The sequence below is a fragment of the Oligoflexus tunisiensis genome (genome assembly GCF_001748245.1).
GTDB classification, from domain to species: Bacteria; Bdellovibrionota_B; Oligoflexia; order Oligoflexales; family Oligoflexaceae; genus Oligoflexus; species Oligoflexus tunisiensis.
Genome location: NZ_BDFO01000001.1, coordinates 5,887,977 through 5,944,909, shown reverse-complemented (window position 1 = coordinate 5,944,909; position 56,933 = coordinate 5,887,977). Strand labels below are relative to the sequence as shown.

56 protein-coding genes (2 of these 56 cut by a window edge) are annotated in these 56,933 nt (G+C 55.4%); 26 read left to right on the top strand and 30 right to left on the bottom strand.

What is annotated here, in order from left to right:
- From OLTU_RS24530 to OLTU_RS24490, 9 genes are all read left to right on the top strand, one after another.
- Positions 1-1,387, top strand: the final stretch of a protein-coding gene (locus OLTU_RS24530; RefSeq protein WP_141735384.1) for an ATP-binding protein. 4,019 nt of this gene lie to the left of the window's left edge; the window shows 1,387 of its 5,406 coding nt (coding positions 4,020-5,406); its start codon lies beyond the left edge, outside the window; it ends in the stop codon at positions 1,385-1,387.
- Positions 1,388-1,417: 30 nt separating this feature from the next.
- Positions 1,418-1,666 (top strand): Sec-independent protein translocase subunit TatA/TatB, encoded by a 249-nt coding sequence (locus OLTU_RS24525; protein WP_218110240.1) that lies wholly within the window; start codon positions 1,418-1,420, stop codon positions 1,664-1,666.
- Between the two features lie 50 nt (positions 1,667-1,716).
- Positions 1,717-2,646: an ArsA family ATPase gene (locus OLTU_RS24520; protein WP_141735383.1), complete on the top strand. Its 930-nt coding sequence runs from the start codon at positions 1,717-1,719 to the stop codon at positions 2,644-2,646.
- Positions 2,643-3,767 carry an ArsA family ATPase gene (locus OLTU_RS24515; protein WP_141735382.1) on the top strand — a complete coding sequence of 375 codons (1,125 nt, stop codon included), beginning with the start codon at positions 2,643-2,645 and terminating at the stop codon, positions 3,765-3,767. Before OLTU_RS24520 ends, OLTU_RS24515 begins: the two co-directional genes overlap by 4 nt.
- A gap of 111 nt (positions 3,768-3,878) precedes the next feature.
- A complete protein-coding gene (locus OLTU_RS24510) occupies positions 3,879-4,688 on the top strand; it encodes an MlaE family ABC transporter permease (protein ID WP_141735381.1) in 810 nt (269 codons plus the stop codon).
- Positions 4,685-5,434: an ABC transporter ATP-binding protein gene (locus OLTU_RS24505; protein ID WP_141735380.1), complete on the top strand. Its 750-nt coding sequence runs from the start codon at positions 4,685-4,687 to the stop codon at positions 5,432-5,434. The genes OLTU_RS24510 and OLTU_RS24505 overlap by 4 nt, the downstream gene beginning before the upstream one ends.
- 163 nt (positions 5,435-5,597) lie before the next feature.
- Positions 5,598-7,043, top strand: a complete 1,446-nt coding sequence (locus OLTU_RS24500; protein WP_141735379.1) for an MlaD family protein — start codon at positions 5,598-5,600, stop codon at positions 7,041-7,043.
- A gap of 153 nt (positions 7,044-7,196) precedes the next feature.
- The gene (locus OLTU_RS24495) at positions 7,197-8,123 is read left to right on the top strand and encodes a hypothetical protein (RefSeq protein WP_141735378.1); all 927 of its coding nucleotides are present in this window, start codon (positions 7,197-7,199) and stop codon (positions 8,121-8,123) included.
- 245 nt (positions 8,124-8,368) lie between these two features.
- A complete protein-coding gene (locus tag OLTU_RS24490) occupies positions 8,369-10,483 on the top strand; it encodes a carboxy terminal-processing peptidase (RefSeq protein ID WP_141735377.1) in 2,115 nt (704 codons plus the stop codon).
- 33 nt (positions 10,484-10,516) lie between these two features.
- Here OLTU_RS24490 and OLTU_RS24485 read toward each other — a convergent pair whose 3' ends face one another.
- The 6 genes from OLTU_RS24485 to OLTU_RS24460 form a co-directional block, all read right to left on the bottom strand.
- Positions 10,517-12,286, bottom strand: a complete 1,770-nt coding sequence (locus OLTU_RS24485) for an ABC transporter ATP-binding protein (protein WP_176736923.1) — start codon at positions 12,284-12,286, stop codon at positions 10,517-10,519.
- Positions 12,258-14,000, bottom strand: a complete 1,743-nt coding sequence (locus OLTU_RS24480; protein WP_141735375.1) for an ABC transporter ATP-binding protein — start codon at positions 13,998-14,000, stop codon at positions 12,258-12,260. Before OLTU_RS24480 ends, OLTU_RS24485 begins: the two co-directional genes overlap by 29 nt.
- Complete coding sequence (locus tag OLTU_RS24475; protein ID WP_141735374.1) at positions 13,997-14,722, bottom strand: ABC transporter ATP-binding protein; 726 nt, start codon at positions 14,720-14,722, stop codon at positions 13,997-13,999. Before OLTU_RS24475 ends, OLTU_RS24480 begins: the two co-directional genes overlap by 4 nt.
- A gap of 12 nt (positions 14,723-14,734) precedes the next feature.
- Positions 14,735-15,850, bottom strand: a complete 1,116-nt coding sequence (locus tag OLTU_RS24470) for a hypothetical protein (protein ID WP_141735373.1) — start codon at positions 15,848-15,850, stop codon at positions 14,735-14,737.
- A 111-nt stretch (positions 15,851-15,961) separates the two neighbouring features.
- Positions 15,962-16,246, bottom strand: a complete 285-nt coding sequence (locus tag OLTU_RS24465; protein ID WP_176736922.1) for a hypothetical protein — start codon at positions 16,244-16,246, stop codon at positions 15,962-15,964.
- A 198-nt stretch (positions 16,247-16,444) separates the two neighbouring features.
- A complete protein-coding gene (locus OLTU_RS24460; RefSeq protein WP_176736921.1) occupies positions 16,445-16,774 on the bottom strand; it encodes a PilZ domain-containing protein in 330 nt (109 codons plus the stop codon).
- A 180-nt stretch (positions 16,775-16,954) separates the two neighbouring features.
- Between OLTU_RS24460 and OLTU_RS24455 the strand changes: the two genes are divergently transcribed.
- Positions 16,955-17,740, top strand: coding sequence for an ImmA/IrrE family metallo-endopeptidase (locus OLTU_RS24455; RefSeq protein WP_141735371.1), 786 nt, complete (start codon positions 16,955-16,957; stop codon positions 17,738-17,740).
- Positions 17,741-17,835: 95 nt separating this feature from the next.
- A complete protein-coding gene (locus OLTU_RS24450; protein WP_141735370.1) occupies positions 17,836-19,803 on the top strand; it encodes an acetoacetate--CoA ligase in 1,968 nt (655 codons plus the stop codon).
- Here OLTU_RS24450 and OLTU_RS24445 read toward each other — a convergent pair.
- Entirely contained in the window at positions 19,800-20,975 is a 1,176-nt protein-coding gene (locus OLTU_RS24445) for a tetratricopeptide repeat protein (RefSeq protein ID WP_141735369.1), read from the bottom strand. The genes OLTU_RS24450 and OLTU_RS24445 overlap by 4 nt on opposite strands.
- Positions 20,976-21,251: 276 nt before the next feature.
- Here OLTU_RS24445 and OLTU_RS24440 point away from each other — a divergent pair, with 276 nt between their 5' ends.
- Positions 21,252-21,689: an HU family DNA-binding protein gene (locus tag OLTU_RS24440; protein WP_141735368.1), complete on the top strand. Its 438-nt coding sequence runs from the start codon at positions 21,252-21,254 to the stop codon at positions 21,687-21,689.
- 63 nt (positions 21,690-21,752) lie between these two features.
- On the opposite strand, the gene folK is transcribed toward OLTU_RS24440, so the two are convergent.
- Entirely contained in the window at positions 21,753-22,283 is a 531-nt protein-coding gene (folK, locus tag OLTU_RS24435; RefSeq protein ID WP_218110238.1) for a 2-amino-4-hydroxy-6-hydroxymethyldihydropteridine diphosphokinase, read from the bottom strand.
- A gap of 16 nt (positions 22,284-22,299) precedes the next feature.
- On the opposite strand from folK, the gene OLTU_RS24430 reads away from it, so the two are divergent.
- The 5 genes from OLTU_RS24430 (at position 22,300) to OLTU_RS24410 (ending at position 28,261) form a co-directional block, all read left to right on the top strand.
- Positions 22,300-23,151 (top strand): HAD-IIA family hydrolase, encoded by an 852-nt coding sequence (locus OLTU_RS24430; protein ID WP_141735366.1) that lies wholly within the window; start codon positions 22,300-22,302, stop codon positions 23,149-23,151.
- Positions 23,148-24,110, top strand: coding sequence for a PdxA family dehydrogenase (locus tag OLTU_RS24425; protein ID WP_176736920.1), 963 nt, complete (start codon positions 23,148-23,150; stop codon positions 24,108-24,110). Before OLTU_RS24430 ends, OLTU_RS24425 begins: the two co-directional genes overlap by 4 nt.
- 5 nt (positions 24,111-24,115) lie before the next feature.
- Positions 24,116-26,617, top strand: a complete 2,502-nt coding sequence (locus OLTU_RS24420; protein WP_141735364.1) for an excinuclease ABC subunit UvrA — start codon at positions 24,116-24,118, stop codon at positions 26,615-26,617.
- A 78-nt stretch (positions 26,618-26,695) separates the two neighbouring features.
- A complete protein-coding gene (locus OLTU_RS24415) occupies positions 26,696-27,448 on the top strand; it encodes a DUF4360 domain-containing protein (RefSeq protein WP_141735363.1) in 753 nt (250 codons plus the stop codon).
- A 222-nt stretch (positions 27,449-27,670) separates the two neighbouring features.
- A complete protein-coding gene (locus tag OLTU_RS24410; RefSeq protein WP_141735362.1) occupies positions 27,671-28,261 on the top strand; it encodes a hypothetical protein in 591 nt (196 codons plus the stop codon).
- Here the strand turns inward: OLTU_RS24410 and OLTU_RS32475 are convergent, their stop codons facing one another.
- Genes OLTU_RS32475 through OLTU_RS24380 form a run of 6 tightly spaced genes read right to left on the bottom strand, consistent with a single transcriptional unit; the run spans position 28,262 to position 33,315 of the window.
- Positions 28,262-28,789, bottom strand: coding sequence for a rhodanese-like domain-containing protein (locus OLTU_RS32475; protein ID WP_218110237.1), 528 nt, complete (start codon positions 28,787-28,789; stop codon positions 28,262-28,264).
- Positions 28,786-29,319, bottom strand: coding sequence for a gamma carbonic anhydrase family protein (locus tag OLTU_RS24400; RefSeq protein ID WP_218110236.1), 534 nt, complete (start codon positions 29,317-29,319; stop codon positions 28,786-28,788). The genes OLTU_RS32475 and OLTU_RS24400 overlap by 4 nt, the downstream gene beginning before the upstream one ends.
- Entirely contained in the window at positions 29,316-30,851 is a 1,536-nt protein-coding gene (locus OLTU_RS24395) for an NAD(P)H-hydrate epimerase (RefSeq protein ID WP_141735361.1), read from the bottom strand. The genes OLTU_RS24400 and OLTU_RS24395 overlap by 4 nt, the downstream gene beginning before the upstream one ends.
- 3 nt (positions 30,852-30,854) lie before the next feature.
- Positions 30,855-31,157: a hypothetical protein gene (locus OLTU_RS24390; RefSeq protein ID WP_141735360.1), complete on the bottom strand. Its 303-nt coding sequence runs from the start codon at positions 31,155-31,157 to the stop codon at positions 30,855-30,857.
- Between the two features lie 3 nt (positions 31,158-31,160).
- Positions 31,161-31,640, bottom strand: coding sequence for a hypothetical protein (locus tag OLTU_RS24385; protein ID WP_141735359.1), 480 nt, complete (start codon positions 31,638-31,640; stop codon positions 31,161-31,163).
- Positions 31,641-31,656: 16 nt separating this feature from the next.
- Positions 31,657-33,315, bottom strand: a complete 1,659-nt coding sequence (locus tag OLTU_RS24380; protein ID WP_141735358.1) for a tetratricopeptide repeat protein — start codon at positions 33,313-33,315, stop codon at positions 31,657-31,659.
- A gap of 190 nt (positions 33,316-33,505) precedes the next feature.
- Here OLTU_RS24380 and rpoZ point away from each other — a divergent pair, with 190 nt between their 5' ends.
- Together rpoZ and OLTU_RS24370 are read left to right on the top strand one after the other, a co-directional pair.
- Positions 33,506-33,754 carry a DNA-directed RNA polymerase subunit omega gene (gene rpoZ, locus OLTU_RS24375; RefSeq protein WP_141735357.1) on the top strand — a complete coding sequence of 83 codons (249 nt, stop codon included), beginning with the start codon at positions 33,506-33,508 and terminating at the stop codon, positions 33,752-33,754.
- 166 nt (positions 33,755-33,920) lie between these two features.
- Positions 33,921-34,958, top strand: coding sequence for an LNS2 domain-containing protein (locus OLTU_RS24370; RefSeq protein ID WP_141735356.1), 1,038 nt, complete (start codon positions 33,921-33,923; stop codon positions 34,956-34,958).
- Between the two features lie 9 nt (positions 34,959-34,967).
- Here the strand turns inward: OLTU_RS24370 and OLTU_RS24365 are convergent, their stop codons facing one another.
- Positions 34,968-35,333, bottom strand: coding sequence for a hypothetical protein (locus tag OLTU_RS24365; RefSeq protein ID WP_141735355.1), 366 nt, complete (start codon positions 35,331-35,333; stop codon positions 34,968-34,970).
- A gap of 205 nt (positions 35,334-35,538) precedes the next feature.
- Here OLTU_RS24365 and OLTU_RS24360 point away from each other — a divergent pair, with 205 nt between their 5' ends.
- Positions 35,539-35,910 carry a hypothetical protein gene (locus tag OLTU_RS24360; RefSeq protein WP_141735354.1) on the top strand — a complete coding sequence of 124 codons (372 nt, stop codon included), beginning with the start codon at positions 35,539-35,541 and terminating at the stop codon, positions 35,908-35,910.
- Positions 35,911-35,931: 21 nt separating this feature from the next.
- Positions 35,932-36,327: a hypothetical protein gene (locus OLTU_RS24355; protein WP_141735353.1), complete on the top strand. Its 396-nt coding sequence runs from the start codon at positions 35,932-35,934 to the stop codon at positions 36,325-36,327.
- An 18-nt stretch (positions 36,328-36,345) separates the two neighbouring features.
- Here the strand turns inward: OLTU_RS24355 and OLTU_RS24350 are convergent, their stop codons facing one another.
- From OLTU_RS24350 to OLTU_RS24335, 4 genes are all read right to left on the bottom strand, one after another.
- Positions 36,346-38,544, bottom strand: coding sequence for a tetratricopeptide repeat protein (locus tag OLTU_RS24350; protein ID WP_141735352.1), 2,199 nt, complete (start codon positions 38,542-38,544; stop codon positions 36,346-36,348).
- Between the two features lie 41 nt (positions 38,545-38,585).
- A complete protein-coding gene (locus OLTU_RS24345; protein WP_141735351.1) occupies positions 38,586-39,035 on the bottom strand; it encodes a hypothetical protein in 450 nt (149 codons plus the stop codon).
- A 150-nt stretch (positions 39,036-39,185) separates the two neighbouring features.
- On the bottom strand, positions 39,186-39,743 hold the full coding sequence (locus OLTU_RS24340; RefSeq protein ID WP_141735350.1) for a hypothetical protein: 558 nt from the start codon (positions 39,741-39,743) through the stop codon (positions 39,186-39,188).
- Positions 39,744-39,762: 19 nt separating this feature from the next.
- Positions 39,763-40,644 carry a GGDEF domain-containing protein gene (locus OLTU_RS24335; protein WP_141735349.1) on the bottom strand — a complete coding sequence of 294 codons (882 nt, stop codon included), beginning with the start codon at positions 40,642-40,644 and terminating at the stop codon, positions 39,763-39,765.
- Positions 40,645-40,874: 230 nt separating this feature from the next.
- Between OLTU_RS24335 and OLTU_RS24330 the strand changes: the two genes are divergently transcribed.
- Together OLTU_RS24330 and OLTU_RS24325 are read left to right on the top strand one after the other, a co-directional pair.
- A complete protein-coding gene (locus OLTU_RS24330; protein ID WP_141735348.1) occupies positions 40,875-42,218 on the top strand; it encodes a UDP-glucose dehydrogenase family protein in 1,344 nt (447 codons plus the stop codon).
- A 20-nt stretch (positions 42,219-42,238) separates the two neighbouring features.
- A complete protein-coding gene (locus OLTU_RS24325; RefSeq protein WP_176736919.1) occupies positions 42,239-43,582 on the top strand; it encodes a DNA recombination protein RmuC in 1,344 nt (447 codons plus the stop codon).
- A gap of 48 nt (positions 43,583-43,630) precedes the next feature.
- On the opposite strand, the gene OLTU_RS24320 is transcribed toward OLTU_RS24325, so the two are convergent.
- The 5 genes from OLTU_RS24320 to OLTU_RS24300 form a co-directional block, all read right to left on the bottom strand.
- On the bottom strand, positions 43,631-44,137 hold the full coding sequence (locus tag OLTU_RS24320) for a DUF1993 domain-containing protein (protein ID WP_141735346.1): 507 nt from the start codon (positions 44,135-44,137) through the stop codon (positions 43,631-43,633).
- A 72-nt stretch (positions 44,138-44,209) separates the two neighbouring features.
- Positions 44,210-47,095 carry an ATP-binding response regulator gene (locus OLTU_RS24315; RefSeq protein WP_141735345.1) on the bottom strand — a complete coding sequence of 962 codons (2,886 nt, stop codon included), beginning with the start codon at positions 47,093-47,095 and terminating at the stop codon, positions 44,210-44,212.
- Complete coding sequence (locus tag OLTU_RS24310) at positions 47,082-47,393, bottom strand: hypothetical protein (RefSeq protein WP_141735344.1); 312 nt, start codon at positions 47,391-47,393, stop codon at positions 47,082-47,084. The genes OLTU_RS24315 and OLTU_RS24310 overlap by 14 nt, the downstream gene beginning before the upstream one ends.
- Positions 47,390-48,874: a sigma-54-dependent transcriptional regulator gene (locus OLTU_RS24305; RefSeq protein WP_176736918.1), complete on the bottom strand. Its 1,485-nt coding sequence runs from the start codon at positions 48,872-48,874 to the stop codon at positions 47,390-47,392. Before OLTU_RS24305 ends, OLTU_RS24310 begins: the two co-directional genes overlap by 4 nt.
- 119 nt (positions 48,875-48,993) lie before the next feature.
- On the bottom strand, positions 48,994-49,563 hold the full coding sequence (locus tag OLTU_RS24300) for an HdeD family acid-resistance protein (RefSeq protein ID WP_141735342.1): 570 nt from the start codon (positions 49,561-49,563) through the stop codon (positions 48,994-48,996).
- Between the two features lie 210 nt (positions 49,564-49,773).
- Between OLTU_RS24300 and OLTU_RS32080 the strand changes: the two genes are divergently transcribed.
- Both OLTU_RS32080 and hflX read left to right on the top strand, forming a co-directional pair.
- Positions 49,774-49,917 (top strand): hypothetical protein, encoded by a 144-nt coding sequence (locus tag OLTU_RS32080; protein WP_176736917.1) that lies wholly within the window; start codon positions 49,774-49,776, stop codon positions 49,915-49,917.
- Positions 49,918-50,145: 228 nt separating this feature from the next.
- On the top strand, positions 50,146-51,480 hold the full coding sequence (hflX, locus tag OLTU_RS24295; protein ID WP_141735341.1) for a GTPase HflX: 1,335 nt from the start codon (positions 50,146-50,148) through the stop codon (positions 51,478-51,480).
- A gap of 115 nt (positions 51,481-51,595) precedes the next feature.
- Here the strand turns inward: hflX and xseB are convergent, their stop codons facing one another.
- From xseB to gap, 5 genes are all read right to left on the bottom strand, one after another.
- On the bottom strand, positions 51,596-51,808 hold the full coding sequence (xseB, locus tag OLTU_RS24290) for an exodeoxyribonuclease VII small subunit (RefSeq protein WP_141735340.1): 213 nt from the start codon (positions 51,806-51,808) through the stop codon (positions 51,596-51,598).
- The gene (gene xseA / locus OLTU_RS24285; RefSeq protein WP_141735339.1) at positions 51,805-53,670 is read right to left on the bottom strand and encodes an exodeoxyribonuclease VII large subunit; all 1,866 of its coding nucleotides are present in this window, start codon (positions 53,668-53,670) and stop codon (positions 51,805-51,807) included. Before xseA ends, xseB begins: the two co-directional genes overlap by 4 nt.
- A 9-nt stretch (positions 53,671-53,679) precedes the next feature.
- Complete coding sequence (locus OLTU_RS24280) at positions 53,680-54,372, bottom strand: ferredoxin--NADP reductase (RefSeq protein ID WP_141735338.1); 693 nt, start codon at positions 54,370-54,372, stop codon at positions 53,680-53,682.
- Positions 54,373-54,399: 27 nt separating this feature from the next.
- A complete protein-coding gene (locus tag OLTU_RS24275) occupies positions 54,400-54,810 on the bottom strand; it encodes a pentapeptide repeat-containing protein (protein ID WP_141735337.1) in 411 nt (136 codons plus the stop codon).
- 182 nt (positions 54,811-54,992) lie between these two features.
- Positions 54,993-55,988 carry a type I glyceraldehyde-3-phosphate dehydrogenase gene (gene gap / locus OLTU_RS24270; protein WP_141735336.1) on the bottom strand — a complete coding sequence of 332 codons (996 nt, stop codon included), beginning with the start codon at positions 55,986-55,988 and terminating at the stop codon, positions 54,993-54,995.
- Between the two features lie 175 nt (positions 55,989-56,163).
- On the opposite strand from gap, the gene OLTU_RS24265 reads away from it, so the two are divergent.
- Entirely contained in the window at positions 56,164-56,859 is a 696-nt protein-coding gene (locus OLTU_RS24265; protein WP_141735335.1) for a hypothetical protein, read from the top strand.
- Positions 56,860-56,862: 3 nt separating this feature from the next.
- On the opposite strand, the gene OLTU_RS24260 is transcribed toward OLTU_RS24265, so the two are convergent.
- Positions 56,863-56,933 carry the 3' portion of a DUF924 family protein gene (locus OLTU_RS24260; protein WP_141735334.1) on the bottom strand. Its footprint extends 544 nt past the window's final position, so 71 of the gene's 615 nt are visible here — the last part of the coding sequence; its start codon lies beyond the right edge, outside the window; it ends in the stop codon at positions 56,863-56,865.

Genomic DNA, 56,933 nt, shown 5'->3' with positions numbered 1-56,933 from the left:
CGATCCCCTTGTCCGTCAGCACATGCTGCTTCTGCCGCAACTCAAACCCGATGTCATGGGGCTGGTGGAAGCGAAAAACAAAATCTATGAACTCCTGAACGACCGCCTTGTGTTTGCCGAACTGCATCTGATCACCGCGAATGATGTCGCCGCGTTTGATGCCCTCGGCCGGCCTCCCAGCGATCGGCTGCAGCAGATGATTGCCTATGTCGGACCTTATCTGAATCTCAGGTCCTCGCTGACCATTCCGGTCGGGGATGCGCCCTGGATGCAGGGGCACACGCAATCCATCGTGGAGCGCCGTCCCCCGCCCCTCTTTAGCCACCAGGATGCGGGACCTTCGCAGGATCGGGACATGGCCGAGGATGTGGAAAGCACCCTGGTTCTTTCGCATCCTGAGCCTTTGCCCAGCCTGGGGGAACGCCCACCACAAAATGAAATGGTCGGCGATCGCCTCGCCCAACGCAGCATGAATACGCTGGTACCCATTCGTTATGCCAACCGCGGTCTGGGTGTCCTGTTTTTGGAAAGAAGCCGTCTGCAGGATGAGGACTCGACGCTCCTGCGCCAGCTCCTTGATACCTTCGGTGCCCAGATGGGGATTTGGCTGCGCAGCTATCTGGGAGGTGAAGCCGCCCACGGAGGCCTGCCCCTTTTAAGTTATGGACCCGGCAGCTATCATCTGGAGTCCTGCCCTTGGCTGCATGTCTGGACCGAAGGCCATCTCCGGAGCGCCCGCGAATCGGTCTGGTACCTGGGCATCAATATGAGCGAGCAGAGTTATCTGATCGTTTACTGCCGCCTCAATGGACCCGAGGATCTCCGGGCGCCCTTGGCGTCCGTGCTCTGGCATGAGATGCTGGTCCTGCGCACGCTCTTTTCCGGTGTGGGTCGTGATCAGATCAGCGAGCAGGACGTGCAGGAGGCGGTGGAACGTCAATTCCATTCCTATCAAGGTATTCAGAACCTGGAGAGCATCAACCTCTCCTTTAGTATCATCCATCGGCAGAAGGGTGAAGTCTGGAGTGGACACTTCGGTTCGGCCCGTCCCATGGTGCTCGGGACCACCAACGAGGTCACACCCCAGAACCAGGTTGTCATTCACCTGAGTAACGGCCGTTATCTGCGCTACTGGAAAGTGCACGTAAGCACGATGCTGAAAGGCGTCTACATTCTGGCTCATGATTCCAGCAAACTGGATCGCCTGAACCTTGCGGGTCTGAAGGAACAGAATTTCGAGGCGATGAATTGGGAGCAGAAACGATGGACCTTCCGCGAATATTTGAAACAAAATTTGATCGATGCCCACATGCCGAGGTATTTTGTGGCTGCAGCCTGGAACGGGCAGCCGACAGCTTCGCAAACGGGCCTCGATCGGGCAGGATAAATTGACTGTTCTTTGAAAAAGGCTCAGCATATGATAACCAGCAGCATGCAGCTGGTTATGGCGGCAGAAAATCATAGCAAAGGAGATTGGGACATGATGGGTTTGGGTTGGTTGGAAATCGGGATTATTGCTGCCGTGATTGTTTTGCTGTTCGGCACGACCAAATTGCCAAAGCTCGGCGGCGCCATCGGGGAAAGCATCAAGAATTTTAAAAAAGGCGTGAAGGATGATGCGCCACAGCTGACCGACAAAAACAAAGAAGACGACAAGAAAAGCTGAAGACGACCCTCGTCTATGTTGCCGGGTTCATCTTGTCTGAGGGGGTGCTCTTGCAGGATCTTTTTTCTGAGCTGTTGAACAAGCGACTTGTCATGGTCACAGGCAAGGGCGGGATCGGCAAAACCCTAAGCAGTTTTGCTCTGGCGCAGATGGCGAGTGCCATGGGCAAGCGCGTTTGCCTCGTCGAGTCCAGTGCCCATGATCAGCTGGCCCCACTCTTCGGTTCTCAGCCAATTGGCCATAATCTGCGTGAATTAAGACCCGGCATTTATGTCATCAATCTCAATCCGCAGGATAATTTCCGTGACTTCGTGATCAAACACCTTGGGTTTGCCACCCTGTTTCAAAAAGTCTTCACCCGGCCGATTGTTCGTTCTTTTATTCAGATGATGCCCGGGATCGCGGAGCTGACTTTGCTCGGCCGGCTTTTTTATTTTTCGGAACTCGATGTCGAGGATCGTTTCGATCTGGTGATTCTGGATGGTTTTGCCTCCGGACATTTCCATAGTCTCATGAAAACACCGGATGCAGTTTTGCATTCGGGCATGATGGGGCCGGTGATCGACGAGACGCAAAGGGTTCGCGCGTTCATCGCAGATCCGGAAAAAACCGCGGTCGTGCTGGTGACCGTGGCCGAGGACCTGGTGGTCAGCGAAGCTCTGGATTTCGTCGATAAACTGCAGGCGGAAACTCCAGCGCCCCTGACGGCGGTCATGCTCAATCGCACCTTTCCGCCGTTGCCGGACCAGCTGAACGCTGCGGATTATCCCGAGGTCCTGCGACCCGGTGTTGAATACTGGCGGGACCGGGTGACGAGTGAACAGGCGGCGATCGATCGCCTGCGCGAGGGACTGACGCAATTCTCCACAAAGTTCGGCCGGAATCTCCCGCTCTATCGTTTGCCCGAAGTGGGGGCCTTTACCGAACCTGTTCCCAAGGATGAGCTTTTGACCTGGATGCAAGCGGCGGTGCGTGTATGACAAGAGATGATCAAGCAGGATTGGAAGCCTGGATTAAAAGTTCGCGCATTCTGGTCACCGTGGGTTCCGGTGGTGTGGGCAAGACGACAAGCTCCATTGCGCTGGCTCTGCTCGGGGCCCGACTCGGTCTGCGCGTGGGTCTGCTCAGCATTGATCCGGCCAAACGCCTGGCCGATGCCCTGGGCATTCCCCTGGGCAGTGAACTGTCACGGGTGCGCCTGCAGCGGCAGGTTCCAGGTGAGGTGGAAGCCGCGATGCTGGATCAAAAGGCCGTCTTTGATGATATGGTGCGACGTTTCGCGCCCAATACCAAAACCGCCAGCCGGATCTTCGAGAATTCGATCTACAAGGAGGTTTCGAGCAACCTTGGGGGGCCTTTGGAATACATGGCCCTGGCCAAACTTGAAACCATGCTGAGTCAGGGGCGCTATGATCTGATCGTGCTCGATACGCCACCGGATACGCATGCCCTGGATTTTCTGGCCCGTCCCAATATCCTGTCCGGCTTCATTGAACACGGCGTGATGAGCTGGATGATCAAGCCCTTCCACCTGGCCCAAAAGCTGGGGGCTGGCGCCATCTTCAAAGCCGGCGGCAAGGTGATGCATGGCATCTCGTCCATCACCGGCATCAAGATGCTCAAGCTTTTGGCTGAATTCCTGGTGCTGATGGAAGAGGTCATCATCGGCTTCAACCGGGTCGGCCGGGAAGTGTCCGTGGCTTTGAAGCAGAATTCCACCGGCTTTGTTCTGGTCTCCGCGCCAACCGACAATGCCGTGCGGTCGGCCTCCTATCTTTTGCAGGAATTGAAAAACAATCAATATCCTCTGCTCACCGTGATCATGAATCGCAACCTGCCCTTTGCACTGCAGGAAGCGGCCAAGGCCTGGGAGCAGAGCGACCGTCATTGGACCGAGTTACGCCCCGGTTTTGCTGTCATCAGCCGCCGTCACCATTATGCGGCGTCCCAGGCTGGAAAACTGGCGGCTGAGGCGCAACAACTCTTTGGCAAAAGCGTCCCTCTTTTACTGCTGGAAGAACAACGGCAGATGATTCACAGTGAAGAGAGTCTGTGGCAATTTACCGATGCCCTGCTGGAAGCCCGCGCATACCAGGCTTAAGGGACTGGCCGGGACGCGTTAGTCAAAAACCTGGCGGTATTCGCGACCTTTTCCGGACTTGATAAACTCAACACAGGCCCCTGCTGGGCTCCACATGGGAGATCTCTGTCCATGGCCGTGCCGCGCTCGCTCAGTACCCTCATGGTCCAGTCCGTTACCGGGGTGGGGCATGTGGTCATGGGGTTGATCGAAGGATTCGGGGAATTTCTCGTCTTTGTCGGGCGCACGTTTCGTGAACTCTTCAGCCCTCCCTTCCGGGCGCGGTTGATCCTTCAGCAGATGCAGTTCATCGGTTACGAATCGACCTTTATCATCCTGCTGTGCGGTTTTTTCATTGGTGCCGCGGTCAGCCTGCAGGTTGGGACCATCTTCGTGCTGTTCGGTGCCGAGAGTATGTTAGGAGCGGCCAATGCCAAGGCCCTGGCCCGGGAGCTGAGCCCCCTGATGGCGGGCTTTTTGATCGCCGGTCGCGCCGGTGCGGCGATCACCGCTGAAATCAGCACCATGAAAGTCAACGAACAGATCGATGCCATGGAAGCCATGGCGGTGGACCCCATAAGCTATCTGGTTGTGCCGCGCCTCGTCGCCTGTCTTTTGATGCTGCCTATGCTGGTGGCTCTTTTCAACCTGATGGGACAGATCGCCTCACTGATCATTGCGCTGAGCATCTTTGATATCAGCCAGGGAATCTTTTTCGATAAGATGGCGCGGATTGTGACCTGGCGCGATGTGTGGAGTGGACTGCAAAAAGCCTTTGTCTTTGGCGGGATTATTTCCCTGCTCGCCTGCCGTTACGGGCTGGTGGCCTCGGGCGGTGCCAAGGGTGTGGGCAAGGCGACCACCAACGCGGTGGTCATGATGCTTTTGACCCTGCTCGGTGTGGATTTTGTGATCACCTATTTACAGATCGTTTGGAAATGATTGAGTTCCATCAGGTTACAAAAATTTTCGGTAGCTTTCGCGTGCTCGATGAGCTGGATTTGCATATCCCCAAGGGGAAAATCACCCTGATCCTCGGCAAGTCGGGGGAGGGAAAGTCGGTGACCATCAAGCACATCATGGGCCTCTTGAAACCGACCTCAGGGCGGGTGGTGGTGGATGGTGACGACATCACGGAGTTTGATGAGGAACAACTCCTGCAATACCGCAAGAAGTTCGGGATGCTGTTTCAACAAGCGGCCCTGTTCGATAGCCTTTCGGTGGGCGAAAATGTGATGTTTCCGCTGCGGGAACATACCCGGATGAAGGTTGCCGAGATGCGGGATCGTGCCGAGGAAGTCCTCGAACAGGTGGGTTTGCCCGGGATTCAAAAGAAGTTTCCCGATGCACTCTCCACCGGTGAAAAAAAGCGGGTGGGACTGGCCCGGGCTCTGGTGCATCGGCCCAAGATCATACTCTATGATGAGCCGACGACGGGCATGGATCCTCTGGTTTCGGAAATGATCGACCAACTGATCGTGGACGTTTCGAAACATGATCCGGAATTGACCTCGGTGGTCATTTCCCATGATTTGAAAGCGGCTTTGGATATCGCGGACAATTGCGTGATGCTTTACAAGGGTCGGGTGCAGCTGGCCGGTGCGCCGGACGCTTTCCGCACCTCCAAGGACCCGGTGATTCGGCAGTTTTTCGCCGGAAAAGTCGACGGACCAATGGAGTTTTTCTGAGACCAGGGCTGCACAGCTGTGCTTTCAAGCGCACAGATCAGCTGGATAAAAGCTGGGAATTTGTGGTTTATTCATTGGACGAAGGCCCTGCGTATTCGTTAAGTTACAGTCCCAGCAGTCGATAAGTGAAGGGCTGAGTTGGTTTAAAAGGAGTTCACAGTTCATGAGCCGGATGGGAACGGAATTCAAAGTTGGCCTGTTTACCTTGATAGGCCTCTCCGCGACCGCAGTGGCCATATTCTTTGTGAGCCCGGAACTTTTCGATCGCAAGGCCAAAGTCAGCTACTACACCGTCCTCAAGGACGCCTCCGGTATTTTGGAAAACACACACGTAAAAACCAACGGCGTGAATATCGGCCGTGTGGTGAGGATCAAGCTCAGCGAGAGCGCCACGGAAGTCGAACTCGAAGTCCTGGAGGAAGTGCCGATCCCGGCCGGCTCCCAGATCGCGGTGCGGACAGTGGGTTTCCTGGGTGATAAATACATCGACATCGTGCGCCCTGAAAAAGGCGCCGGCGAGCGCCTGGGCGCCAACGGTTATATTCCCCGTTCCCCGGACTCGGCGGATATTGCCGAGGTGGTGAAGCTGGTGGGCTCGATCGCAGCCGATGTGAAGAAAGTGACGGAAAACCTGGCGGCTGTGCTCGGGGATGAAAAAGGCGAGCAGAAGATCGGTAACATCGTCAATAACATCGAAGAGCTGACCGCCAATGCCAAGGAGATGTTCGCGGAGAATCGCCAGGACATCCGGGTCATGGTTGCGAATATTCGTGAAGTTTCCGCTTCGCTGAAAGAGATCACCGATCCGGAAAACCGGGCGAAGATCGATCGCATCCTTGCCAACTTTGATGAATCCATGGAAGAAGTCAAACTCGCCACGGCGAATATCAAACAGATCTCCGAGAAAATCGACAAAGGTCAGGGTACGCTCGGCAAACTGGTGAACGACGATGCCGCCCTCGAGGAAGTCGAAGGGGCCTTGAAGGATTTGCGCCAGGTGTTGGCTCCTGTGACCAAGCTGCAGGTTTCTGTGGATACACATAGCGAATTGCGGCGGGATGAAACCAGCCAGACATTTTTCAATCTGCGCTTCACCACCCGTCCGGATTCCTATTACCTGATCGGTTTCACCGACTATTCGGAACGCACCATCGATACCCGCACGGAAACCATTGATGACGGACTCGGTCCCACCAATACGCACACGCGCGAACGGATCAAGGATGACAAAGCCCTGCGCTTTAATCTGCAGATCGCCAAGCGTTGGAAATGGATCGGGGCCCGCCTGGGTCTCTTTGAAACCACGGGCGGAGCGGCGGCCGATATCTATCTGTGGAAGGATCGGATCCGTGTTTCAACCGAAGTCTATGATTTTGCTAAGAAAAATGAAAATATCCGCCGAACGGCGCATATCAAGGCCTACGCCAGCGTTCTCTTTTTTGATCATCTCATGGCCATGGCCGGCGTTGATGACCCCACACGCTATAAGCTCGGTACGACGACCATTGATCCCAAGACGAACTACTTCTTTGGCGCCGGTCTGACCTTCAATGACCAGGACCTGAAGGCCCTGTTCGGAATGGCCGCCATCGCCACGAGTGGTCAATAATTCCCGCAAGTTAAGACCAAGCCGAGGCAGGTTCGCGTAAATTATGCCTTTTTGTCATAAGATCTATTGACAGATCCACCCCTTATATGCCATTTTGCAGGCACCCAGACGCCTGGGCGTTGTTGCTGTGGACCATAAGTGGAGTGGAAGTCGATGAAGTCCTTAGTCCGCCTCTTACAAAATACTCTAATCGCCACCGCTCTGGCGACTGTCTCCCTGCCCATGAGCGCTGGTGAACTCCCCAGGATTGCTGAAGGTCGCCCCTGGATGGCACCCGAGATTGGTCTTACGCTGACGCCACCTACGGGCTGGCTGATTCAACCCAATCATAGGGGTAAAACCCTGGTTTTGCAGCCTGTTCGTACGCAGGAAAAAATCAAGGACTACAGCAAGCCTACCTATGATCGCAACATTACCGTCGCGGTCATGCATGAAGCACGACCCATTGATGAAACAGAAGCCCTGAGTCTGCGCAAAAAGCTCGAAGTTGATTTCGGTCAAGCCCCTGGCGTGCGCGACTTTCAGGTGCTTGAGCACCGCTTCATCGACTATCGACAAAAAGCTGACGGTATCCTTCTTTATACCGCGTTCCTCTTGAATGGATTTCCGATGAGTCAGATGCATATCTTCATCTCGGGGTCGAAAAACTCGGCGCTCCTGACCTATACGGATCTGACTGATGCCTTCCAGAACAATGAAGAGGCCATGACGCAGGCATGGAATGCCATGATCTCCGCGGAACTGGAAGGAGTCGCTCCCAAGCGTTACGAGGAACTGCTTTATACCGGCTCCGCCCTGGGCCTCATGCTGGTTTCCGGTTTCCTGGTCGTGCTGCTCCGTCGTCGTTCGGCCCATAAGATGTACGAAGTCGAAGAGGAAAGACTTTACCGCGATGACGCTGGCGAGGCCGAGGAGTTTTCGTCTGTCACAGGATTGGCCACGGTTGTAGCCCAGGCTCCGGCTCAAGATGAAACCCGCGACGTGACCGATGTCTGGAATCTGGCGATCAGTCAGGTTTCAACGACTCTTCCGAAAGCACGCAAAAAACGCGCAAAATCCACAATGGAAACTGCGTGGTGATCAATTCCGGACGGGACTTCCCGTCCGCTCCTCTTAAGCCTTTCTCACCCGTTTCTTCTGCAATTTCCCATACCCTAATCCCCTCAGTCCTGTTACAAAGAAATGAGCTATACCCTAGGCAGACTCTGCCGATTAGCCCATTCGCTGTGTAAAAATGATCCATACGAAAAATCAGCGGTTTGCTATAATGGTGGAATAGGTTTCGCAGGCGGGGAACCTGGGGGATTTCTTGGGAGGTTGACGGAATGCTTATTCAAGCAAACAGAGTTGGACGGTATCTGCGGTATTCACTGTTGGCCGTTCTGCTGCTCTGTAGTTCAGGGCCTGCATCTGCCCTGACATGTTCAGAGGTGAGGCAGCTCGTGCTTTTGTACTTCAAGATGCACTTTTCTTATAACTCCTTTACGGATGAAATATCCCGTCGGACTCTCGACAATTTCCTGAAATCCTGGGATCCAGGGAAAATGTATTTCTATCAGTCTGACTTCGATGAATTCACCAGCAAGTACGCCAACCGCCTGGATGATCTCATCGGCCGCGACATGAACTGTGCGGTGATCGATGAAATCATGAATAAGTACACCCAAAGGTTCAACGAGCGGAGCAAGTTCGTGAACAAGGTGATCGACGAGAAGCATGACTTCACGATCGATGAATACTTGAATGTGGACCGCAAGAACATGGCCTATCCCAAGACTGTGGAAGAGGTCAATGAGCGCTGGCGCAAGCAGATCAAGTTTCAGCTGCTCAACTTGAAAATGAGCGTGGATACCATCGAAAAGGCTCGCGAGAAGCTGAAAAAGCGCTACGAGCTCCTGGTGCGCCGGCATAATGATTTGACCAAAGACAAGGTCTATGGGGTCTTCCTCAATGCCTTCTCTGCGGCGCTGGATCCTCACTCCAGTTATATGCCTGCGGAAGATCTGGAAGACTTCCGGATCCGTACCCGCCTGTCGCTCGAGGGAATCGGCGCCAGTCTGCGGAGCGAGGACGGCTTTACCATCGTCGCCAACCTTGTGAAGGGCGGGGCGGCGGAAAAAAGTGGTCTGCTCAAGGTCAATGACAAGATCATCGCGGTCGCTCAGGAGAATGGCGAGGCCGTGGATGTGATCGACATGGACCTGCAGGAAGTGGTGAAGAAAATCCGCGGGGCCCGCGGTACGGTCGTCAAGCTGACCGTTTTGCGTGAGGAATCGAATACCTCGAAGAAAACGGTCATTCCCATTGTTCGGGAAAAGATCCAGCTCGTCGAGCAGCAGGCTTCCTCGCATGTGATTGAAGTGGACACCAAGGAAGGTGGCAAAACCAAACACCTGAAGGTTGGTGTGATCACCCTGCCCTCCTTCTATATTGACTTCGAAGGCCGGCAGAGACGCCTGAAAAATTATCGTTCCTCGTCGAATGACACCAAGGAGCAGCTCAAGGTTCTGAAGCAGAAGGGTGTGGATGCGGTGATTCTCGACTTGCGCAGCAACGGCGGCGGTGGTCTGGATGAGTCGATCAGCACCGCCGGTCTGTTCTTCGGCGCCGGTCCTGTGGTCCAGGTCAAGGCTTCGAACGGTGAGACGGAAACCTACTACGATCCCGATGAAAGCACCTGGTATGATGGTCCGCTCGTCGTTATGATCAACCGGCACTCGGCTTCGGCCTCGGAAATCTTCGCCGGCGCCATCCAGGACTACGGTCGTGGTCTGATCGTGGGGGACTCGCATACCTTCGGCAAGGGCACGGTCCAGAACCTGAATGACCTGGCTCAGAAGCTGGGTGCGGTGAAGGTGACCGTCAATCAGTTCTATCGCGCCTCCGGGGCTTCGACCCAGCTGAAAGGCGTGAACTCCGATCTGGTTCTGCCGAGTATCGTGGATGAGCTGGAAATCGGTGAGAAGTACTATGACTATGCTCTTCCCTATGAAGAGATTAAGACCGCCAAGTATTCCAAGTTCAATCTGACGAAACCCTTTGTTCCTGAGCTGAAGCGTCGTTCGGAATCGCGTATTGCCACCGACGCCGAGTTCAAGAAGATTCGGGACGAGATCGAGAAGTACAGAAAGAACAAGGAAGAGCGTTCCCGTGTTTCCTTGAAAGAGAAAAAGGAAGAGGACGCCAAGGACAAGAAGGACAAAAAAGAGAGTGCGGAAGAGGATCTGCTGAACGAATCCGCCGAGTTCTCGCTCAAGGATGACGTCTATCTGCAGGAAACCATACGCGTCGCTGCTGACTATGTGCAGCTGCTCCGGAAGCAAAAACTGGAAGGTCAGCCGGCACTGCCCGCGATGCTGGCCTCCCAGACCAAGGCTCCAGCCAAAGCGGAAAAGTCGGTGAGTGATAACAAAAATCCGGTGAAACCCGGGAAGAAATGACGAGAAACGGGGACGCAAGTCCCCGTTTTTGTTTCAGCCCTCGTCCTCGGTCGCCATCTTCTGATGCAGCTCGTAATAGCGCCCGTGTCGCGCCAGCAGCTCCTCATGCGATCCCACTTCCATCACTTCCCCATGATCCAGAACCATAATCTGATCACACTTGCGAATCGTTGACAGACGGTGGGCGATGACAATCAGCGTGCGTCCGGTAAAGATGCGCTCAATCGCCTGCTGAATCAAAGTCTCGGATGCCGGATCCACCGACGAGGTGGCTTCATCCAGGATCATGATACGAGGGTTTTTGGCAATCGCCCGGGCAAAGGCCAGCAGCTGTCTTTGTCCCTGGGACAGGTTATCGCCACCTTCCCGCACGATGAAATCATAGCCGCCAGGCAGCTGCTCGATGAAGCGATCCGCTCCTACGAATTGGGCGGCGGACTTGATGCGTTCGAGATCAGTTTGTTCTTCGCCCAAACCAATGTTGAACGCAATCGTTCCATGAAAGATCACGATATCCTGGGGAACGATGGCAATATGCCGGCGAAGCTCCTGCCCATTCATCTCGCGCAGGTCCAGTCCATCGACCGTGATGCTGCCTTCGTAGCCATCGTAGAGCTTACTCAACAGCTTGATAATCGTGGATTTCCCTGAACCCGTGGCTCCCACGATGGCCAGGGATTGACCCTGGTGCAGATGGAAGGAAACATTGTGGAGCGTCTTCTGGTCGGGCAAATACTGAAAGCTGACGTTTTTGAATTCCACGGTGCCTTCAAGTCCCGGGACCGCTGCCGTGCCACTGATAAATTCCCGGGTCTCAAAGATTCCAAAGATGCGATCAATGGCGGTGAAGGCACCCTGCAACATGGCAATCTTGTTGCCGAGCTGCTTCAAAGGATCAAAGAGATTCTGAATGTACTGGACGAAGGCAATCATCACCCCGGCGCTCAGGGCGCTGCTGTCATGAAACTGAGAAACCGCGAGCCAGAGCACGATCCCTATCGTGATCGAGGACACGCCGTCGAGCAGCGCAAAAAGCACGGCGTCGGCGACCACCGATTTCATCTGGGCATCGCGGTACTCGATGGCCAGTTTTTGAAAACGCTGGTTGCTGTCCTGATGGGCGTTCAAAAGCTTGATGGTGTTGCTTCCATAAAGGCATTCCTGGGTGAACGCATTCAGGGCCGCTATCTTTACCCGGGCGAGCAGCATCGAATGCTTCAAGGCCCGGGAAAAGAAGACGATGATCATAACGGTCAGGGGAAGAATGATCAGGGTGACCGAGGCCAGCTTCCAATTCAAAAGAAAGAGCCCGACCAGGGCCCCGACCAGCACGGCCAGGTCCACCACGGAACTCAGCACGCCCTGGTTCAGGGATTCATTCATGTTGTCAAAGTCGCTCGTGGCGCGGGTGACCAGCGCCCCGCTCATGGTCCGATCATGAAAGCGGGCCGAAAGCCGCATGATGTGTTCAATCAGGGACAGGCGCATGGAACGGACCATCTGATAGACCGCGCGCGAGGTCAGGATGGTTTGCGAGGCCCGGGCTGCATACTCAAGCAGCACAACGGCCAGATAGGCGATGGAGCCCCAGGTGATCACCTCAAAATTGTTGGCCAATACCCCCTGATCGACGGTGCGTTTCAAAATAAAAGGAATTCCCATCTGCAAAAGGGAAATCACCGGAATCAAAAAGCAGGCCGCCACGATCGTGCCCTTATGGGAGGCAAGAAAGGGCCATAGTTTTCTCAGCTGCTTAAAATCCGAGCCGAGTTTTCTAAACTGATTCAGGGTTGGGTTCGTCATGAATTTCCTCTTGAAGCTCGGGATGGCGGCGCATGAGTTCCTGGAAGCTGCCGGTATCGAGCAGTTGACCATCCTTGAGCAGAAGCACGCGATGACAGAGATGCAGGACCGAACTGCGATGCGAGCAGATCAGCATGGTGCCGCCGCGTTTCCTGAGTTCCTGAATCAGGCGGGCCTCCGTAATATTATCGACAGCCGAGAGCACATCATCGAGCAGAAGGACCGGTGCTTTGCGTAAAAAGAGACGAGCCAGAGCCAGGCGTTGCTTCTGCCCACCGGACAGTCGAATGCCCTTCTCCCCAATCTGCGTTTCCCAGCCTTCCACGAAGGCGGCGATCTCACGATCGATCTGGGCCGCGCGGGCCGCAGCCTGCAGTTCCTCCGGAGAGGGCTTGGGATCCATGCCGACACTCAAATTTTCGCGAATGCTGGCTGAAAAAAGATGCACCCGCTGCAAACCGTAACCGATCTCCCGACGCAGCTCTGCAGGCGGCAGTTGATTGATATCCTGTCCCCGATAAAAGACAGTCCCATCCGGAGGGTTGTAGATCCGCGTGAGGATTTGAAAGAGAGTGCTCTTGCCGGCACCGACCGGCCCGCAGATGCCGACCATTTCCCCGGCCTGCACCTGAAAATTCACATCCTTCAAAGCGAGGTGCTGACTGTCTGGATACTGAAAACTCAGATGCTGAACCTTGAGGATAGGGGCGGCCGGCTGCGGCCGGGCCGAGGCTTCCCGAGGGCCTTCCTGGGGCTCGACGAACAAGGGTTCCAGACGTTCCAGGGCGGTTTTCGAACGCTGGTAGATGGCAATAATGATGCCGATGGAGGTCAAGGGAAAGGCCATATAGGACAGATAAATATTAAAGGCAAGAATGTCCCCCACGGATAATTCACCACGAACCACCAGCGTTCCGCCCAGAAACAGCACAATCAATTGCGCGAGTCCGGTCATGCTGCTGATCAAGGGGAAAAACAGCGTGCGCAGCACCAGAACCTTCATATCGGTCTCAAAAACCTTCTGGTTCTCGGCCTCGATCAGGCGATGAAAGCTGCGCTCGGCGGCGTTCGATTGGATCACGTGGATATTCGTGAAGCTTTCCGTCACCCGGTTGGTCAGGGTGCCGATCGCCTCCTGGTTTTTCTTGGTAAACTTCTGCATCTGCGGCATCACATAGCGGGTGATCACCAGCATAATCAGAATCGGGGAGAGCGCGGCGACGGTCAGCTGCTCATGCACGCTCAGCATTTTGTAGAGCGTGAAGACCGAAATAAATACAAGGTTCACGACCTGCAGGATGGCAAAGGCATAAAAGATCCGGAGCTGACCGAGGTCGTTCGAGAGCCGCGAGATCAGATCGCCCATTCCAAAGCGATCGTAAAAGGTCTGCGGGAGTTCCAGAGCCCGGGCGAAAAGATAGGATTTGGAGGTGGCCTCGAGCTTGCGACCTGGCCAGAAGATCAAAATCCGGGACAGGCTGCGGACGATGATCTGGGTCAAGCCCAGGGCGACGATGGCCAGAGCCACCCGCGCGAGATGGCCATCATCGTCACCGATGCCATGCTGCAGGGCGTTGACGACCTCTTTGGCCAGCTGGGGAATTTCCAGGGAGATGATGTTGGTGACGGCGAGGAATATCATTCCACCCAGGTACCAGGGCCAGAGTTCGACCGCAAAGAGCCGGGTGAAACGTTTGAAACTCAAACTGATCATGTCCTGACCTCGGATCCTGGAACAAAAAACTGTTCCTCCATGAGGGCAATGCGAGCCATAAAGTCTGCCTGGGACCAGCGTTCCAGGTCCCTGAGTTGACCCTCCGACATGATCGCCGCCTTATTGCTCAGCTTGGCGGCATACGCGGCCACGTGGGTGCTGATGATGGTCAGCTGACGACCGCGGCGCCCCTCCAAAAGATTTTCCAGGGCGCGGGTATGAATCAGGTCGAGACCGGAGAAGGGTTCATCCAGGATCAAAAGATCCGGTTTGTGCAGCGAGGACAAGGCCAGGGCGATGCGTTTTTGCATTCCATAGGAGCAGGCCGCCAGAGGTTTGTGCGCGAAGCTCGTGCAATCCCAGTATTCAAGAACGCGGTCGCGCTCGGCGGCGAGAGGCTGGATGCCATGCAATTTCATGGCATACGTGATGATATCAAAGCCGCTCACCCAGCGTGGCAAATCCAGGTTCTGCGGCAGATACCCCATTCGTCTTTTGAGAGCAAAGGCATCGACCTTCATGGTCTCGCCAAAGACCTGAATCCGACCCTCATCCGGCCTCAGGTGTCCAGTGATCAAATGAAATAGGGTGGACTTGCCGGCCCCGTTTTTGCCGAAGAGGGCAAGGCTGTCGCCTTCGTCCATATGGAGGTTGAGGGGGCCCAGGCGGAACTGGCTCTGGGCAAAGGTTTTGCTCAGGGAGTTGATCTCGAGTGTCAGCATGCAGGGTTCTCCCTAGGAACGGTAAAAATTATCCTTCTGATAATTTTTGGCATAAGTGATGGCAATAGGGACCAGGACGATGGAAAGGATATGGGCATAGATCGCTGTTCCCAAAAAGAGCCCAATCAAACTCGTGATCAGAATCTGCAGCAACGGACGTTCGGGCGCCACCTGAAACATGATGGCCGGTGTGATCAAAGGAAAGAGGGCCGCAATGGGCAGAAGTTTTATCCATTCCCCGAGCGGCACGCGGCCGGGAACGCCGGTCACCAGGATGGACACCAGGCTGAGCAGAGCCAGACCGAGGCCAAGCCTCCAGCTGATGTGTTCGTACACTTTGACAAACTCCTCGTGTGAGCAACCGAGCTGCCGTTCAAACCAGATCGCCCGCATATCGTCTTCGAGTTGGAAGGCCAAAGCCCAGGCCAGGAGCGCACTGGCCATCATGGTGGCCAGGACTGTCAGGAAGAGCGGCCAGCCAAGTCCATGCATGACAGCAATCGACAGCTGAAGGATCAGACTGATCACAAGGCAGAGGCGGCACAGGCGATTCCTTTGAACGATTTGAAACCAGCGCCAGTTCCTGAGCGTGTCGGCCCGACTCTCTGGGGCATCGCGGAGGATGGGTTTCAAATTTTGAGGACCCGTGCTTTCCTTCCGGTATCGCATGAAAGCGAATGTTGCACCGGCCAGCGCCAGGCTTCCGATCTGAAGAGAGAGCTCAGGCTGGAAAAAATACCCGAATATTCCGTAGCTCACGGCGATCAGGAGCAGCGACTGACCCAGACGGAAGGCCCGCACCACCTGGGGATCTTCACCCGATCTGAGAGCGAAATGGGCCCAACCGGGTTCATCGCGATAAAGGTTGGAAAGACGTCCACCCACCCACAGACCAAGGCCGAGCATCACCACCGCGCGGAGGCGTGTCGCAATCAGTTCACGCAGGCTGGTCGGGAGATCGTTCAGCTTGTCCTGCAGAAAGTCACGGAACATATAATAGAAAAGACCGAGGAGGATTCCTGTACTGGCGATCACAACCAGTTCCCGGCCCCAGTCATAGCGGATGCGGGTAAGACTTTGTTTATTGTGCTGGATGATAAGACTTGCAATTCTCTGCCATTTAGGCACTTGAGGCCCCCAAAAGCAAAACGCGGAATAGAGGGCAAAATCGCTCCCTAACCCGCGCTGTTTCGCAAGAACGGCCTTGAAGACCGCCCTGACGACTGAAACCCAAAAAGATTACTTCTTCTTTCTGGCTTTCTTCTTCGCAGCTTTTTTCTTGGTAGCTTTTTTAGCTACTTTTTTCTTGGCTGCTTTTTTCTTTCCGGCTTTCTTCTTGGTCGCCTTAGCAGCTTTTTTCTTGGTGGCCTTTTTAGCTGCCTTCTTCTTGGTCGACTTCTTCTTCTTCGCTACCACCTTCTTAGCGGCTTTTTTCTTGCCAGCTTTTTTCTTCTTGCCGGAACGTTTCTTTTTGGTGGTCTTGGTCTCTTGCATGCCTTCTTCGGCGTTCATGTTCTCTTCCAAGGTCTTCTCCTAAGAGTTGAGCTGTCGCTTGACTGTGCTAGGTATAGTGTTACCGAAAAATAATTCGCATTTCAATCACTATCGAAGAAAAAAAATTCTTTTTCATGACGTGCGTTGATCGACCTGTGGAATTTTTTGGATTGAGGTGGTCAGAGGCGGGTGATCAGAAAGCGGTGTGCGGCTTGTGCCGCAACCTTTTTACTTGAGGCAGCCAGCGGAACGAAACATTTCTTCGAGATCAATAGCCTCATCGATGGATCGGAGACCGTAACGCGAGAGACCCTGCTTTCCAAAATCCGGTCTTTGCCAGATGACCTCGAGGGCCACTGTCTGATTATGGGTTCTCAAGGTCAGCTGTGTGCCGATGCTCAGCTGGACCTCTGTAAGGATCGACAAGCCCTCCTGGGAAAGGTCAATTGGTCGACAATGAAGGACCTTTTGCTCGTGATCGAGCAAGGGTCCAGGGAGCAGTTTCGTTAGAACGCGACGAGGTGATCGCCTCTGTTCATCCAATGCCGGATCCCCCATATAGCTTTCCCCCATGTGCAAGCGGTGACTTAAAAACACTATCGGCGGCCGCCGCGGGAACTTTAAAAGAGTCTATTTATTTAATAATTCCAATATGTTGATGGTCCTATTCACGACCGGTACAAATCGGGAGTTTTTGAAGTCTGGTACAATAAAATAAACCAGCGAAGGAGCGCGATCATGCTCGCCTTATTCCCAGAGATTCTTCATACGGTCAACAGCGGCGATCTGGAAACTCTGGCGTGTTTGGTTCGGAAATATTTTGCGGATAAGCACATCTATAGCCCAAGGCTTCGGGTGGAACCCTTATTGATCAATGCCGGTTTGGAATTATCGCGGGACGATATCGGTGAGGCCGCGCGGCTCTTTGCGGCCGATCACCGTGGAGCCTGGCATGCGTCGCTGATCCTTTCACCCAGCCTCAGGGATCCGGGTGAAGTGAACTTTACCTTGGCGCACCTCTTCGGGCATTTCCTTTGCGAATTCCAACCGCTGATGGCCAGGGGTGAACTGAAAACACATGAAGTGCGGGAGCGCAGCGGCGCGCTTGGTCGCTTTCTCAAACGTCCCTTCAGTACACCTGAAGAGATGCAAGCGGATGCCTTCGCGAGTGCCCTCCTTATGCCGCGTGGAATGGTAAAGAAAGCTTATACCACCCTGGGAACAGTTGCGGACACGGCTGCGTTTTTCAATGTGCGTCCGGAATTGATGGAGCAGCGCCTTGCCCAGCTTGAGCTCATCCTGACAAAGACAGAACCTGCACCGGCGCCTGCACCGGCGCCTCTAACAAAGCCTGCGCCGACGCCCCAGCAAAACAGTGTGGTGAAGGCGCAAAAAGCAGTGGCCGCTTCCCACTATCGGCGTGAAGGGGAATCGACCACGAAACCCGAGGCACCCAAATCCAGCGAGGGGCTCAGTCGTCTGCGCGCCATCGCACGGAAAATCGATAAATCCGTTGGCCCTTAAATTCCCACCGTTTCGAGCTTTTTTGCTGACATTACGACTGAGTCTCGCCTATATATCCTAGGCATAGAGGGTTCTGGCCAAGGGGGTTAGGCAGTATGACCAGGGACGATAATGCTTTGTGGCAGGCAGGGCGTGAGCGTTTGCATGCCAGTCACATCTGGAAATTCAAAAGTCGTGTGGAGGCCGAGACGGGTGCCTCCTTCTCAAATTATCACGAGCTGCATCAATGGTCGGTCGACCAATCTTCCGCGTTCTGGGCCGCAGCTGCCGACTATCTGGGAATCATTTGGGACAGGCCGCCCTCATCCGTGTTCGTGCCGCCACCCCAAGGAAAGATGCGCGGCGGCCAATGGTTTCCTGAGGGTCGGCTCAGTTTTGCTCGGAATCTGTTAGCTCATCAGGATAAAAATCCGGCCAAGATCATATCTATAATAGAAGGTCTGCGAGACCCCGTCGTTCTTCCCAGTGAAAGCCTGAAAACCCAGGTGGCTCAATGCACAGCGGCCTTGAAGAAGGTCGGCGTAAAGTCCGGTGATCGTGTCGCCGGTATCTGTCCGAACACGAGCGAAGCCATCGTTGCCATGCTGGCGACAAGCGCAATCGGAGCCATCTGGTCGTCCTGTTCTCCTGATTTCGGCAGCGAAGGGATCCTGGACCGCTTTAGCCAGATCGAACCCACGGTGCTGTTCGCTACCCGAGCCTATACATACAGCGATAAATTCATCGATTGTGCGAGCACCGCGCTGACTGTAAGCCGAAGTCTGCCGACCGTGAAGGCGTGCATCATGATCGATCCTTTGGGCGTTGGACAGCATCCCTCCCCCTTTGTATCCTGGCAAAATTTTCTTGGAGCGGAAGAGCCCGGGCATGCGCTGGCCGCATTCGAACCGGTCGCGACACCGTTTGATCATCCGCTGTATATCCTTTTTTCCTCGGGTACCACCGGCAAACCCAAGTGCATCGTGCATTCCGTGGGCGGGACACTCCTGCAACACAAAAAGGAATTGATGCTCCACAGTGATCTAGGGCCAGGCAAGCGTCTGCTCTATTTCACAACCTGTGGCTGGATGATGTGGAATTGGATGGTTTCCGCTTTAGCGACCGGAGCCGATCTGGTCCTTTTTGAAGGTTCCATCAATCGACAGAATTTTGGGGTGCTGTGGCAGGCGGTCTCGGATCACGGCGTCACCTGTTTCGGGACCAGTCCCAAATTTCTTGCGTCCTGTATGAAGACGGGCCTGACGCCACGCACGACCTTTGCCCTGGACCGCCTGGAAACCATGCTGTCCACGGGTTCGCCGCTCATGCCGGAACACTTTCAGTGGGTGTATGAGGCGGTGAATCCAGACCTTCATCTGGCTTCCATCAGTGGGGGAACGGATATCGTCTCCTGTTTCATGCTCGGCAATCCCTGGCTCCCCGTTTACGTGGGTGAGATCCAAGGACCCGGCCTCGGTATGGCGGTCGACTGCTGGGATGAGGAGGGGCATCCGGTCCGGCAGAAGCGTGGAGAACTCGTCTGCACCAAGCCTTTCCCATGCATGCCGATCGGCTTTTGGAAGGATGATGGGCGCAAGTATCAGGAGGCCTATTTCAACTTTTATCCCCATGTGGAAGTGTGGCGACACGGTGATTTTATTGAAATCACGGAGCATGGGGGGATCACGGTTTATGGTCGCTCCGACGCAACACTTAACCCGGGGGGTGTGCGGATTGGAACCGCCGAGATCTATCGCCAGGTCGAGCAATTCCCTGAGGTTCAGGACTCTCTGGCTGTTTCACGGCAAAGAGACGGCGATGCGGAGATGGTGCTCTTTGTCAAATTGAAGGAAGGTCTCACGCTCAATGACGAGCTGGTCCGGAACATCAAGGCTGAGCTGCGGCAGAAACTTTCCCCCCGGCATGTGCCGGCCGGCATTCACCAGGTAACGGATATTCCCTATACCCGCAGTGGGAAAAAACTTGAACTGGCGGTGACCCGAATTCTGCATCATGAGGCCCTGGATAACCTGTCAGCGATCGTCAATCCGGAATGTTTGCCGGAATACGAGCGCTGGCGTTAGGCGGCTCCCAGGTTTTTCAGACGACGTTTGGCCTTGTCAAATTCGGGATTATGAGTCAGAACCTGTTGATAGTAAAAACGGGCGGAATCGAGGTCGCCCAGTTTTTCTTTGGCATATCCCAGATTAAATATGATCCGAAAATCATTGGGCCGCATCTTCAGAGCGGCCATATATTTTTCGATCCCCTCGCTGTATTTCTCCAGCTTGACATAGGCCAGGCCGAGGGAATTCAGAACGCTCACGTCCTTTTCATCGAAATCCAAGGCTTTTTCAAAATTTTTCATGGCCGAATCGTAGTCGTCCTGAATCAAATACAGGCGGCCGAGACCCTTATAAGCCTGGGCCAATTTTGGCGACAGACGGATGGTCTTCTTAAAGAAGAGTTCCGACTGTGGCAGGTCCTCCTCCTCCAAAAATGCTTTGGCCAGAATCAGGGTATATTTCGGGTTCTCGGGGCTGATCTGATGGGCTTTTTCCGCCATCTCGATCAGATCACGGGTGGGGCCGCGGACCAGATAAAGCTCCACGAGCGTGCGAATGGCGTCCACATAATCGGGATTGGCATGGTGTGCCTGCTTCAAAAGCATGATGGCACGTGCCGTATCGTTGCGTAATTCAGCGACCTGGGCCAGTCCGGAAAGGGCACGAGCGGACTGAGGATTGGTCTGCCGGGCCTGTTCGAACAGCGCCTCCGCTCGATCGATATCATTCAGCCGGAGCAGCTCCTGCGCTTCCTCTATGGTTTTATTGATGGGCGAGGGGGCACGCTTGACCCTGAGGACACTCATCACGGCATCGCGGAATTCCTCGTAGCTGAAGGGCTTCAGAAGGTACCCATCGATCCCCACCTCACTTGCCAAGATAATGTCTTTCTTGAGGTTTTCGACCGAAAGAAGCAAAAACGGAGTCTGCGCATGCCGGGGATTTTCTTTAATTTCCCGACAGAATTGGATGCCATTCATGTCTTTCAGGCTCCATTCGCAGATGAAAAGCCCGACATTCATAGTGAGAAGGCTGATTTTGGCATCGCGAACGGTGGACACGAACTTATAGTTGGTGATCTTCAGATTGCTAAAAAAGCCTTTCATGGAATTTTTATAGTTCAGGGTCGGCTCTATGATAAGAACGCTTTGATTCCCGAGGAAATTGCGGGCTCCAAACCCGGATTTCATGACTTTTCTCCCTGAAGGACCAGCGTTGTTTTCGGCAGTTCTCAGGAAAAATTAAGCCGATCACCCCGAAGGCACCCTCGGGCAGGGGCTCCGCCTATAAAAAAAACGTGTTTTTCCGCCCAAAACAGTTGCCTCGATCTTATGTTCTTTGGTATTGCATCATCTCTGTTTCGCAGCAGATGCTATCAATGAAGCTTGATTTTCACTGCTGGCTTAACGTAATTTATAGGGTATGCACCCATCGCACTTTCATACTTTTTAGGAGGTCGAGTTTTTATGGCGAAGAAGAAGGCCGGAACAAAGAAGGCTGCTGGCAAGAAAACCGTGAAAAAAGCTGGCGGCACCAAGGTCAAAGCTGAAAAGAAAAGAGAGCCACGGGCGATTCCCACTGGCCCAAAAAATTTCGATAAAGTCAGCAAAACCCGCACCAAAAGCCAGGTTTTGGCTTCGATTTCCGACAACACCGGCCTGTCCAAAAAAGAAGTCAGCGCCTTGTTCGAAACCCTTGGCGAACTGATCGGCCACGACCTGAAAAAAGGCCCAGGAACCTTCACCGTTCCCGGCCTGATGAAAGTCACTGTGGTTCGCAAGCCCGCTACCAAGGCTCGCAAAGGCACCAATCCCTTCACCGGCGAAGAGATGACCTTCAAAGCCAAGCCAGCTCGTAACGTGGTCAAAGTTCGCGCTCTGAAAGCTCTGAAAGATATGGTCTGATGGACTGGACTCCGTGGGACTTGAACAAAGTCCCGGTCGAGAGTCTTATGGAAAAGCGGCTTTTTAGCCGCTTTTTTGTTTTTCCTTGAGCAGTTCGGCCACCGTTTCTTGCAGTTCTGCATGTCGCCAATCGCCAGCCACTTCCGCCACAGGTCCCAGGACGAACAGTCTTTTATGCATTTCGGGATGGGGGATGGTCAGTGTCGGAGTTTTGACGCTCGGAAAATTTCCGTGTGCATCCTTCCACAAAATTATGTCCAGATCGATCGTGCGGTTGCCCCAGCGCAGGGTGCGGGTGCGGCCCAGGCTTTGTTCTATGGCGAGGAGCCTTGTGAGCAAGGACTCAGGTTCCAGCGTGCTTTGGATGACCAGGGCCCCGTTCAGAAAGGGACGATCCGCCGCGCCCATGGCCTCAGTCTCCAGCAGCCGTGACTGGCGCTGGATAGGGCCGCAACTTGTGCGGATAGCTTCGATGGCCTGACCTATGTAATACTCTCGATCACCGAGATTGGCCCCCAGGGCCAACACATATTCCTGCATAAAACGCTGGTCTCCGCGGGCTCGCTCCCGGCGGGGATCATAGTCGAGCCACAAGGCGAAGGCAAAAGAAATGGCATCGGAAGCGATCAGTTCCTTGGATGAAATTGAAAACCGCTATCAGGGATTTCTATTCGATGCCTATGGCGTTCTGCTGGATGGATCGGGTTTGATTCCGGCGGGAGCCGCGGTCTGGCATGACCTGAGAAAACGCGGCAAATCCTGCTGGATTCTGACCAATGGCAGTTCCCGCACACCCGAGCAGGCCACCGCCGCTTACCGCGCCCTGGGATTGGATGTGACTCTGGATGAGGTCATTACTTCGGGTTCGCTCCTGCCTCGTTATTTCGAAGAGCAGGGTTTGCGTGGAGAGCTCACCTGCGTCCTCGGCACAGCCGCGACCCATGAGCTGGTGCAAAAAGCCGGTGGAATCCCCTGTGGGGCGCTTGATTCGCATGATTATGCGGTGGTCATCGTTGCCAACCAAACGGAATTTCCGCTGCTGGAGACGCTGGACGCAGTGCTGACTCATGTCTGTCGACGGGTGGAAGACGGACGTCCTTGTTATCTCATTCTGACCAATCCTGATCTGATTTATCCGAAGTCCGGGACCACTTATGGATTTACGGCAGGATCCCTGGCCCTGCTCCTTGAGGCTGGCCTTAAACTGCGACTGGGGCCCGATGCTCCACCTTTTGCCAAACTCGGCAAGCCTTTTGCACCGATTTTTGCCGAGGCTGAACGCAGAGCCGGCCATAAAAATCTGCTTATGATCGGCGATCAATTGGAAACGGATATACTCGGTGCGAATAACTACGGAATCGATGCGCTGCTCGTCGGCACCGGACTGACCCGCATCGCTGCGGGCATGCAGTTTCATCCCGAGCCGCGTTACGTTCTCAGTGCATGGAGGGCCAGGACATGATGATCATCACCCTGGGCGATCCTCTGAGCATAGCCGTGGAATGCCTCGTGCGGGAGCAGGATCTCTGGGCGAACGACCCGACCCGAACCGTGGTGCTGGTGGGCGCGCGTCCCCAATGGTCGCAGCAGACCAAGGTCGCCTTTCCCTTTAAAGAGATCAAACAATGGTCGCTCATGCATGGCCCGGGACTCTATTTTTTCGACAGCAGTCCCGATTGCCCGGCCGTGGATCCACGGCAGCTGCGCGATGAGCAGCGCGGGCAGGTGGCATTTGATGCTTTGTCAGCGCTTCGCTCCCTGCCGCCTGATCTGAAATCCCTCGCCGTGCTGACCAGTCCCATCGATAAATCGGTGTGTGCCAAAGCCGGATTTCGCTTTCCGGGTCAGACGGAATTCTTCGAAGATCTGTGGGGCACGAAGGGAATTATGATCCTCGCCGGCACAAAGCTGCGCGTTGCGCTGGCCACCAATCATCTGGCCCTGCGTGATGTGCCCGGTGCCATCCGATCGGAGCTGATCGTTCGAAAAGCCCAGCTTTTGCAGGCTTCCCTGCAACGTATTTTTGGTTTGGCGAAACCCCGCCTCGCGGTGTCCGGACTCAATCCGCACTGCGGGGATGGAGGGCTCTTTGGCGATGAGGATACGCGGATCATCGCCCCCGCGGTGACGGAGGCCCGCCGTCTGGGTCTCGATATCGTCGGACCTTTACCGGCTGATACCATCTTTTTTCGGGCTTATTCCGGCATGTTTGATGGGGTGCTGGCCATGTATCACGATCAGGGACTTGGTCCATTAAAATCCCTGCATTTTTATGATGCGATCAACGTTACCGGGGGCCTGCCGCATCTGCGTCTGTCGCCCGATCACGGTCCGGCCGCTGAACTTTACGGCCGCAATGAAGCGCGTTCAGACAGTTTCCGTTTGGCTTTGCAGCAGGCTCGTCATTATCTGGGGTGGTAAAAGCTATGGAACGCAGCACAATTGAAATCCGGGGCGCCTTTGAACACAACCTGAAGCATCTCGACCTGAACATTCCGCGCGGACGCATTACGGTGATCACCGGAGTCAGTGGCTCGGGGAAAAGTTCCCTGGCATTTGATACGATCCTGGCCGAAGCCAACCGACGCTTTTTCTATACACTGTCGCATTATTCCCGGCAGTTTTTGGATCTTGGCTCCCGACCGGCCTTGCGGTCCGCCAGTGGACTCTCGCCGGCCATTGCCCTGGCGCAGAATGAAACGCAGCCCTCGGTTCGCGCCACGGTCGCCAGCCTCACCGATATCGGCGAACTGCTGGGTATACTCTTCGCACGGTTCGCTGAAAAGCGCTGCCCCAAACATGATCTGCCGACCGAGTCCCGCACCCTGGATGACCTGGCGGCTCATGCCCGCGCGCAGCTCTTTGGCAAGACGGTGGCCATCCTCGTTTGCGTTGCCGATCAGAAAAAGGGACAGTTCCGCAAGGTGCTCGAGGACTATCAAAAAAAGGGTTATGCCCGCGCCTATATCGATGGCGATCTCGTGACACTGGAACCGATTCCGGTTCTGGCCAAAGAGGAAAAGCATGATATCGATATTGTGATCGACGTCACCAAGGTCGAACCCAGTCGTGAGGCGCGCCTGCGACGCTCGCTCGAAACCGCGCTGACGCTGGGGGAAGGAACCGCCGTTCTGTGTCAGGCGGATGCCAAGGGTGTGCTGGATAAAAAAACCCGCCAGCATCTATCACTTCACGCCGGTTGTCCGGTTTGTTCCTTCAGCTGGCCGCGCCTCGATTCCCGACATTTTTCTCCGAACTCGCTCGGTCGTTGCCCATCCTGTGATGGACGGGGCCTGCAAAAGGATGAGGATGAACTCGATACCGGCAGCGATTTTTTTGAGCCGGACCCCTGTCGCAGCTGCGGCGGTACCGGCCTTTTGGTTGATCTGAAAGCCATCCTCTTCCGCGGCCGTTCGATTCACCGCATGTATCAAAGTTCGATCGCCGAACTTGAAAGTTTTTTTCGGGATGCCCTGTCCAGTCTGCCGCCGGATTCGGCAGCTCAAAAATTGGTCCTCGAGCAGCTCGCGCAGCATCTGCGCCGTTTAAAAAATCTGGGGCTGGATTATCTGGGACTCGGGCGGCGGATCCTCACGCTTTCCAATGGGGAGGCGCAGCGTCTACGACTCAGCAGCATCCTGAGTGAACAGTTGCGCGGTGTTCTTTATGTCCTGGATGAACCGAGCCAGGGTCTGCATGCCAGTGAAATCGAGAAGATCAATGAAGCCCTCCGCCGTCTGCGGGATCAGGGCAACACCGTCCTGGTGGTGGATCATGATCCGCATATCATGCAGGCCAGCGATTGGATCGTGGACCTTGGACCGGATGGCGGTCGTCAGGGTGGACATCTTCTGGCTCAATTTGCTCCGAAGGATGCGGCCCTTTATAAAAATGAATCGCTCACGGCCCGTTACCTGGCGGGACAAAAGGAAGTGGCCGCGACCAGGTCCGGCAAACGGCGCAGCTTTGAACAGTACATCACACTGCATGAGCCGCAGCTCCATAATCTGCGCATGAAACGGGCGCGATTCCCCCTGCAGGCCATGACCGTGGTCACCGGTGTCAGCGGCGCGGGAAAAAGCAGTCTGGTTTTGAAAACACTTTATCGCAATCTCGATCAGATTCTGCGGGAAGGGCCGCGGAAAAATCCGATCGCCGTCAGTCGCATGGAAGGTGCCGATGCGGTGACGGCCTGTACGCTGATCTCCCGCAAGCCGATCGCCAAGTCCTCGGTCAGCATGCCAGCCACCTGGCTCGATATCTTCACCGAGTTGCGGCAACTCTTTGCCAGTGTTCCCGAAGCGCAGATCATGGGACTGGATGCCGGTTCCTTCTCGCTCTCACATGATGAAGGACGCTGCCCGGAATGCAAGGGGCGCGGCGTGCTGGTGCTGACCATGAAATTTCTTGCCGACGCGGAAGTGCCCTGCCCCATTTGCGGTGGCAAACGCTATAAACCTCAGGTGCTGGAGGTGCGGTACGGGGGACTCAATCTTGCGGAAGTTCTGGAACTCTCGATCGCCGAGGCGGTGGAAATGTTTCAAACGCATCGCCTGATTCAACGGCGTCTGCTGCCCGCCGTGCAACTGGGATTGGGTTATCTGAAATTGGGTCAGCCGAGTTCCAGCCTGTCCGGTGGTGAGTCGCAGCGATTGAAGCTCGTGCCTTATCTTGCGAAAAAAACCGTGCCGGGCACCGTGCTTCTCATGGATGAGCCGACCGCAGGCCTGCATTTCCGTGATGTCGCCCTGCTCCTGGATCAACTGCAATCGCTCGTCGCGCAGGGAACCACACTGATCATAGTGGAACATGATCAGCAGGTGATTCAGGCGGCCGATTGGGTTCTGGAACTGGGGCCGGGATCCGGTGAGGCGGGCGGTCAACTCCTCTATGAGGGGCCTCCGAAGGAGCTGAAATCACAGGGTTAAAAAAAACTTGCCATGCCTTCTTTGCTGTGTCATAAAGCCATCACAAAGAACAGTTTTTGACCCAGCAAGGAGTTCGATATGAAACACGTGTTCATGGCCGCATCCCTGATTCCTGCCTGTTTTGTTTTGGCTTGCGGCACCAAAAAACAAGAGAAAAATGTTCCGGTCGTGGTCGCCGACCAAAGTTCCGATTCCACCAATCCCACGGGATTGGATTCCCCAAAAAATTGTACATCGGATGACGTGAGTCAAAGCCAGGATTGCCTTGCCATTCCTTTTGGAGAAATGCGCGTTCTGCGGACGATGTCCTGGTTGAACCCTGAGTATTCCACGGACGGTGACCTCGAGGCCCACGAGGGCGACTGCCTGGAGAAATTTACGGTCGCGTCGATGGACGATAAAGCCCGCACCACACTTGATGTGAAACTGAGCAACATGGACCTCAAGGACAACGCCGCCAGCTGCCGTCTGCAGATGCGGGTGGCCTTTGCCCGGGGTTATGCCTTTGCGATTCGTCGGGTCGAGGTGCCCCTGAAGAGTGAAATTCCGGTTGATTCCCGGGCGTTTTTTGCTGGATCCTATGGTATCCAAGGTAAAAAACCCCTGGTGATGCAAAAGACCCTGGAGTCCCGATACTCGGCCAAACCCCTGCGTCTTGATTATAGCGTCGCGAATCAGGACATCGTCTGGTCGAACTGCAGTGGGCAGGCGACCGTGGTGGTGGATACCAAATTATCCATGGATTTCAATGGGTCCGAATCGAATGGAGATTTGCGGATAGAAGGCAACTCCCCGTATCGTTTGGAAATCATCTGGGCCAAGTGCCAGTAACGAGTATCTCGAATTCATACTCCTTGTGATGAAGCGGCGGTCTGCGGATCGCCGCTTTTTTCATTGAAATTCCTTTCTTAAAAGTAAGTGTCGGGGGCTCAGACAGAATCCTCTTTTTCTGGCACGCTCCAGGAAAGTTACGCATAGGATTCAGGAGCTTGCGGCTGGCCTTCGGCTTGCAACAGGTGAGGGGAGTTGTTCTCCTTCTGTTGCGGAGTTGTTATGTTTCTGAAAGCTGCTTCCACCTCAATGTTTCGAATCCTGGCCCTGAGCCTTGTATTTTCCGCCACTGGTGGCATTTTTCTTGCCAAACAGTCGATGGATCAGCGCGAGCTTTTCTCCAAGGAGCTGCGGTCGGTCACCGTCGTGCCGCCTGCGACCAAACCGGCCCTGACCCAGGAAAGTATCGATATCGCCCTTGAACTCTTTGCCATCAAGGTTCCGTCCAATTCCAGTCATCCCCGTTTGGATATGACCCTCGAGGATCGCGGCTTGACCACGCTGAACGGCTGGGGCACCAAGCTGGATGTGACCATTGGACCCGCAGCTTTCACCAGCTGGGCGCTGTTGGGCTCGACCCTGGCGCATGAACTGGAAGTGCATTGCCGTCAGAACTTTGCTGTCATTCGTATGAAGGATTTGATGGGCTTGGATGGGACGCTGCAGGCGGAACGTGAAGCCTATCTGCACGAGCTGGCCAACTCCGAGCGTTTTCACTTGAAGACGGCCGACCAGATGAACATCAAGGCCACGATGGATTATTATTATCCGGCATCCACCCAGGCGGATGATCGCCTGAGCGCCAGGAAGTAATCAATAACGAATCATGCTGGGCTCGACCTGAGTCGCCCAGCTTTCCACGCCCCCACGCAGGGATTTGACCCGCCTGAGTCCAGCCTCCTGGAGATAAAAAGCCGCCGAGAGCGAACGGGCTCCGTGGTGACAGATGGTGACAACCGTCAGCTCTTTCAAACCCTCAAAAATTTTGGCCAGATCCGTGCGTGCCATCAGATGAGAGCCGGGCACCCTGCAGATTTCAAATTCCCAGGGTTCCCGCACATCCAAAAGAAAAACGCGTTCGGGATTTTTCTGCAAAAGATCCTGGAGTGAGGTGGCGCTGATTTCAATATCTTCGGCCATCGTTGCTATCTGTTCCAATCTTTTTACGACTCCTTCCACAGGCATGTGAGCGCGATCGGCGAGATCAGCGATCGTCCACTGATGGACTTCTTCGTTACGGCTTCCAGACTGCCAGCAGAGCACGGCAAAGGCCTCTTCGATTACCAGCGGCAGGTGCGGTATTCTCAGTATGGACAAGGGCGCGTCTTTGTTCAGTCTCAATTTGGCTCATAACCTCGCTTATATTCGAGGTAATACTGGACTGATCGTTCCAGATCAGCAAGTTCTTTATCGGTTAAAGGTCGAGCTTCGCGCGCCGGATTGCCTTTAATCAAGGTTCCTGGGCTGAATTTTTTTCCAGGAGGCACAAGGGAACCTGCGGCCACGATGCAACGGTCGGGAATCGTTACGTCGTCCATCACCGTCGCGCCCATGCCTATCAAGCAGAGATTTCCGATCCGACAGCCGTGCAGCACCGCGCCGTGTCCTACGGTTACGTCGTCTCCCACGAACGTGGGAAAGTAGGTGTTGGTCACGTGAATGACCGTTCCGTCCTGTATGTTGGTGCGCTTGCCGATCCGGATATAATTGCAGTCCCCGCGGATCACAACGTTAAACCAGATGCTGCTGTCTTCACCAATTTCCGTGTCGCCAATAATATGAGCACCGCTGGCAACAAAAACCCCGTTACCGAGCGTTGGCATTTTTCCCTTGTAAGGCAGAAGGGTGGATCCAGGCATCATATACATCATTCACTCCTTAAATCCTGTCCCAGATTTTGAATCAGATCCTCGGGACCGAGACCATCGGTCCCCCATTGCAATACCGCTTTTTGGGCCGCTTTGGCCACTGCTCTTTGCGCTTCATTTCCCACCACCCCGGCCTTGTGTCCTGCGCAGCCATAAGCCGCCGCCACTCCCGCCAGAACATCACCACTTCCCGCTTTGCCAAGGGCGCGGGAGCCGTCGCTATTGACGAGAAAGCGTCGACCCTTGTGCGCTGAAACAGTGAAGGGTGTGGCACTTTTATAGAAAACACTGACGCCAAAGGTCTCACAAAAGTTCCAGGCGCTCGTCAGCGTTTCCAAATTTTTCAAGTCGCTGTGCGCGGCGGCGATGGATCGCCATTCACCCGGATGCGGAGTCAGGAGGGTCCGCTCGGGATCAAAGATGAGGCCCTGGGCAAGCGCGCTCCAATTTTTCAAGGCGCCGGCATCAAAGACCAGAAACAGACCGGAGCTTTTCTGGGCATCCTGCAAAGCGCGCAGAAGCTCGGGCGTTAAAGGATTCTGCATGGTGCCGGGACCGATGACGAGCGCTTTCACGCGTCGCTCATGAAGAAAGGGCATAAGCCTTTGGGGATCCGCTCCAAAATCCTCATAGGTTAAAAAACGCGGCAGAGCCGGACGATGGTGATCATCCAAAAGTGCGACGCTGACCCAGCCCGCACCGGCCCGCATCGCCGCTTCTGCTGCCAAAAGCGGGGCTCCGAGTTTACCCGCGCTGCCGCCGATGACCAGGATATGACCGCGGGTGAATTTATGAGCGTTCGCCGGCAGATCATGCCACGGGGAGGACTCGGGCAGAACATGTCGGTCATGGTCCAATTGAAAATCCTGCTTTTGCAGACTCTTCGTGATGGCTTCCGGATGAAAGCGCAAGGGGACCACACGCAGTTGCCCGCAGCTCGCACGGGATGGCTCCAAAATGTGAAGAAGTTTCGGAGCTCCAAAAGTGATCGTATCAGTGGCCGGCAGGTAAACCTCATCGGGCTGCCATGAATCGGCGAGGAGGCCCGACGGCAGATCGATGGCGAGCACGTGTTCCGCTTTAAGTTTGGCTAAATCCTCCAGACACTGACGCACCAGACCGGGACGCAGGGGTTGTTTGGGGCCGAGTCCGAGGAGGCCATCCAGAATCAAGGTGGATTGGGAAAATTGAGAAAAATCCTGGGCGTTGCGGTAGGGTCGACAGACCTGTCCAAGCTGCTCATAGCGCAAACGTTGTGTCTTGCGATCCGGACTTTCCTGGGCGCCTTCCGCCATGACGTCGAACACCACGGGAGCAAAACCCGCTTCGGCCAGATAGCGTGCGGCGACCAGAGCATCGCCTCCGTTATTGCCGGCCCCTGCGGCCACTAGTATGGAAAGACCGGGTTTCCAAATTTCCATGGCCAGGCGCGCGACTGCGAGCCCGGCCTCTTCCATCAGGTCCAGGGCAGGAACAGCATACAGCGTCGTCGTGAGCTGATCGATATCGCGAGCGACCTGGCTGGTCCAGATCACGGCTTAGTTTCCGCTGACCTGGCCACCGGCTCTTTGGATGACCTTGACAATTTTTTCAGTGACTTCGCCCTTGAGAGGCCGATGCGCCAGGGCGATTTTTTCCTTGGTCAGGGCGAAATGGCAACCTTGGGGGGTTTGATCGCATTTGAAATGCAGCGTGGAAGTGCCAAGTTTGGAGATGGTCACGATCATTTCATTGCCGCTCATATCGAAATTGACCATCTTGGCCAGCTGGCGACCGCCCATGGCATCCTGTAATTTCTGAATGACTGCCTGGGGATCGTTCTCGGAAAACTGGATCTGCATGGATTACCACTCGCTGGTATAGGCTTCCCGGCAAAGGTCGTGGAGAAGCTGTTTCACAATCATTTCCTCTGTCATAATAGATTTTTGATCCATGATCCAGGAGATTCCTCCGAAGGGGTCGCAGTGGGGATCGAATCGATGCAGGAGCTCATTGCTCTGATGAAAACCCTGCAGACGCGACAGATGGATCTCGAGACTCAGGTCAGTTTGCATGAGCTGCAGCTGCAGGCGACCCAGGACCAGCACGAAGCCAGCCATGGTTTCCCGGCCTTTGGCATAAACCGGAAAAAGACTGAGTTTTTTATCCTTCCGACTGTTGTCATTGAAAATGGCGACGGCTTCCTTGGTGCTCTGGAAGAGCAGCGTCACCGTTTTTTGCAGAGTGGAACGACTGTGCTCATGGGCTGCCGCCGGATTGCCGAGTTTCCACGCACCATCCTCAAGGCTCGCTTGGGCAAGGATCTTGACCCATTGACGATCCATGTTTCACCTCCTTTTTTTAGAAACCTGTGTGGATATTGATATGGAGTGAAAAATTCGAAATGACAGTTGGGAAGACATCGCGCTGGGCTGCCCTGGTATTTTCATTATTGGGGCTCAGTCCGCTCATGCTGCGATCCATGGCCCAGGCCTCAAAGCCGAGATCAATGGCCTTTGTCACACTGAAGTCCATGCGCAGGCGCGCACCGAATGAGGTGGAGTCGAACTCGATCACGGTGACCTCGCCGAGGTCGTGAAACCTTTGGCCTTCCGTGACTTCAAAGAAGGCGCCGAGCGAAGTTCGGAAACCCTGGTCCTGGCCATAACCGATTTCGGAGAGGATGCGTCCCTGCCAGTCAGGGCCATTCACGCGATCCACATTGTAGGCATATTCCGAAAGTTCGCCCTGCAGACCAAAGCGAACGAAATTCGTCGTCACGTACTCGATGCGGCCGATCTGTCTGGCATTTGAAAACAGAAAGTTGCCATCGAAGACATACCCATAAAAATCATTTTTCAGAACGGTGGCCAGATTGTTGTTCTTTTGCGCGAGGAAAATGCCGACCTGCGGAATGCCCGCGCCCTTGGGTTCTTCCGTGCCACCCGGCACGAGACCGCGGCCGCCGATGTTCAGACCCAGGCTCGTGCCGGTCGCGATCGACCATTCCACAGCAGCCTCGGCCCCAAAACCGAAAAGGGAGCGCGCCCCATTCTTCTGCAGAAGAAAGCGTTCCTGTTCCGTGCGGGCATCGGGCAGGGCCAGCACCTCGGCGCCGGCGCCTTCGAAGCTTTGTGCGGTAATATCAACCTGGAATATCCAGTGGGGGGCCTTCTGCGTGGCCTCGTTGCGTTCCAGTCCGGCGCTCAGTTTGAGCGCGCCGGCTTTGATCTCATGATCCTTGGTCTGGTTGTTCGCTGTCTGGTGCGACTGCATGGTGGCGCGTGGAATCAATTGCACCTGACGCCTTGCGGTCAGGTAACGAAAGGGTTTCGGTGGTTCCACAGGTGCGGCCGGAGCAGTGGCATTGGGTCGGTTGGCCGCCGGCGGCACGGAATTTTGCAGCTCCTGCTTTTGCTGCTGAATGAGCAGACGTTCCGCTTCCTTTTGATAGAGCCTCTGCGATTTCAGCAGTTTGGAAGGCAGTACCACCGCCTGCTCAAACAGATCGATCGCCAGCTGATACTCGCCCTGCTTGAAGGCCGCGATACCTCCGTAATAGCCGGCAAGATCGAAGAGCGGATGACCGTTCGGCACATTGCGAAAGGCTTTCAAGGCATTGGGAAAATCATCGGAGCGAAACGCGGACTGACCATATTCATAGCTTGGATCCGGTTCCAGAATGCTGATATCCTCGACCTGCTGAAAGAGTTTATAGCATTCGGTGAAGCGCTTGAGCTGATAAAGGGCGCGGGCCAGCTGAATTTTGGCGGGAACATAGTCCGGCTGCTTTTGCAGAAGCTGGGAGAAAAGGTCAACCGCATCATCGTAGGATTTGGCTTCATAGGCATCCATGCCGCGGCGGAAAAGCCTTTGCAGAACGGCGCTCTTGGCCGGAGTTTTGGCGGCAGGCTTGGCTGGCGCCGCCCAAAGGGACGAACTGATGCCAAACCCTGCCAAAGGGATGGAGATCCCCCAGAGTGCGGTCACAAGACCAGCGGTCCGGATCAGCGCTTTCATCAAGCCTCTTTACATGGTGCGTACGTCTGTCTCGCTTCATTATACCAAAGAGGCCGTCCACGCGCTAAGCTGGGCACATTTGACCTGGTTGTGCCTAAAAAACTTGCAGAAGCGGCAGACACAACTTGATTGACTCAGCTGATTGTTTATAATAGCCTTTCGTCCTTTCTTTATTTCCAAGGAGTGGTACATGGCCCGCGTTTCCATAGAAGACTGCCTCCAGTACATCGAAAACCGCTTTGCACTGGTCGCGGTGGCCTCACACCGGACCCGTCAGCTGATGGAAGGCAAAACTCCTTTGGTTAAAACCAAGAACAAGGAAGCTGTCACAGCTCTGCGTGAGATCGCCGAAGGTCTCGTCGTCAGTGTGCAACCCGAAAGCGAGAAAGCTCGTGCTGCGGCCCCGGTAGCCATGGCTCCTGCCAGCGATCAGGCCTAAGCGTCCTCTTAGGGATCCTTTGGATCCCTTCCCCTCCCTCCTTTTCCCGAGCGTCAATTCAAGACATTGAATTTTCTTCAGTGGCCACTCCCTCTTTTTTTCTGTGCGTCTGCGCTATGGTACTCCCACTTCAATCCAGGACTTCAGGGTTACAAAAGGAGTTCCCATGCGTATTCACGCTCATTCCATGCTTTGCACGTTTGGTCTCACGCTGGTCATCAGCGGCTGCCAGCCTTCCGATTCCAGTCAGATGCAGGACGAGTCGACCCGCGCTTATAACTGTCAGGCGATACCGGCCTGTGATGCCAAAGCCCCTGATCCTGGGGCGTTACGTCCGTTCAACGGCAGAAAACCCGCAGGCCAGGCCTGGCACCGGGGGCACGATCAGTACTTCCGCGAGGGTGATACGCAGTGGCTCATCGGGAAATTCAACTATGGGAGTCTGCTCGCGCGCCGGAACCTGATCGGCGAGGAGGTTGATATCCATGTTCTGCGGGGCTGCGGCACCAGCTGGGAAAAATTAGGGACCTCGCTGACCACAGACGGCGGTGGCACAACCATCGAAGGCATTCCCGATGATGGCGGTCGCCTTTACTTTGAAATACCAGCGGACAAACAGCTAGGTGTCGGACGCCATCGCGTGCGCATGGTCGTCGCCGGCGATCACAGCGCCACGGAACTCTTCGTCGAAGTCGTCCCCGAAGGCGTGCCGCTCTTTGTCAGTGATGTCGATGGAACCCTGACCACAGCAGAGCTGGCAGAACTCGGCTCGACCATTACCGGCACCATTCCGCAGGCCAATGACGGAGCCGCGGAAGCTTTGAAAGGTCTGGTTAACAAGGGCTATCGGCCGGTGTACCTGACCGCGCGTCCGGAACTTTCGGTCCAAAGAACCCGGGAATTCGTGGACGTTCGCTCCTTCCCTGTTGGGCGGGTCGAAACGAGTCTTTCCCCACTTTTGGGACTGCTTGGTGACAAGGCCGTGGAATATAAATCGGAGGCCTTGCAGCGCCTCACTGATAAGGGCTTTGAAATAGCCTATGTCTTTGGCAATACCGCGAGCGATGCAGAGGCTTATGAAAATGCCGGCATTCCTGCGGAATCGCGCTATTTCTTTAAGTACAATGATAAATTTGGCGGTCAAAGGATTGAATCGTATCGGGAACTGAATGAGTTCGCGTCGTTGGAAGGCGTCTGCGAATAAAGCGATCGATCATCGTTTCTGGGCTGAAACGTCCGCACCCAAAATCATCTGGCTGATGCAGCTTTCCACCAGGTCTTCCTTGCTGATATAGCGGGAATCAAACCAGTAGAATCGATTGCATTCCAGCCAGATCTGTTCGCCAAAGACTTCATGGATGGCGTCTTTCAGGCTATCCCGCAGATCATAGTAATCCCAGGCCGTGGCCTGTTCGGCCTGCTTGCTTGCGATGTAGTGTTGGCTGATGGATTCAAAGCTGCAGCGGATGTTGCGATGGATAAAATGATTCACAAATTTGTGGATGTGCGACTCGTACTTTTTTAAGTAGGACCGCTTTTTCACGGAGCGAAATTTTGCTAATTCAATAACCTGTCCCATGGCCTCACCTTATTGTCCAGCATACCATCAACCTCCTGGATTCTCTCCTCTATCGGCGCTTAGTCTGCTTTTCTTAAATTGCATAAGCCAAATTTATAGGCAGTTTTTACCGGGTAAAGCTGGGAAAAATTGAGTCCTTTCAGTCGGTTGAGGGGGGGTAAAAAAACTTGTATTCTTTCGATAGGCCCCTCTGTCAGGAGGTAGCATGGGATTCAAAGTGGGCGACAACTACTTCAACCGGGATGGTTATCCCGGCGTTATCGTTGCGCGGGATCCCAAGACCGAGCAACTGATCGTGGAAAAGGAAGGACCGAACTTTGATAGGGCCAGGAACTTTGGCTATATCAATGGCTTGAGTCCCCAGGAGCGCGGTGAGTTCGAAACCATCATCAGCGAAGTGCGCGAGAAAAAGGACCCTCGGGAACGGGTAGCCCTCTTGCAAGACGCGGTCGAACAGCTGCGCACGGACCCCAAAAAGCAGGTGCTTAGCCGCTATCTGGAAGGGGAAATGTCTCATATCATGAATTCCGAAGGCCTCAGCCCGAGGATTTTTAAGATCGATGAAACGAAACTCTAAGGTTTGGGAAAGGGGATTTTCATGCCACATATCGGTGATCTTATTTCGAAAGCAGGGATCTACACCAATCCGGGTGTGGTGACGGAAAAGAAAGAGGACGGTACCGTGGTCATTGACACGGAACCCATGGCCCTCAACAAGTATCATCGTTATACCAATACCACCGGCCTTAACGAGGATGAGAAGAACAAGTTCAACGGCATCCTCGATCAGATCTACACAAAAGAGGACGATGTCGAGAAAATCAACGACATCCAGCAAAATATCGACAAATTGAAGGTCGATCCGCAGAACCAGAAGATCGTCCAGTATCTGCGGAATCAGCAGGCCTACCTGATCCGTCAGGCGAAAAACCTGCCCCGCACATACAACTATGATGCTTCGAATATTCGTGGCATGAAACCGGTCAAAGAGTAAAAGCCAAACCAGGGAGCCTCAGTGCGTTGTGACCTGAGGTTCTTTTCGGTATTCCAGCTCCTCGACGATCAGTTTCAGGCTGTCGCGGCTGCCTTCCGGCGCGATCTTTGCAGCTTCATTATACATGCCAATTGCCGCTGTCAGGTCCCCCTTCAGCAGATAGGCCTCCCCTAAAAATTTCCACCATTCCAGGCGAAAGGTCATGGGCAGTTCCTGTGGAAGGTGCGTACCCGCCATGCGATCGAGAAGCTTGACGGGCAGGGATGTGGACGGCGTATTCCTGAGAAAGAGATAGGTTTCGACCCAGCTGGCCTCCGCCGCCAGTTCCTCGGGCAGCTGCCTTTCAATGCCTGCGAGCAGACGCAGCCAGGGCTGGCCCCGGCCTTCCGGAACGTCACGGAGGAGAAGCCAGCGTACCCAGAGCTGCCGGAGCAGGCCATCGCCGATGTGTAGCTCCTGCACAAGGGTGATATATTCCCGCAGATCCTCCCGCGCGTCCGCCCTTTCCCCAAGTTGAATCCGTCGATCCGTGGCCAGAAGAAAGGCCTCGACATGTTCGAGGATACGCGGCGGATTGGGATTCATGGCCTTAAGGTCGCGATCAAAGTCAGGATCATCCTTGCCTTGTGCCATGGCCCGAAAACGCTGCTGCAGAACCAGAAGGCGGGCCGTGGGATCCTGGTCCAGGGCCACGCGCCAGGGCCAGTAATCCTGGGCCGGTATCCATCCGTCGGGCTGCCTTTGTTTGAGCAAAAATCCCTCGGTCTTGGTCAGCATCGCCTTGCTATGCGGGCAGGCATCCCGCAGGATTCCGGGATAACGATAGAGTGATTCCGCCTGCAGCGCCGGACCTTCCACCATATAATGCTTGCGGAGCCAGCTCTGCCAGGCGCCGATGATGCGTTCCGCCGGCTGGCCAAAGGCTTCCTCCCAGCTGGATCCGGCATAGAGCGCCTTCACCTTGGATAGGCCGCCATGATCCAGGAGATAAAGAATCAGCGAACCCGCCACGGTATAAGCCCGGCTGCCGGATTCACTCCAAAACATCGGCGAAAAAAGCTGCTCGATCTGCGCCACGCGGCGATTTTGAATGATATCCGCCGCTCCATCGTGCAGACTCAGACCATCATCGCGCGGCGCCAGCGCCACGGCCAGGCCTTCCGTGAACGCCATGTTCGGATGAAAACCCAAACCATGATCGGCAAAGCGTGAAGCGATCGCATGCACCAGCTCATGACGCAGCGTGGAATGCGGCCAGCCATCGATGGTGATGTGAATGGAAGGCGTAACCACATCGGTAATGTCCGTGCCATCACCACCAAACCAGAGTTTTTTGGTCTCCCGGCTCGGATACACAAAAATATGAACATCCGGATGGGAAACGGCCAGAATTCGCATCAGATCCTGGCTGTGAAAACGGGCAGACTGATAGATGTTTTCCAGTCGCCGTTGAAACGCACCATCCAAAGGTCGATCGCGATAATGCAGAGTAAATCCCGGACCGAGACGGCGGTCAGGCATGCTTTCCATCAAGGCGGCCAGTCCATGCGCCTGGCTCGGGCTCTGGCGTCCCTGCCAGTGGCAGACAAACCAGGCGGCAAGACAGAGCACGACCACCGGCCAACGCTGGTGTTTGCGCTCCAGAATCACACTGGTGAGCAGAGCGAGGGCAAGACAGATATGGCTCATGCGCATCCACACGATGCCGGCATCCAATGGAATCCAGCTGTCGTAAATTGCGCCGTGCAGAAAGCCGGCAAAAATATGGGTGGCGCGTTTCTGGGGTTCCCACCAGACCTGCGTCGCCAGGGCGAGACAGCTGATGAAGAGAACAAAGCCACAGATCAACGCGAGTTGCATGCGCGATAGGCCCTGACGCCGCGCATGTTCCACCCAGGTGGCCACGGCAAAGCCAAGACAAAGATGGGGAAGAGTCTGCAGCCACCAAAACGTGAAGAATTCACCGCTGGCACAGGGGCACATATTCCAGCCAAAGACCACGAGCGCCGGTACGAGGTTGCCGGCGATACCAGCGAGCATATACAGAAGGCGCCTGGGCATGGAGAGAAAGGCAGGATGGATCCAGGCGGCGAATGGAATCAGAAGCAAACAGGCATAAGCGTTGAGTGTCGCATATTCATATTCGAAGTTGCGCCCCATAGGCAGTAACAACGGCCAAAGAGCCGCCACTATGGGGATCAAAATATACTTGATCAAAGGTTTTGCCTCGTTGGTTTCCGCGTGAGAACGAGCAGAACCTAGAGTGTACTAAAAAATGCCCACTGACGCGAACCCTGTCGGCATAATGAAAGAAGTTGACGCCGATGTCTTTGGATATTCCGCGAGAATTGCAGGGTGTCCTGTGGACTCTGTTCGGGGTGGCGATTGATAAGATCAGCAAAGATGCGATCTGTGGCTTGCATAAGATTCATGGTGCGCAGGCTCAGCAGGCATTCACCTGGAGTGGCCATCGTGAGGCCACCGCGTTTCATGGCCTCATAATCGCGGAAGGCGTCCTGGAGTTCATCGTCACCCAGGAGGTCGGCCACGAGCTGCAGCTGTTCGATCTTGCCTTCGACCATGGCCGCGGTTTCGCTTTTGTAGACGCTGGCTCGGTAATAATTCAGCTGCTGCATGATCTCCGCTTTTATATCCCGCGACAATTCGATGAGTTCCATCATAATATCCCGGCGATCATAACGTGACATGGGCGCCTCCTTATTCCCTGATCAAACGTGCTCACAAGTCTATTGTATCAAGGGAGGGGCGAGTGCTGTCAAATCCTTGGCCGATAAGGGTTTTGGTCGGTTTTGAGGAGTTTCGCTGAAAAGAGCAGTTCTTACGAACTCATGCAACGCTCACCATTCCGCGCGCACAGAGCCGTCGGGTGAACTGAGAATGAGTTTCATCGGATCGGTGCCATTGTCCGGCTGTCGATCGAACAGGATGAGGAATTCAAGACTCCAGAGATTGATCTCGGGAAAAAAAGGCTGCCAGCGTTCCTTGGGTTTCAGCTTCCTGATGGCGGAAGGCTTGAGCGTCTGGCCATCCACCAGGAGCTGGATATTCCAAACGTCGGTGTCGGCGACATCCTGCAGTTCACTGTTGGCCGTATAGATTGTGACAAAGAAAGCTGTTTTTTCCGAAGCTTCTTGCATCAAAGGCTGGGGTTCGTTCCAGATGTGAGCGTAGCGTTGCGTGAGGGCTTGCTGAAACTGAGGGGTCACCCGGGTGATGTGCGCTTTGAATTTGGTTTCAAAATTATGGATCACATCGTACTGGACCGAAGCGGCCTCGTAGACTGTGAAATAAGGCTTATCCTCATGGGCTTCCAGAGGATAAGTGACTTCGGGTTCAGGTGAACTGAGGCAGGCCGTCAGCAGGATAAACAGCGGTACGAAGCAGCGTGTTGGCACGTCAGCATCCTTTTTAAGATCAGATGGTCACCCGGTTGCGGCCACCTGTCTTGGATTGGTACAACTTTTTATCTGCGTCCTCAAGTAGCGAATCAGGCGTGGTCATCTTGGGATTCAGCTGGGAAACGCCGATCGACAGGGTCTGCTTGATCGTGTGGCCCTGGATGTCGAACTTGTGGTTGTCAAAGGTCGTCCGAATCCGCTCCGCCAGCTCATAGGCGGTTTTCGCATCGGTGGCCGGCAGAAGGATCACAAATTCCTCGCCGCCGTACCGGCAGAAGATATCCTCTTTCCGGATGATGGATTTCACCAGAGTCGCCGAGTCGCGCAGGATGCCGTCGCCAACGCTGTGGCCATAGGTGTCGTTGACCTTTTTGAAAAAATCGAGGTCAAAGTAAATGATCGAAAGCGGACGGCCATAGGCGCGGGAGAACTTCACTTCGGTTTCCAGCGCTTCGACCAGGTATTTTTTATTGAAGATATTGGTGCCGACATCGATGGTGGCCATGCGATAGATCTTGTCATGGAACACGTTCTCAATGTTGCCCTGGGCAAAGAACTTGAAGACGATATTGCCGAGGCGGATGATATCGCCGTCGCGCAGGACCTGACGGGTACTGATTTTCTTGTCGTTCACATAGGTGCCGTTGGAACTGCCCAAGTCCGCGACATAGATTTCATCACCCTGCTGCAGACACTGTGCGTGACTGCGGGATACACTCTGTTCATTGACCACGATCTCAACCGTCGGCGCGCGGCCAACGACCATTTCCTTTTGGTCGAGAACATAGCGTTTGCCCAGGTTGGTGCCGCTGTATTGAACAAGACAGGCAGCCGACTTCTTGGGTGGATTGAAGATGCTCGATCCGGGGTCAGCTATTATGGTTTTATCGTCTGCCATTGTAGTCGGACACTCGATGGTTAGGCGTCATTGCACAGTATTGCGGTCATGCTTTGAGGATAACACGCTAAGAAAAAGGGTGCAATCCGGCGCCCTACCTTTCAGACGGGCTTCTCGTAATGTCGGGGACTTATGCATCGTCCTTGTGGGATATTCAAGTCGGCCTTGCCTTGGTGAAATGTGTCTAGTAATTAAGGAAGATTGGATATTTTATTGAGTTGAGGTAGTCCATGCGCGTGGTGATGGTCGGTACAGGCTATGTCGGTTTAGTGACGGGAACCTGCCTGGCAGAAGTGGGTCACGATGTCAGTTGCGTAGACCTGAGTGAGGAAAAGATCCGCCTCCTGAAGGATGGCGTCTGCCCGATATTTGAACCGGGGCTGGAAAACATGATCCGCCGCAATGCGGAACACGAGCGCCTGCAATTCACCACGAGCCTGGCGGAACCGCTGGCTCAGGCTGATATGGCTTTTATCGCGGTTGGAACCCCTGAGGGGGAAGATGGTTCGGCGGATTTGAAATACGTCAAGGCCGTCGCCGAATCCCTGGGCCGTCTGATCAACAAGGACATGGTCGTGGTCGTGAAGTCGACCGTGCCCGTCGGGACCTGTGATATCGTCGAGGAGATTATCGATCGCGAACTCGATCGTCGCCAGGTCAAGCATCAGGTGATCGTCGCCTCCAATCCGGAATTTCTGAAGGAAGGCGATGCCATCGCGGACTTTATGAAACCCGATCGCGTGGTCGTGGGCCTGAATGATTTCACCGCGGAAACCGCCTTTCGCGATCTCTATCGTCCCTTCATCATGGATGATCAGGGCAAGCTCCTGCTGATGGATCGCCGCTCCAGCGAGCTGACCAAGTATGGGGCCAATGCCATGCTCGCCACCCGTATCAGTTTCATGAATGAGATGGCTCTGCTCTGCGAGCGCCTTGGCGCGAACATCGACAAGGTGCGCCTCGGCATCGGTTCGGATGCACGCATCGGCCGGAAGTTTCTTTATGCCGGTCCCGGTTATGGCGGCTCCTGCTTTCCCAAGGACGTGTCGGCTCTTCTGAAAACCTCCAACGTTCATGGCGTGGAGCTGAAAGTTTTGAATGCCGTGACCGACGCCAACGAACGACAAAAGAATCTCGTGTTCCAAAAGATCGCGCAGCATTTCCGCGATCTCTCCGGGCGCCGTGTGGCGGTCTGGGGACTGAGCTTCAAGCCGGGAACCGATGATGTGCGTGAGTCGCCTGCCAAGGTATTGATCCAGCGTCTTTTGGATGCCGGTGCCTTTGTCGTCGGCCACGATCCCCAAGGACAGGCAAATTTTGCCAAGGAATTCGGTGAACATGAGCGTCTGACCTATGCGGAAAGCGCCTATGATGCTCTGCGCGGGGCGGATGCCCTGGCTCTTGTTACAGAATGGAGCGAATACAAAAGACCGAACTGGGACAAGGTCGGCCAGATGATGGCCAATCGCGCAGTCTTTGACCTGCGCAACCAGTATGAATCGTATGATCTGATCAGTCGCGGATTTCATTATGAATGCGTCGGGCGCCCGGATTCGCGATCCCTTCCTATCTGAGACGGCACATGGATGTTTCGTTGTTACTGTCCCTTATCGCGGCGGCAGGGGCTGTCGCTTTTGGAATCGTACAGACGGTGAGGCTGCGGACGGCAGCCCAGGGTCTGGATTATGCGCGCAAGGAAGCTGAGGAGCATCGCTCCCGTTTTCTCGAAACCGCCGCGCTCCTGAAGGATGCCAGGGAAAGGCAGCATGAGCTCAACCTGCGCTGCACGCGTCAGGAGGCGGAGCTGCAGTACCAAAAAACATCCTATGAGGAACGTCTCAAAACCTATCAGGAAGCCGAGCAAAGGTTGAATCAATCCTTTCAGGCGCTGTCAGCGGAGGCCCTGCGGCAAAGTTCAGAATCCTTTCTGCAACTGGCCCATAGTGTTTTCAAGCAGCATGAAACCAAGGCCACCGGGGAACTCGATCTGCGGCGTCAGGCGGTGGATCAGCTGATTGAACCCATTCATAAATCCCTGGGCAAGGTGGAAGAGCGCATCCAGGATCTGGAAAAGCAGCGCGTGGGAGCCTACCACGGCCTGCAGGATCAGATTTCTCTCCTTCTGAATGCCCAAAAGAAATTGCAGCTGGAAGCCTCCAATCTGGCCACGGCTCTGCGGTCTCCCACCACCCGGGGGCGCTGGGGTGAACTCCAGCTCAGGCGTGTGGTGGAACTTGCCGGCATGCTGCCTTACTGCGATTTCGAAGAGCAGACCAGCCTGAATGGAGATGGACGTCTGCGACCGGACATGATCATCCGTCTGCCAGGCAATCGCTCGATCATCATTGATGCGAAGGTGCCGCTCCAGTCGTATCTCGAAGCCGTGGACTGCGCTGACGATGATCGCCGGAAGGAACATTACAAGCAGCATGCGGCTCAGGTGAAAAAGCAGGTGCAGATGCTGGGCCAGAAATCGTACTGGGAGCAGCTCGAAAATTCCCCCGAATTTGTGCTGCTCTTTTTACCCGGCGAAGCTTTTTTCAGTGCCGCGCTGCAAGCTGATCCCAGTCTGATCGAGGTGGGAGCGGACCACCGGGTTCTTATCGCCACACCCACGACCCTGATCGCGCTTCTGCGCACAGCGGCTCATTCCTGGCGGCAGGAGGATATCGCCCGCAATGCCCAGGAAATCAGCCGCCTCGGCAAGGAACTTTATCAACGCATCAGTGACATGAGCAGTCATCTTTCCGATATGGGCCGGAGCCTCGGTTCCTCGATGCAGGCGTACAATCGCCTCGTCGGCACGGTGGAAAGCCGGGTGCTGGTCAGCGCCCGCCGTTTCCAGGACCTCAAGGCTGATGATCCCAAAAAGGAAATCAAGGAAGCGCCCATCCTCGATCAGCAGCCTCGCTTTCTGCAAAGTTCGGAGCTGATTTAGGCGGCGCTGGCAGCAAACCGGATCGAACCGGCTCTCAGAGCATGCCCCTTACTTCTTGAACGGCATTTTCCCGAGATAGTCCTTCTTCCCGACATCCACACCGTTGTGCCGGAGGATGGCGTAGGCGGTCGTGATATGGAAGTAGAAGTTGGGAATCATATGCTGAATGGCGAACTCCTCACCGGTGATCCATTGACCTTCCCAGCGCGGCTGACTGATTTTGCGACCGGCGGCTTCCACATAATCCTTCGGTGAGAAGGTTTCCAGATACGCCAGCGTGCTGGCGATGCGCTCCTTCAATTCCGGCAGGGTTTTTTCCGTATCGGGATGCTGCGGGGCTTCCTTGCCGGTCAAGCGCGAGGCGCCCAGCTTCGCCGTATCACAGGCGATCTGCACCTGACGGATGAAGTTGAATTGATCTGGTGCCAAACGGGCATTCAGTAAAACATCCACATCAAACTTTTTGTTTTCGGCGAACTGCATGCCCTTATCCAGGATGGCGGAAAGGTTCTGGAGCATTTTGCTGAACTGCGTGATGGTTATTTCGTAGAACATGAGAACTCCTTGCTTGATTTCGCCCCAGCTAACCAAACCGGGCCGGGGCGTGCAAGTGCAATTCCTGGCCGGTCAATTTGTTGAGGGCCGCTGCAGATTGTTCAGGAAGGTCTGTATGGACTCGGGATCCTTGGCCACAAAGCCTTTGAATACGCTTGAGGAACGGCTGCGATCATCCTGGATCTGACTGCAAAGGTGGATGGGCAGATCCGGATGTGCGGCATGGATCTGGGCGGCCAGCTGGATGCCCTGTATTTCGCTCCCCACAAAAAAGCCATCGGTGATCAAAGCCTGCGCGCTGGCCAAAAGATCGGGATCCTGTCGCGCGGCTTCCAGCAGCTGCTCGGGAAACGCAAAACAAGTGATCTGCGGACAGAGGTCACGCCACATGTCCTGATAAAGGGGATCATCCTCGACCAGGATCAACCGGGAGCGTGTGGCTGGTCTTTCCCGCTGCAGAACGCGATGGAGAAGCTGCTGGGCCAGCTGTGCGGTCAATGGCTTCGGTTCAAAAACATCCGCTCCGGCCTTCAGAGCCGCTTCGCGCAATTCAATGCCGGAATGATGCGAATGCAGACCGATCAGGGCCTGAGGCTGGTGCTGGCGGATCATCGGAAGCAGGGCCACTCCATCATCACGCCCCAGTTCATAGTCGACCAGAATCAGATCATGGACATGCCGCTTCACCAGTTCCGCGGCGCGATGCGCATCCTCTGCAGTGAAAAGCTGAAGATCGAGTTCAGCGGTTCTCTGGGTTTGCCAGACATCCCGCATGAAACTCGTATAAAGATGATCGTCATCCACCAGAAGGATGCGCAGGGTTCGTGCGCCTCCCGTCTGCTTCACTTCCGCCTGAGGCGCGGGCGGCAGCCGATGGAAGACCTGACTGATGTCACGGACCTCCAGGGATTTTTTGGGGTCGATGCGATACGAGGCCGGCACGGTGAAGATGAAGCTGGTGCCCTCCTTCTCATCGGATTCGCAAAGAATCTGCCCGCCGTGACTCACGATCACTTTTTGAGCGATGGCCAGACCGAGACCCGTGCCCTGCTTTTTTCCTTCGGTGAAAAAGGCTTCAAAGATGCGCTGCCGTTTTTCGGGTGGAATATAGGAGCCGGTGTTATGAATGCGCACCCGCAGCCAGCGGCGTGAACCGGCATGCTCCTCGCGGCTGCTGATCGTAATCGTGCCGTGCTCCGGTGTGGCCTGAATCGCATTATTCAAAAGGTTGGCGATCACCCGCGCGAGGCGGTAGCGATCGCCTTCCAGCATCAGCGCGTGCTGCGGCTGAAAGCGGAGCTGCACACTCTTGCTTGCGGCGGTCAGAAGATTCAGGGCATCATGCACGACGTCGAGCAGGCTCAAAGGTTCCGTCATGATCTCCTGGTTCGAGGCCATTTCCAAAACGTCGCTGATCATCTCCTGAACGGTATGCGCCATGCGCTTGACTTCAGGCAGCCATTGCCGCGCCAGATCCCGAATCCGTTCCGGATCCTCCTGCGAACCCATCAGGGTCAGGACACCCTGCAGCATCGCGAAGGGCCGCTTCACATCATGCACGAGCATCTGAACCGCGGAGCCGAGGGCACTCAAGGATGCCTGGCGCAATTCATCGGTCTGCTCCCGCCGCAGGCTGTCGCCAACCTGATGCAAAAGAAGGAGCGGCGCCGCCTCGTTCTCGCGATGGAGATTCCGATTACTGTGAATGAGAATCGGGGTGCGATAGAGGGGAACCAACGCCGGACTGTGGGAAAATTTCTGCAGCTGCTCGTGGATCAGCTTCTGCCGTCGAAAGGCGTCGTCCTCCAGAACAATTTTTTTCAGGGACGCCAGCGCCGTGCCATAAACCTGCCGGTGCAGCTGATCCATGCAACTGAACGCCATGCTCAGGGTGCTCTCTCCTCCCTCCGCATGACCTTCGAACAGACTGAAGAGTATGGCATCCGCCGGCTGCTGCGCCTGCATAGTCAGGTCCCAGCTCCAACGGCTTTTGAGAAAGGCCCGAAGGTCTTCCAGGAAAGCCGGCGCCGGTTCCGGCGGCAGCCCATGCACATTCAAGGCTCCAGCGGTAGGTTTGGCCGCCATATCCATCAGGGGCAGATCCTGCTGAAATCTCTGATTTTCAAAGAGGGAACGCAGGGGCTTTTTGCGCCAGAGCGAACGCTGCCGCGCATAATCGGTCAGAGCCTGGCCGAGACTGGGATCCGCCTGCTTCACATGCGGTGCCAGCCAGAGCGCCCGCAGCATATTCTGTTTGGTGATGGTCGTGCTGCGACCGTTGAGGATGTTGCCCGCCGGCGAAGGAAAGGTATCACCTGGAAAAATCGCGACAAAGGCCTCATCAAAGTCATCATTCTTCCACAGCGCGGCATCGAGTTTTTGAATCAGCACACGTTCATAGCGCATGGCGTCCGGGGAAAAACGGCTGTTGCTTTGCAGCTGCAGTTCATGCGGCTGTTCCGCCACGAGCTGCCAGCAGCCGCTGGTGAGATTCACCTGACCCCTTTTATGCAAAAAACAGGCGGGATGACTCAGGCGCTCCAGAAAGTCCGGCACCGCGCGGTTCAGGAGAACCTCCAGGCGATAGCGCGAGAGCACGCGAAAGCTGCGTCCGACGTCCGGTCCGGTGAAACGCAGAATGCGTCCCAGCCCCGCCGGATGAAAGGTCTGCAGGGCGATACGCAAAAGCGAATCCATGAGGTCTTCGGCCGTCATCTCCTGACCGTCGGCGAAGACACAGCCCTTCTTGATCTGGAGGCGATAGGATAGACCCTCGCGGCTGATGGAGCAGGAGTCCAGCACCCGCCGATCGGAAGTTCCTTCGATGGTGCTGCCGAGCGTCTCACCGCAGTTCACCTGCAGCAGCTCATCAATCCAGCTGTCGGCTTTCCATTCCGCGTGCAGCCGGGGAAGTCGTGGCAAAAAGAGGCGCAGGGTGCGTGAACTAGGGGCTGGCATCGGATGGACTCCGCACTAAATCCTGAAGCAGAGGCTGAACCACAGCCTGTTCAAACAGCTCGAGCTGTTTAAGGTGCCGCTCGAGCGACTCTTTTTTCTGCGCCGTCTGCTCCGGAGTATCATGGGGACTTTGCAGACCCTTTTGCGCCAGATAACGCAGGCTGCGCATGGCCGCGAGGTAATCATGATGCGCCTTGCGCCAGGCGTCCCGTGCCGCGGGATCACGCGGACCTTCGAAAACGAGGCGCCGCGTCTCACCCTCACGTATCAGCTGCGGCTGGATGGGGTATTCGCTCATCCCTTGTTCTCCGCGGCATCGGTTTCCGCCATGACATTCACCATGCTGCGCAGCTCAGGGGCGCTGGTCAAGCCCATCTTCACCAGCTCCTGGAGTTTGGTGGACAGAGTGGAACGCGGAATGCCGAGATTTTTCGCCAGTTGACGCAAGGTCAGACGACCCTGCTTTTGATATTCGGCCGCCACCAGCGCGAGCAGAAGACGCATGATCAACTTTTCATAAGTCAACTCTTCACCCTCACCCCATTCGAGCACGATGCGCCGCTGATGATGATCGGCCGTGATGCTGAGTCCTTCCGATTTTTGCGGTTTGTTCACCTGCTCCCAGATGAAGGCCGGAATCGCCGAAGGAGCGATGACGCCGCCATAGGCATGCTCGGTCATCGCCCGTAGACAGTTGCGCAGTTCCCGAATATTGCCATTCGACCAATCGTAGTGCTTCAGGACCTCGATCGCACTCGCGCTGACTTCATAGGGGCCGCCGCGCATGGTCTGACAGAAACTTTGCAGGAGTTCATCAAACTCATCCATGCGCTCGCGCAGAGGCGGGAGAGTGATCACTGCCTCGCAGAGTCTTTGCCAAAGATCGCGACGGAATTTTCCCTCCTGGACCAGCTGCTCCAGATTTTCGTTGGTGGCGGAAAGGACGCGCACGTGGACGCGTTTATTCTGCGTTGCCCCTACGGGACGCAGTTCCTGGTTTTCAAGAACCCGCAGGAGCGCCACCTGCGCCGCCGCACTGAGTGTGGCCACCTCATCGAGAAACACCCAGCCGCCATCGGCCTGTTCAAAAAGACCAATTTTGTTATTCTGCGCTCCGGTAAATGCACCCTTGACGTGACCGAAGAGCTCACTCTCAATCAAGCCGGCCGGTATCGCGCCGCAGTGAATGCGAATAAAGGGCAGGCGCTCGCCCACGAAATGCGCGAACAGATCGCCGACCACTTCCTTGCCGGTTCCCGTTTCTCCATAAACATGCACCGCCGTCAGCGCGGAATTGATCATGCGAGGAATGCGTTCGCAAAGTTCACGGCAGGTGCGTCCCACCACTTGCGGCATCGCGCTGACCGAGCGCTGCTTCTGTCTTTGGTCCAGGCGTCTTTGGTATTCGCTCACTGCGGCTTCGATACGCCGCCGGATTTGCTCCATATCGCTGCCTTTGAACAGAAAGTCATCGGCGCCACGGGCAATACAGTCGCGCACGGTCGAGGCATCATGCAGATCCGAGCACATGACGATCAAAGTATGGGGGAGTCGCGTTCGCAGTTGCTGGGCCAGCGCCTTGCCATCCGGACCCGGACGGTCCAGGTAAATATCGAGCATCAGCACAGCGGGCTCACCCATGGCCGGCAGCGCTTCCAGCAGCTGCTGCGCTTGCGTAAAGGATGAGAGCTGGACGCCGACCGGCACCAGGATATCGCGAACCTGATCAAGAAACAGCGGGTCATCGTCAAGATGAAGGATGGCGGGTTTTGGCAGCATGAGGACTCCTTCCAGCAAGTGAAAGGGAGGATGTCCGAAATCCGGACGAAAGTCCATCCCTTTTCACCGGGGCCGGAGAGCTGGAAGGCGGCTGCTGCCTGGACTTTAACCGGGCTGGATCAAACGGCTTTCGGCGTTCCCATGCCTCCACCGAATTTGTGTTGCACGCGGCGGACATTGATCGCGATGTTCATCATCAAGACGCCAAAGATGATGGCATAACCGCCGAGCATCCAGCTTGTGGCCACCATGCCGAGTCCGGGGAAGACCAGGACGGCCACCCCAAACACAATGGAGGCCAACCCTGCGAGGCCCAGGGCCCATTCCCGTTCAATCACCTTGCGCAGGCGAACGGCCGAAACAATTTCAAAGACTCCGGTGACCACCGCCCACGCTGCGAGAACATAAAGAAAAGTGAGAAGCGCAACGCCAGGCCACATCAAAAGGAGGACACCAAGCGCGACACCAACCAGGGCTTCAAAGAACGAAGTCCAAAAGAAGGGTGAGTCGCGCCGGGAAAAGAGCGAAAAAAACGCAAAGATCCCATCCACAACCATAAATGCGGCCGCGACCATCACCAGTGAGGTCAGGGTGGCGAACGGCGAAATCAATGCCACGAGTCCGAAGAGCAGGGCCACGATTCCACGCACCAACCACAAGGTCCAGCTTCGTCCAATCTGTGTTTCCATAAAAGCTCCTCATCCGAATGGAGTTCAATCAACCCTCACCATAAAGGATCACCGCCACGCAAACTATTGGGAATCATCCGTAAGCAAAGAACGCAGTCCCAAATTCGGACAACATTTGGGGCCCGTGAAGCCCAAGCCCTTGGAATAACAGCGAACAAATTTTGGCACAAAGTCTGTAATGAAACGTTAAGTTTGGAAGAGGAGACCACCATGCAACGTGTCCTGAAATTTATTCGTAACTTTTCGCAGCAGCACCAACTGGGATTTTTCTATAATCTGGAAAACAGGATGTATCGGCAAAATCTCGATTCGTTTCGCGCCCGGGCCGCGTTCCACCGCGTGGATTCACTCTGATCAAGCTGGTTGAAATTGGCGTAATATTTCAGCCGGCCTCACCCTTATGCCGATAAGAAGGTGTGGCTGGTTCACTTCATGACTTAAGGAAAGTTTTCATGGGAATCGCGTCCATTCGGATTCGCTAAATCGCCTGGCAGCTCCGCGAGCAAATTGGTCCTTTCGCCGACGACCGATTGAGCTGCGCATTGACAGGCATTGAGCAACGAAAGCAGCGAGGACATCCTCATGAAACCTTCACGCCATCCCAGAGCGGCCAACGGTGCCGTTTCCTCATCCTTACGTCCCTCAATTTTAATTGCCATCCAGCTTCCCGAGGATACGGATGCCGCCGTCGCGCATTCGCTTGCGGAGCTTGAACTGATGACGCGGGATTTGGGTTATTCCTGCATCGCCCGGGTCATCCAGAAACGCAGCCATCGCGGGGCGCCGACCTTCATCGGCGAGGGCAAGCTGGAAGAAATCGCCGCCATCACCGGAGGGCCTGGTACGATAGCACGGGGGCCTGAAACCCAGCAGGCAGTCGTATCGGGCATCACGGTGTTTGTGGACGATGAACTGACGCCGGGTCAGATGCGAAACCTGGAACTGGCCCTCGGGGCTGAGGTCTGGGATCGCGTCGCCGTTATCCTGAAAATTTTTGAGGCCAGGGCTCAGACCCGGGAGTCCAAACTTGAAGTGGAACTGGCGAGGCTTGAGTATGAACTGCCGCGCATTCGTGATGATCATTCGCTGGGTGATCGGGAAGGGGGCGGGGGACGGGCCTCCCGCGGGCATTCGAATGTCGAGCTGGCCAAGCAACGCAAGCGGGAGCGGATCGCCACCATCAGGCGGGAGCTTGAGCAGCTGCGTCACGAAGCGGACAAAAGACTCCAGGTGCGGGGCGATGTTTTTCGCGTGGCTCTGGTCGGTTATACGAATGCCGGAAAATCCTCGCTGATGCGACGCCTCACGGGCAGTGACGTGCTGGTGGAGGATAAACTCTTCGCGACGCTGGGGACCACCACACGGCAGCTGGCGCCGCCGGCGACACCGCCCGTGCTGGTGACTGATACCGTGGGTTTTATCAATCGACTGCCGCATGCGCTGATCGCTTCGTTTCATGCGACGCTGGCCGAAGCGCGCGAGGCCTGGCTGGTGTTGCATGTTATTGATGCCGCTGATCCTCATGCGGCGACTCAGTATGCCGTGACGAATGCGGTGCTGAAGGAACTGGGATTGGAAGAGACCGCGATGTGGACGGTGCTCAACAAGGTGGATCAGATCAGTCCTGCGGAACAGGAAAGGCTGAAGGAGCAGTTTCCTGAGGCCATGCTGGTGAGTGCGCTCAACCCGGATGATGGCCGGATGCTGCGGGAACGGTTGATCGATTTTTTTGGGCAAACCCTGGTCCGTGAGAGGCTGAAGATTCCTTATGGGAAGCAAAGCGTTCTGGGTGAATTTCGCAGCCAGATTCAAATGGAGCAGGAGGAGTATGGTGAGGTTCTTGAGGTCACCGTGCGGGCCACGCCAGCGGTGATGGCTCAATTGAAGGCGCGGTTGGCCCGGCCCCTCCGGGGCTGACGTTTTGAGTTGGCCCCTCCGGGGCTGACGTTTAGGTTGACGGCTGACGTTTAGGTTGACGGCTGACGTTTAGGTTGACGGCTGACGATGGGGTGGCGGCTGACGTTTGGGGTCGTCAGCTGCCCGCCTCCGATTCATCGTAACGCTGATGCAGCTGATCAATCCGGGTTTTGGTTTCTTCCAGGCGTAACTTCATGCTGCGAATCAATTCGTAACCGCGTTCCACTTTCTGCACCATCAGATCGAGATCAAGGTCAGGAGCGGCAATATCACGAACGAGGCCTTCGACCTCCTCCAGCATTTTCTGATAGGTTTGCGATTCTTTCATAGGGGAGACTCCTTCTTTATATCAGACTTTTTCGAATCGATGCGCGTCAGACTCTCAAGTTTCAGCTCCAGCAGGGCATCCATCAGCCGCGCCCGGAGCTGCATCCCGGTCTCGAGCTGCTCCGCACGGTCGATCTTTTTTCCGTGGGCGAACAGCTGAGTCCAGCCCTGGGCCATCCAGGGTTGGGGATCGCTTTGGATCAAACGGTTTTCCAAATGTAAAAGTATTTCCCGATGCTGCTGAAGTCGCTCACGGGTTCCCAAAGCCAGAGCCCGCTTTTGATCCTCCAGTTCGTAACGCCTGGGGAGCAGCGCGGTGCTCGCCCGCTGGTGCAAATCCTGACTGAGGCGCTGAAGTTTTGTTCCTTGCTCACGCAGGACGAACTGCCAACGCTGAAAAAGCGTTTGCCGCAGATTCTGCGTCTGGGTGCTCCATTGCAGAAGACGTCGCTCACTGCGCATCTGCAGTTCACTGCGCACCGCCTGCAGATGCGATTCATGCTGATGCGTGACCTGTTTGGTTCCAAGATGCAGGCGGGCCTTGAGATTTTGTAGAATCTGGGTCTGCAGACGCACCCGCTCATCCATCGAACGCGACATGATCAGACTGAGCTGTTCGATGCGCTCCCGGGTTTTTTGCAGAAGATGCACACAAAAGTCCGCTGCCGCTGTCGGCGTCTTTTCCCGCCGCGCACTGATCTCCTCGGCCACGCACACGTCCTCGTGGTGACCGATGGCGGACAGAATGGGCACGCGTGATCCCGCGATCGCATAGGCGATTTCCGCGCTATCGAACCAGCGCAGATCCGCGGCACTGCCTCCGCCGCGAGTGATGACGATCAGATCACAGTGCCGGCTTTCCAAAGCCTGAAGACCAGCCACCACATCGCGCAGGGTATTTTCCCCCTGCATCTGCGCGGGATAAAACAGCACCTGACCTGGAAAACCATAAACCAAAAGCTGATCCAGAAAATCGCTCTTGGCCCGTGAATCATCGGCACTGATCAGGCCGATCCGCAGGGGGAACGCGGGCCACGGCAGCTGTTTATTTTTTTGATCAAGGCCCTTGCTGCGCAGCTCCCGCAGCAATTTTTCCCGCGCGAGGGCCAGGCTGCCCTTGGTAAAAGAGGGGTCGATGCCCTGCACCTGCAGACTGATCTGTCCCCGATCCTTGAAGAGGGAAATATCGACCAGCATCCGCACCCGCAGGCCATCCGCGAGGAGTTCCTTGAGCGTGTCGCGTCCCAGCTTGCGTTCCATATCCTGCCATTGGCTTCGCCAGATCGTGGCATTCACCGTCATGGTCGCAGAACGCGAGGCGCCTTCCTTGAAATCAGCCAGCTGAAAATAGGAACCGGTGGCCGTCTGGCGAAAGTTTTGAATTTCGCCGATGACCCACAGACTGCGTGGAAAACTCTGCGCGATCGCGAGCTGAAGCTTTTGCATCAGTTCCGCAATCGTCAAACCGTCCCCTTGCAGCGATCGCGGCGCCGGTTCAAAACCGGCGTCGGACACCAGGGGTTCATTGCTGATCATGGCGGCTGGGGCGCGGGTCGATGAAGGCGGGCGTAGGGCATTCTCCGGGGCGCTGTGCGCTGGAGTCGAACGTATGGCGCTGTCCGAGTGGTCTGATGAAGTCGAACGTGGGGCATTCTGCGCGGCACGCGGGGCCTTCTGCGGGCCGCCGCCGATGGTGCGGCAGAGCTCTTCGATTTTTTGCAGGATTTCGTCATTGAGCGGCAGGAGCCAGCTCTTATCCTGCGCCTGGTATTGACCGCCGAGATTGCGAAGCACTTCGCGATAGGGATAGGTCTTGCCGCTGACCAGGATGCCCTGGGCTTGCGTGATATAGTAGACACTCATAGCGGAGTCCTAATAGCGATCCTGATGAATGGCGTCCGCTCGCACGCCGCGCTCCACGAGCAGGCGACGGGCGGCTTCCATAAAGCCCGGGGGCCCACACAAAAGGTAATGCGCATCCGGTAATATAAAATGTTCCAGTTGATCCAGGGGACGACCCGCCAGGGCCTGGCCCATGGAAATATTGTCGGCAAATATTTGCAATTGAAACGAAGGATGTTCACGCCCGAGGCTCTGCAGGGCTTCGAAAAAAGGAATTTCCGTATCGCTCTGACAGCCGTAGAGCAGAACGGTGGCGGCGCTGGGGCCGTGTTCCAGGCGATCCTCGATAATGGCCTTGAGCGGGGTGATGCCGGAACCTCCGGCGACGCAGACCACAGGCTGGTCCTTGGGCGGATTGGTGAAACGACCCGAAGGAGCACTGCAGATGAGGGTGGAACCGGGAGCCCATGCGGTCACGAGATCGCGGGTTCGCTCATCATCCAGAATAATGCAGAGTTCGAAGCTGTGATCATTCCGCGGCGCTGAGGCGATCGAATAGTAGCGTTCGAAGGTTCCTTGCTTGTCCACAAAGGCAATCTTGATGAACTGTCCGGGACTATGGTTAAAATCGGGTGTACCCTGTGCTTCGATGATTGCGTAGCGACGCCCCACATATTCGATCCGTCGCACGGAAGCGCGGAATTCCCGACCCTTGGTTTTCACCTGATGATTCCTTCAGTTGAGAAGGCATCACACCCGTTTCACACCAACTTTGCAGCCGGTTTGCACCGAGGCCATGATGTCCTCGCGCGAGATCAGCTCTGTAGGAAGAGTGGCTCGACGAATGTTAGCCCTGTAAAGAATTGCGCCACGCAGCTTGGAATAATCAAGGTCCGCATCTTCCAGGTTGGCACCCGTGAAGTCTGCGCCCTCGAGGTTCGCACTCCAAAGTGAGGTGCCGCGCAGGTCGGCATCACGGAAGGAAGCATCCTTCAGGTTGGCATAAGAGAGGTTGGCCTTGCGCAAATCGCAGCCGGAAAAATCCACCTTCACGAGGTTGGCTTTTCTCATGTCATAGCCAACCAGTTCCTTGGTCTCGGCCAGGATTTCGAGAACCTCTTTCCGAGTCAGAGTAACCAGATTTTCCGAATTCTTGCTCATGTCCACCTCAGGCAGCTTCGCTAACAGTGCGGGCGACGACTTAATTGAATAGATGATCTACTTTATATGCGCCGATTGCTTTTGCAAAGACGAATTCAGCCAGGGGGCTTCCCATATGAAGCCATCCTGGCTGTTTTGAACGGGGCGGAAACGGCTGGTTTCCTCCCGTCTTTGACCTTGACCTATTTGCTCATGAGAGCGGCAACATCCAGCATCCGATTGCTGAAGCCGGTCTCGTTGTCATACCAGGCCAGCACTTTTACCATACGGCCACCCATGACCATCGTGCTATCCGCATCGACCGAGCTCGAATAGGTCGAGCCATTGAAATCGGATGATACCAGAAGTTCTTCGGTATAGTTCAAAATTCCTTTGAGAGGCCCGTTGGCCGCTTCACGCAGGACGCGGTTGACTTCCTCTTTTGAGGTACTTTTGCTGACCATAACGTTGAGGTCCACCACCGAAACATTGGGGGTGGGAACGCGGATCGAGATCCCGTCGAGTTTGCCTTTCAGTTCAGGCAACACGAGGCCGATGGCCGTGGCGGCACCGGTCGAGGTGGGGATCATGTTCATCGCAGCAGCGCGGGCCCGACGCAGGTCAGAGTGGGGCAGGTCAAGCAGCTGCTGGTCATTGGTATAGCTATGCACCGTGGTCATTTGACCGTATTCGATGCCGAAGGCTTCGTGGAGAACTTTCGCCACTGGAGCGAGGCAGTTCGTGGTGCAGCTGCCGTTCGAAACGACGGTCATCTCGGGCTTCAATTTCTCGTGGTTCACGCCGTAAACCACGGTAAGGTCTTCACCTTTGGCCGGAGCGGAAATCAGAACTTTTTTGGCGCCAGCTTTCAGGTGCAGCTCGGCATCCTTGCGATCGCGGAAACGGCCGGTCGATTCAAAAACCATGTCGGCTTTCTTATCACCCCAGGGAATTTCCCGTGGATCCTTCACAGCGGAAACCGTGATTTTTTTGCCATTGACGATGATGCCATCAGCCGCAGCTTCCACTGTGGCGTTCAGCTGTCCATGCACCGAATCATATTTGAAAAGATGGGCAAGCGTCTTGGTATCTGTCAGGTCATTGATATGGACGATTTCAAAGTCCTTGCGTGCGAGCGCAGCGCGCGCCACAACGCGACCAATACGACCGAAACCGTTAATGCCGATTCTTACCGTCATGATCCCAACTCCTAACTGGTCAGTTTCTATCTATCAAACAGCAGCCTTTTATACTCCGCGTTCCTGGAAAAAGCTATAGCCGCGGCCTCTGGCTCAGCCCCGGGCTTCAAAACTGTTCTTTGGCCTAAAACTGAGTAAAATAGACTTAGATAAATCCAATGGGCGAGGGATCCGCATGCACTTCGATTATTCCCGTATTTCCCAAGGACTGCTGGTTCTCGGGCTCGCTATGGCGTCCGGACCGGCTTTCAGCCGAGCCTCGAAATCCATGCCAACCGCCAGGCTGCCGATAGAACCCGCGACGCCGGATCCCGAAATTTTGGATCATGGGGATGCAGACTCCACGACCGCCCCGCTCGAAAAACGGGACCATGGCGTGGCCCGGCGGCGCGGGCCCGAGGCCGCGGGGCATGAGGCTTCCCTGCGAGGAGGACTTCTGATGGCCCGCGACGGCTTCGGAGCCCAACTGCGGTTTTTGGAATATGCCGAGCCCTGGCTGGCCGTCACTCAAACGCTGCGTTATCAATCGCAGGATGAGGAGATGGGACTGTTTGCGACCCAGTATGGTTTGATGCTGGGGGTGGAAGCTCATCCGTGGCGCCAGGCCCGCTTTTCACCCATCTTTGCGTTGCAGGCGGGTGGCGATCGGTATCGGCGCGGTTGGGATCAGGATGATCTCGATTTATTTGGAGTGGAGGCGTCGGCCGGTCTGGAATTGAAACTCGCCCGCGCCACATCCTTTCTTTTTCAATGGACCGAACTCTATTATCCTGGTTTGAAGGAACAGCTCTTTATCGATCAAAAGCCGGAAGTTCAGTATGCCGGCCGTTTTCAGGTCTTTTTCAACCTGCAATGGGAAGGCCTGCTCTGAGCCTCAAAAACTGGAACCAGGTTCCAGCAGGAAGGCGGTTTCCTCGGGCGTCGATTCCCGGCCCAGGATCCGAT

Bases quoted from the DNA above. Each gene is read 5' to 3' on its own strand.
- OLTU_RS24525 (WP_218110240.1), top strand. From the start codon at position 1,418: ATGATAACCAGCAGCATGCAGCTGGTTATGGCGGCAGAAAATCATAGC.
- OLTU_RS24515 (WP_141735382.1), top strand. From the start codon at position 2,643: ATGACAAGAGATGATCAAGCAGGATTGGAAGCCTGGATTAAAAGTTCG.
- OLTU_RS24510 (WP_141735381.1), top strand. From the start codon at position 3,879: ATGGCCGTGCCGCGCTCGCTCAGTACCCTCATGGTCCAGTCCGTTACC.
- OLTU_RS24505 (WP_141735380.1), top strand. From the start codon at position 4,685: ATGATTGAGTTCCATCAGGTTACAAAAATTTTCGGTAGCTTTCGCGTG.
- OLTU_RS24500 (WP_141735379.1), top strand. From the start codon at position 5,598: ATGAGCCGGATGGGAACGGAATTCAAAGTTGGCCTGTTTACCTTGATA.
- OLTU_RS24495 (WP_141735378.1), top strand. From the start codon at position 7,197: ATGAAGTCCTTAGTCCGCCTCTTACAAAATACTCTAATCGCCACCGCT.
- OLTU_RS24490 (WP_141735377.1), top strand. From the start codon at position 8,369: ATGCTTATTCAAGCAAACAGAGTTGGACGGTATCTGCGGTATTCACTG.
- OLTU_RS24485 (WP_176736923.1), bottom strand. From the start codon at position 12,286: ATGACGAACCCAACCCTGAATCAGTTTAGAAAACTCGGCTCGGATTTT.
- OLTU_RS24480 (WP_141735375.1), bottom strand. From the start codon at position 14,000: ATGATCAGTTTGAGTTTCAAACGTTTCACCCGGCTCTTTGCGGTCGAA.
- OLTU_RS24475 (WP_141735374.1), bottom strand. From the start codon at position 14,722: ATGCTGACACTCGAGATCAACTCCCTGAGCAAAACCTTTGCCCAGAGC.
- OLTU_RS24460 (WP_176736921.1), bottom strand. From the start codon at position 16,774: ATGGGGGATCCGGCATTGGATGAACAGAGGCGATCACCTCGTCGCGTT.
- OLTU_RS24455 (WP_141735371.1), top strand. From the start codon at position 16,955: ATGCTCGCCTTATTCCCAGAGATTCTTCATACGGTCAACAGCGGCGAT.
- OLTU_RS24450 (WP_141735370.1), top strand. From the start codon at position 17,836: ATGACCAGGGACGATAATGCTTTGTGGCAGGCAGGGCGTGAGCGTTTG.
- OLTU_RS24445 (WP_141735369.1), bottom strand. From the start codon at position 20,975: ATGAAATCCGGGTTTGGAGCCCGCAATTTCCTCGGGAATCAAAGCGTT.
- OLTU_RS24440 (WP_141735368.1), top strand. From the start codon at position 21,252: ATGGCGAAGAAGAAGGCCGGAACAAAGAAGGCTGCTGGCAAGAAAACC.
- OLTU_RS24430 (WP_141735366.1), top strand. From the start codon at position 22,300: ATGGCATCGGAAGCGATCAGTTCCTTGGATGAAATTGAAAACCGCTAT.
- OLTU_RS24425 (WP_176736920.1), top strand. From the start codon at position 23,148: ATGATGATCATCACCCTGGGCGATCCTCTGAGCATAGCCGTGGAATGC.
- OLTU_RS24420 (WP_141735364.1), top strand. From the start codon at position 24,116: ATGGAACGCAGCACAATTGAAATCCGGGGCGCCTTTGAACACAACCTG.
- OLTU_RS24415 (WP_141735363.1), top strand. From the start codon at position 26,696: ATGAAACACGTGTTCATGGCCGCATCCCTGATTCCTGCCTGTTTTGTT.
- OLTU_RS24410 (WP_141735362.1), top strand. From the start codon at position 27,671: ATGTTTCTGAAAGCTGCTTCCACCTCAATGTTTCGAATCCTGGCCCTG.
- OLTU_RS24400 (WP_218110236.1), bottom strand. From the start codon at position 29,319: ATGATGTATATGATGCCTGGATCCACCCTTCTGCCTTACAAGGGAAAA.
- OLTU_RS24390 (WP_141735360.1), bottom strand. From the start codon at position 31,157: ATGCAGATCCAGTTTTCCGAGAACGATCCCCAGGCAGTCATTCAGAAA.
- OLTU_RS24385 (WP_141735359.1), bottom strand. From the start codon at position 31,640: ATGGATCGTCAATGGGTCAAGATCCTTGCCCAAGCGAGCCTTGAGGAT.
- OLTU_RS24380 (WP_141735358.1), bottom strand. From the start codon at position 33,315: ATGAAAGCGCTGATCCGGACCGCTGGTCTTGTGACCGCACTCTGGGGG.
- rpoZ (WP_141735357.1), top strand. From the start codon at position 33,506: ATGGCCCGCGTTTCCATAGAAGACTGCCTCCAGTACATCGAAAACCGC.
- OLTU_RS24370 (WP_141735356.1), top strand. From the start codon at position 33,921: ATGCGTATTCACGCTCATTCCATGCTTTGCACGTTTGGTCTCACGCTG.
- OLTU_RS24365 (WP_141735355.1), bottom strand. From the start codon at position 35,333: ATGGGACAGGTTATTGAATTAGCAAAATTTCGCTCCGTGAAAAAGCGG.
- OLTU_RS24360 (WP_141735354.1), top strand. From the start codon at position 35,539: ATGGGATTCAAAGTGGGCGACAACTACTTCAACCGGGATGGTTATCCC.
- OLTU_RS24355 (WP_141735353.1), top strand. From the start codon at position 35,932: ATGCCACATATCGGTGATCTTATTTCGAAAGCAGGGATCTACACCAAT.
- OLTU_RS24345 (WP_141735351.1), bottom strand. From the start codon at position 39,035: ATGTCACGTTATGATCGCCGGGATATTATGATGGAACTCATCGAATTG.
- OLTU_RS24335 (WP_141735349.1), bottom strand. From the start codon at position 40,644: ATGGCAGACGATAAAACCATAATAGCTGACCCCGGATCGAGCATCTTC.
- OLTU_RS24330 (WP_141735348.1), top strand. From the start codon at position 40,875: ATGCGCGTGGTGATGGTCGGTACAGGCTATGTCGGTTTAGTGACGGGA.
- OLTU_RS24320 (WP_141735346.1), bottom strand. From the start codon at position 44,137: ATGTTCTACGAAATAACCATCACGCAGTTCAGCAAAATGCTCCAGAAC.
- OLTU_RS24315 (WP_141735345.1), bottom strand. From the start codon at position 47,095: ATGCCAGCCCCTAGTTCACGCACCCTGCGCCTCTTTTTGCCACGACTT.
- OLTU_RS24310 (WP_141735344.1), bottom strand. From the start codon at position 47,393: ATGAGCGAATACCCCATCCAGCCGCAGCTGATACGTGAGGGTGAGACG.
- OLTU_RS24305 (WP_176736918.1), bottom strand. From the start codon at position 48,874: ATGCTGCCAAAACCCGCCATCCTTCATCTTGACGATGACCCGCTGTTT.
- OLTU_RS24300 (WP_141735342.1), bottom strand. From the start codon at position 49,563: ATGGAAACACAGATTGGACGAAGCTGGACCTTGTGGTTGGTGCGTGGA.
- OLTU_RS32080 (WP_176736917.1), top strand. From the start codon at position 49,774: ATGCAACGTGTCCTGAAATTTATTCGTAACTTTTCGCAGCAGCACCAA.
- hflX (WP_141735341.1), top strand. From the start codon at position 50,146: ATGAAACCTTCACGCCATCCCAGAGCGGCCAACGGTGCCGTTTCCTCA.
- xseB (WP_141735340.1), bottom strand. From the start codon at position 51,808: ATGAAAGAATCGCAAACCTATCAGAAAATGCTGGAGGAGGTCGAAGGC.
- xseA (WP_141735339.1), bottom strand. From the start codon at position 53,670: ATGAGTGTCTACTATATCACGCAAGCCCAGGGCATCCTGGTCAGCGGC.
- OLTU_RS24275 (WP_141735337.1), bottom strand. From the start codon at position 54,810: ATGAGCAAGAATTCGGAAAATCTGGTTACTCTGACTCGGAAAGAGGTT.
- gap (WP_141735336.1), bottom strand. From the start codon at position 55,988: ATGACGGTAAGAATCGGCATTAACGGTTTCGGTCGTATTGGTCGCGTT.
- OLTU_RS24265 (WP_141735335.1), top strand. From the start codon at position 56,164: ATGCACTTCGATTATTCCCGTATTTCCCAAGGACTGCTGGTTCTCGGG.